Source organism: Pseudoalteromonas sp. HM-SA03, assembly GCF_002289345.1.
In the GTDB taxonomy this organism is placed as follows: domain Bacteria; phylum Pseudomonadota; class Gammaproteobacteria; order Enterobacterales; family Alteromonadaceae; genus Pseudoalteromonas.
The window spans coordinates 1-57,671 of sequence record NZ_NSDG01000021.1 but is presented as its reverse complement, the minus strand read 5'-3'; the positions used below and the strand labels follow the sequence as shown (position 1 = coordinate 57,671).

The window sequence follows — 57,671 nt, the reverse complement described above, 5'->3', positions numbered from 1 at the left end:
GTTGAAGGCATCTATGATACGCTAACCGAAATCTTTAAGCGTTCTGAAGATGAGAAGATTTCAACACATATAATTGCTGATAAATTAGCGCAAGAGATTATTGAAAACGGTCTATAATAACAGCGCCGTTTAATGACCAGAGAGGGGTACGCGCCCCTTTTTTTTGTATGAAAAAGAAAATATCTCTTGATACTTGGCCTCGCCAAGAACACTTTTCGTTCTTCAATGATTTTACCCAACCTTACTTCACCGTTACCGTCAATTTACAAATGGAAAGAGTTTACGAAATGAGTAAACGTAATGCCGTTCCGTTTTCTCTTAGTTGTCTATACGCACTACAACTGGCATTACAAAGCTATGCGCCCATCCGTTACCGAATCGAAGAGGGGACAGTAGTCGAATATGATGTGGTAGAAATTAGCAGTGTTTTTCTGCGGGAGGATGAAACCTTCAGATTTGTAAGGCTTGCACCTGAAAATGATTTCAACTGTTTTATTAGCGCTAATATTCATAGCAAAACTGAGCAACTAAATCGACCGCTTGTCAGTGAGCAATTTTTAATGGAAAGTCAGGTGCCAAATTGTGTTCATGTATCTATACTTCCATGGTTATCTTTTTCCAGTTTTGGTCATGCGAGACACAGTAGAGATGACTTTGGCATCCCAAAATTTGTGTTCGGAAAATATAATAAAGCAGATGGTACGATGCCATTTTGTATTGAAGTCCACCACGGCTTAATGGATGGCCTACACGTCGCTGAATTCGTTCAAATTCTGCAGGAAAAAATAGATCAAGCGATTTGGGACAGATAAACAAATTTTGCGTTAGTTCGCAGAAGATGAAATAATTTGCGTTCTGTGCAATGAGAAATCTAGCTTATGCTGCTGTTTTTATAGGTTATTCATAATTTCTATTTGGAATATCTATTCAATTTATTGGAATAAATCTGATGTAAAACATTGTAAATGGCGTATGCAAAAGGTTGGTTTTACAAAGGATGTGTATCTTTTGCTGTGTTTTTGATGTTAATTTTTTGTTTTGTATATAATTATTACTTATTTATTGACAAAAAATGTTTTCACAGCGAAGTTGACACATCGTGTTGCATTTAGCATTATTGGACAGTTGATATCTGTCAAATGATATCAGGGTTGCTCTCACGTCGGTGAGAGCGCGAAAATTATAAAAGTAACATTACTTAATTGGTTGGGAACTATGTCTGTTAAAATCAGAAAGAGCCTTGTAGCTACGGCGCTTTTAGGCGCGACAGCTTTTGCAAGCAGCAATGTGATTGCAGATCCTTTGAATGACATACAAAAAGTAGGTCAACAAACTCAAACGGCTGCTAAAAAGTCTCAAGAAAAGATTGATAACCTTTACGGTCAGTCTCAAGAAATGATTGCGGAATACCGTGGTCTGGTTGAAGAAGCAGAACTGCTTAAAGTGTATAACGATCACGTTGCACGTCTTGTAGCAGATCAAAATGCAGGTATTGAGTCTCTTGAGCGTCAAATTGGTACTATTGACAAGACAAAACAGGACGTTGTGCCTTTGATGTATCGCATGATCGATACGCTTGAGCAATTCATCAAAGCGGACGTTCCGTTTAATCAAGAAACACGTCTAGAGCGCGTTGAGAAGCTTCGCAGCATTATGACTAACTCGTCTGTAACGACTTCTGAAAAGTTCCGTCAAGTTCTTGAAGCTTACACTATTGAAACTGACTACAGCACAACAATGGTTGCAAGCCAAGGTTCTCTTGAACAAAATGGCAAGAACATCAATGTTGACTTCGCTCGTCTTGGCCGTATCGCATACGTAGCCCAGTCGTTCGACCAAAAACACGCTTGGGTTTGGAACAATGACGCTAAGCAGTGGGATCAACTTGGCGAAGAATATCTTAAGCCAGTTAAGAGCATGATCCGTATAGCACGTAAGCAAGCGGCTCCTGAACTTGTAAACCTACCTATCTTTGGCGCGGAGTAATTAATGATGAAGAAACTATTTAAAGGTTTTGCAGTTGCTGCAGCGTTAACAGTTTCTGCTGGTGCCGCGCTAAATGCACATGCAAACACTGAAGCCTTAGACAAAATCCTAGAGCAGGTTAAACAAAACCGTATCTCTGAAGGCAAAATCAACAAGCAGCGTGAGCAAGAGTTTTTAAGCGACCGTGCTGACAAACAAGCATTGTTGAACAAAGCGAAGCGTGAACTTGCTGCAGAGAAAGCTCGTGGTGAGCGTTTAAATGAACAATTCAAACAGAACGAAGTGACGCTTGCTGAGAAAGAAGTTGAGCTAGAAAATGCCAAAGGTACACTTGGTGAAATGTTCGGTGTTGTACGTCGTTCAGCTGCTGATGCTATCGGTTCTATCGAAGCCTCTCTAGTAAGTGCTGAAAAACCAGGACGTGCTGAAGTGCTTCGTTCACTAGCTGAAGCAAAAGAGCTTCCAACTACTCGTGAGTTAGAAGATCTTTGGATTGCATTCCAAACTGAAATGACTGAATCAGCTAAAGTAACTAAGTTCGAAGCTGAAGTTGCTGAGCTAAATGGTGATGTAAACGTCAAAGAAGTAACGCGTGTTGGTAACTTCAACCTAGTTACTAAAGACGGCTACGTTATTTACGACGCTGAGAACAAGCAAATTGTTCCTCTTGGTAAGCAACCAAGTGGTGAACTAGGTGGGGTTGAGCGTCTAATCGGTGCACCTGCTAATCAGTTCGTTATGTTTGCAGTTGACCCAACTCGTGGTTCACTGTTACAGCTTAATACTCAACGTGCAACGATGGAAGAGCGCTGGCACCAAGGTGACACGGTTGGTTACATCATTACAGCCCTACTTATTCTAGGTGCATTGATTGCAATCGTTCGTATGCTAGACCTATTCATTGTTAGCGGTAAAATCAAAGCGCAAATCAAAAACGCGAATAACCCTAACACAAACAACCCACTTGGCCGTATCTTGAAAGTTTATCATGACAACAAAGACCAAGACGTTGAAAACCTAGAGCTTAAGCTTGATGAAGCTATCCTACGTGAAACTCCACGTATTGAGATGGGTGTAAACATCATCAAGATCCTAGCGGCTATCGCGCCACTACTAGGTCTACTAGGTACGGTTGTTGGTATGATCATGACATTCGAATCAATCACACTTTACGGTACTGGTGATCCGAAGATCATGGCAGGTAACATCTCTCTAGCGCTAGTAACTACAGCACTAGGTCTTATTGCAGCTCTACCTCTAATTCTACTCCACGCTGTTGTACATGGTCGTAGTAAAGCGGTTCTACACATCCTAGATGAGCAAAGCGCAGGTATTGTTGCTACTCACGCGGAGAAGGAGAAAGCCTAATGTTAGTCCTGATGGAGATATGGGAATCTATCAGGGATTTTGTTGCTACAGGCGGCGATGTATTATACGTGGTCGCAATGGCACTCTTTCTAATGTGGGTTTTAATGATTGAGCGCTATTGGTTCCTACTCGGCGAATTTCCTAGAATGCATAAGGAAATCGTCGCTAAGTGGGACGCCCGCCAAGATACTACGTCTTGGTACGCACACAGAATCCGCGATGCTTGGATTTCTGAAGCGTCTGAAAAATTAGATGAGCGCATGTTGATTATCAAAACATTGGTTGCAATGTGTCCATTAATCGGTCTTTTAGGTACAGTGACAGGTATGATCACCGTATTTGAAACGATGGCTACTCAAGGTACGGGTAACGCACGATTAATGGCTTCAGGCATTTCAATGGCTACGATACCAACAATGGCTGGAATGGTTGCGGCACTATCAGGTGTTTTCTTTAGCACGCGTCTAGAAGCACGTGCAAAAATGGCTAAAGAGAAGCTAGTTGATAGCTTGCCTCATCACTAGAGAGAGATTGAACTATGGCACGTAAACAACGTTTTCGTGAAGAGGAAGATGCAGCAGTAGATATGACGCCGATGCTAGACATCGTATTCATCATGCTTATCTTCTTCATCGTAACCACTTCTTTTGTTAAAGAAGCTGGTATTGAAGTTAACAAGCCAAAAGCGGCACAAGCACAAAAGACTAAGAATGCGAACATCTTTATCGCAATCCGTGAAAACGGTGAGATTTGGATGGACAAGCGTCAAGTTGATGTTGAGCGTGTAAGTGCTAACCTTGAAAGTCTAATGGCAGAACAACCGACTGACGTGATTATTATTCAAGCCGATAAAGGTGCGAAGCACGGCGTAGTTGTTAAAGTTATGGACCAAATTAAAGCGACTGGCGACAATCTGAAGATTTCAATAGCTGGAGATCAGTAATGATTCGACTTCTGTTTTCACTTCTAGCAGGTGGGGCAGTAACTCTCGGCTTGTTCTTTTTCATGTCATATCTTATCTCCGGAGGAGCAGATAGGGCAGATGTACAAAAGGAACAAATCGTAGTCGAGATTATGTCGAATCCGCCTGAATCAAAGGTGCAGCAGCGGAAGCGTGTCCCGCCTCCGCCGCCACCACCACCTAAGCAGCCGCCAAAACCGCAGCCGCCTCAGCCAGACACGGCTGATCCTTCTGCGGGTAACATCGGCTTTAACATGCCTAGCATTGACCTAGGTGGTACTGCAGGTGGTTTGTCTGGACCTGGCGAGTTTGGCCGTGATGGTGATGCGACACCTATCGTTCGAATTGAGCCAAAATATCCACCTCAAGCTGCTCGTGATGGCAAAGAGGGTTGGGTACGTTTATCTTTCACAATCAATGAGCTAGGTGGAGTCGAAGATGTTGAAATTATCGATGCTGAGCCAAAGCGTATCTTTGACCGTGAAGCGAAGCGTGCATTGCGAAAGTGGAAATACCGTCCTAAAGTTGTTGATGGTAAGCCACAGAAGCAACCTGGCATCACAGTCCAGCTTGATTTCACACTAAACCAAGGTAATTAAGGAGGCAGGCATGAAAAGTTTACCCAAATTTACAGCTCTTGCTCTTCTTATTGCATTGACTGGTGGCATTTACTCAGAGTCAGTTTCTGCTGCGCCTAACTATGAAGAAATAGAGAAGCGTAAAGCAGCAAAAACGAAGATCATGGGTGAGCGAGTAGGTAAAAAAGTTGCCAAAGCGTTCGAATTATATAACGAAGAAAAAGTCGATGAAGCGATTGCAATGCTTCGCGAACTTGACCCTTCAGATGATTTCGATAAAGCAACGGTTAACCGTTACCTAGGTCAGCTTTATGCTCAAAAGGAAAACTACGGCGAAGCGATTAAGTATACGCGTTTGGCGATTGCTCCTGATGCGCTTAACTTTAAGGATCAAGGCGATCTAATGAAGTTACTTGGTGACCTTCTACTAGGTACTGAAAAGTATTCAGAAGGTATCAAAGCCTATGAAGCGTGGATGGACTTTACGGGTGAAAATGACCCTAAAGTACACGGTCGTATCGCGCAAGCTTATTATGAGTTAAAGCAATATCCTAATGTTATTGCTCCAGCTGATAAAGCTATCGCAGGTGTAGAAGAGCCAAATAAACAATATTATCTGATGAAAGTTGCAGCTTACTTTGAATTGAAGCAATTCAAAAAGGCTGTAGAGGTTGGTGAAGAGTTAGTACGTGTTTTCCCTGAAGACCCGAAAGCTTGGACACAACTAGGTGGCTTTTATTTGCAAACCGAAGATTACAGTAAAGGTATGACTGTAATGAAGGTGGCGTATAGCAAAGGTTACTTTGAAAAAGAGAATGACTATAAGATTCTTGGAAGCTTATACTCTTTGACAGAAGATCCTTGGCGTGCAGCTCAAACGTTCGAAAAGGCTATGAAAGATGGCAAAATCGAACGTACAAAGCAAAACGTGACAGCGCTTGCAAGTTATTACCACCAAGCTAAACACATCAGTGATGCTGCTAAATACTATGAAGAAGCTGCTAAATTTGACGATGACGCAGAACTTTATGGAAGAGCAGGTGGCCTTTTACTGCAAAATCTGCAGTACAGTGCAGCAGTAGTTAGACTAAATAAAGCGTTAGAGCTTGGTACCAAAAAGAAAGGCAGTACATATGCTGATCTTGCGGAAGCTTACTACTATCAAGATAAGTTCAAACAAGCTTATGCAGCAATTTTGAAGGCGAAGGAAGATCCTAGCACTCGAAGATTTGCGATTAGCTGGTCGAGCTTTATCAAAGAAAAAGCACAACGTAGGGGTGTTAGCCTCTAATTAAAAAGCCCCGAAAGGGGCTTTTTTGATTTCAAGTTTTAATGTGAAATTATGAAAAAGCATTTATTGTTCAGCCTTACTTTGATCGCGTTTATATTCCTGTCCGCTTGTAGTGAGCACAAACCAGCCGTAAGTTATCAGGAACTCAGAACTTCTTTAATCTCTCTTAACAGTAGTTTAAGTCATTCATCTACAGATGATATTACTGTTTTACCGTTCACAGAGGGCTACTTACAGTTACGGCACGCTTTATTATCAAGCAGTTTGAATGAACCAGATGTTATGGCGCATAAGGAGCTTGACTACTTAAGAATTCAAGAGCGCTATCCAGAACGCTACTTACCTTGGCCCAGTTATATCTCTGTACTTAAAAACATAGAAGGTAGAGTGAGTGGTGAGGAACTTGAGCTGTGGCTTAAATTTGTAATAACAAAACTAAAAGAGGCCGATGAAAGTAATATTCGCCTAAATCGGTTTGAGCGGGAAGCCATGATAAAACAGCTTGAAGATTCGAATATTGACGCACCATCACGTTCGGCCTTGTTAGCTTATCTGAGTAATTATAAACCAAGAGCTATGCTTGGACTCCATCAACTACCCAATGGAAAAGAATGGTATCAATCAAAGCTCAATTTTTATGGAGCTATTCAAGATTCACCTAATAAAGTTTTGGCGACGTTATCAAAGTTTGATAACCAAAATAGCAAAGCGAATGTGCTCAAGGTAATGCCTGATACTCAACAACCTTATATTCTGGAATTATTGCCGGCTAACTGCCAAAGAATTGCAGGGCTCAACTGGCGCGATGGGTTTATTAATGTGCCTTCGACAGTAGCAAAGTGTACTAAGGCAATAGAGCAGTATAAAGCACTAATCGTGACTTTAATGGCGGTGGATGTAGGAATTCACTATCAAGGGTGGTCACAAAAACAAGCATTTGTTGCGCTCAACTCAAAACTAGCGCTGAATGAACAACAAGCACAACAATTGATTGCTAATATAGTCTATTTTCCGGCGACTATTTTTGCTGCATATCCCCATTTTTTAAAGCCTTAGTCTTACAACTGCGACAGCGTTGGGTTGCTGGATCGTGTTCTAGCAACTCAAGTTCTATTGTCTGCTCGCAATCACAGCAATACCCGAACTGACCGATTTCCATTTGGCATAATGCCGCTTCGACTTTCATCAATCTATCATAGAGTGGAAATTGCTCAGGATTTATCTTCTCCATCACAATATCAAGCCACTTATTAGGTGGGTTGAGCTCTAAGGTATTGGCAAGATTATGAGTAAACCCATTGGGTGAAGCTTTTAGCTCTCCCAAGAAGTCGCTTCTAAGTGTGGCAAGTTCTGCTTGTAGGCTTTGTTCGTAGTGTTGTGTGTTTTCATTCATGGGCGCTCTCCTATCCGACACCCCATTATCATTTCAGTCAAACTTCACTGTTATGATTTGAATCAATGTCTGGAGACATTGCGTATTTCTGCAACACCTTCATGACGTCATCTTTGCTTTTAAGCGTTTTGATTTCATCAAAAAGAACATGTGCGCCGTCATACTGACGTTTCAGATAACTGAGCCATTGTTTTGTTCTAGCCGAAAAGTACTTTTCACTCATATTCTCATCTTGATGCATGGAAGAGTGGAGGATATGGTAGACCACGTTTTCCCATGTAAGCGGAGTATAATGAGTTCCGCTAACATGCGCTTTGATTTTTGCTGCCAAATCGGGGGTGGCTAGCGCACCGCGACCAAGCATCAAATCTTGGCATTGGCTACGTGTTTGGCAGAGTAGTGCATCTTCAACTTGCCAAATTTCACCGTTAGCAACGACAGGAATGGTTAACCTTGATAATAAAGGGGGGATCTTTTCCCAGTACGCTGGCGGTTTGTAACCATCTCGTTTGGTACGCGCATGTATCGCCAAACTCGACGCACCACCTTGCTGGACCGCATCGACAATTTCAGTGCTATTGGCATCATCGTCAAAGCCAAGGCGTATTTTGGCGCTTACTTGATGTTCTTCTGGTACTGCCTCTCTAACCGCTTTAATGATTTGATAGATTTGTTCTGGCTCTTTCAGTAAAACCGCGCCGCCACGGCTTTTATTCACGGTTTTTGCAGGACAACCAAAGTTCAAATCAACACCATGAGAGCCAAGCTTTACGGCCTTTCGTGCATTTGCAGCAAGCGCATGGGGAACCTGACCTAGAAGCTGTACTCTAACCGGTGTTCCGGCTCTGGTATAACCGCCATTTAATAGTTCAGGACAGTATCTAGTAAATACCCTACGTGGAAAGGTGAGATCAACGACGCGAATAAATTCAGTGACACAAAGATCAAAGCCGCCGAGATCTGTGAGTAATTCGCGCATTTTAAAATCAACTACACCTTCCATCGGCGCCAGAACAAGCTTCATGTGTTAACCTTCAGATACAACAAAAATAAAATGAGTCACTGATGACTCATCGAAAAGCGCGACATTTTAGCTAATTGTTTGCTGCAAGTCATCAGCAGCCCCTAGTTATCCGCAAATAGCAAAAAGACAACAGATGGACTATAACTGGATGTAAACCACAACTTAGTGATTATACCAATTAGTCTTAATACTTGTTCAATTTGAAGGAGCAAACCTGACGTTAACTGCGTTAAAAATTTCTCATTTAGTACAACTAAATAGTAAAATTTTCGCCTTGGCTACAGGATGTAGGTACCTTGGTGATAGCAGGATGCGGTAGCGGTGTTATCGACAAGATTTTCTCGCCTTAAAATAGATCACTTAATTAAGCGAATTGGTATTACAGCTAAAATTTTTAGACGTTTAGCGAAATAAATATTTAGACGTTTGGGTCTACTAATTGAATCTACTATTTCTGAGAGAGCAAACATTATGAATACCGTTAAAAAGAACTCTATTGCCTTTACTTTAAGCGCTGTTGTTGCGGGTACCGCGGGGTTAACCGCGACAGACGCAAATGCGAATCCATTTAGTTTTGAAACAATGACTGCCGGTTATCAACTAGACGCTGGTGAAGGCAAATGTGGCGAAGGAAAATGTGGTGGCGACGCTAAAGGTAAGAAAGAAGGTAAGTGCGGCGAAGGCAAATGCGGTGGTGACGCTAAAGTTAAGAAAGAAGGTAAGTGCGGCGAAGGCAAATGCGGTGGCGACGCTAAAGGTAAGAAAGAAGGTAAGAAAGAAGGCAAATGTGGTGGCGACGCTAAAGGTAAAAAAGAAGGTAAGTGCGGCGAAGGCAAATGCGGTGGCGACGCCAAAGGCAAAAAAGAAGGTAAGTGCGGCGAAGGTAAATGTGGTGGCGATGCTAAAGGCAAAAAAGAAGGTAAGTGCGGCGAAGGTAAATGCGGTGGTAACCACTAATTAACCTGAGCTGCGGATAATTAATGCCTTTCTAGCAGCAAGTTTTAGCGCTAACTGCGTTGAATTCACTTCCAATAGTCAGCTATTGGTGCGTAAATTCGCCTTGCCTACAGGATGTAGGTACCTTAGCGAGAGCAGGACGCGGAAGCGGTGTTTTCCCTAAAACTTGCTGGCTAGACAAGGAAAAAACTAAGTTGTGCTTTAGCAACAATGAGTTGGAACATTCCTTATCCAAACCTCAGGTTACTTAAGAACACTATTATGTTCGACCCAATAGCGCAGCTAGTTATGTTAAGCTGCGTTATTGGGTAATTCCAAAGTGAAGTCGTGCATACAGCAAAGCCTTTGTGATGCGAGCTTCTGATTATTTCAAAATAATGTCTAAAGTGAGAGAAGTATGACAGTGCAGTTAGGCAACTTAGGACTCGGTTTACGCCGTGAAATGGTCGATGATGTGCTTAATACACCACCAAAGCAAGTAGACTTTTATGAGGTTGCACCAGAAAACTGGCTAAAATTTGGCGGTAAGCTTGCAAAGCAATTTCAAGCATTGACGCAACAACATACCTTTATCTGTCATGGCTTATCGTTATCGCTAGGTTCACCTGCACCGCTTGATCGTGAATTTCTATCACAGCTCAAAACATTTTTTAAACAGCATAATATCGCAACGTATAGTGAGCATCTGAGTTATTGTTCGGGAGAGGGCCATATGTACGATCTGATGCCAATCCCTTTTACGGAAGAAGCAATCCATCATACCGCTAAGCGGATCCGAGCAGTCCAAGAACATCTAGAACGTCGAATTGCTGTAGAAAATGTGTCTTACTATGCCGCTCCTGGACAACGAATGTCGGAGTTAGAATTTACCCTTGGGGTATTAGCCGAAGCCGATTGCGATTTGCTACTCGATGTCAACAACATCTATGTCAACGCTATTAACCATGGCTACGATGCTGAACAATTCTTAGCGGCTATGCCAAGCGAGCGTATTGCATATGGCCATATCGCAGGCCATTATGTGGAAGCCGAAGATTTACTCGTTGATACACACGGCGCTGAGGTATCTTCGCCAGTATGGGACTTGTTAAAGAAAGCCTATGAGCTGCATGGGGTATTCCCGACGTTACTAGAGCGAGATTTTAATATTCCTCCTATGGCAGAATTACTGGCAGAAGCGGGGCAAATTTCTGCAATACAGGCCAAATACGCCAAGCGCTTGGAGCAGGTATAGTTATGTCTTTTGTAGAAACTCAGCGGCAGTTTATGGCGCATATTAGAGATCCAGACAACCAACCCGCGCCTGACGGCATAGAAGCTCGGCGATTAAAAATCTATCAAGAGCTGTTTTTTAATAATGTTGAAGGCTTCGTGAGCAGTGCGTTTCCTGTACTTAAAAGCTTGTATACCAATGAAGATTGGTTGACGTTAATTAGGCTATTTTTTGTTAAGCACGATTGTCATTCGCCATACTTTTTAGAGATTAGCAAAGAGTTCTTGCAGTTTTTACAAACAGAATACGAGCCCTCTGAAGCTGATCCTGAGTTCTTGTTAGAGCTTGCTCACTATGAGTGGCTAGAGCTAGATGTGGCAACGACCGTTGAGGCAGAGCATGAGCTTTCGATTGAAGTACAAGCGCTTGCAGATGTTGAAATTAGCTTGGCAAGTACAGCCAGAGTTGCACATTATCAATATCCGGTTCATCAGATCAGTGAAACCTTTAGGCCAATTAAAACAGCAGGGCAAACGTTTAGCTTCGCACTGTATAGAGACGAAGAAGACGATGTTCAGTTTGTCGCACTAAATCCGATGACGGCCTTAATGTTGTCGGTGATTGAAGCCAATGATGGAATGCAACTCACTGACATTATAGATATTATCGCGCAGCAAGTGCCCCAGTTTACTAAAGAGCAGCTACAGCAAGGGGCACAGCATACACTAGCTGAATTCGCGGATCTTGGCATTATCAAAACAAAAAACCTTTAAGCTATTGGCAACATCGACTATTATACGGCCTGATTTTGTCGTGCTTAAACTCGGACTAGGGCGCTAGTCAATGCTTTCTGCTGCTATGCAGTTGGTGCGAGTTGTAAAATTAAAGGTAGTATCTATGTCTAAAGGTGACTTTAAAGATCCGTTCAATGCAAAGTATTTCCTTGCATTTGTTGCTGTATTCGCTGGAATTGGCTGTTTAAACGCGATTCTAGGCTGGGTAACAGCGCTTGCATAAGTCAAGCTGAACGTATTTACCTAGAGGCTGCTTTTTGCAGCCTTTTTCGATTGTGTACAGATATATACCAATTAGTCTTAATACTTGCTCAATTTGAAGGAGCAAATCTGACGCTAACTGCGTTAAAAATTTCTCATTTAGAACAACTAAATCGCAAAACTTTCGCCTTGTTATCGACAAGATTTTCTCGCCTCAAAATAGATCACTTAATTAAGCTAATTGGTATAAAATACTCGCTAAATCGTTCGCTTTTCCTCCATCCTGACACACAAAGTCACTCAGTCGGTTTCAACCGGATAGAAAATTGTTATAATCTCACTCTTTTGTAATAAACTTAAAGCAAAGCAATTATGACGACAGAGAATATGTCATTGATCAAAAATAGTATCGCGACGGTTCCTAATTACCCAAAACCTGGGATTATGTTCCGTGACGTGACTTCACTTCTAGCAAATCCAGCCGCGTTTAAGGCAACAATTGATGCGTTCGTTGCGGCTTATAAAGATGGCGGCTTTACTAAAATCATCGGTACTGAATCGCGTGGTTTTATCTTTGGTGCGCCATTGGCATATGAGTTAGGTATTCCTTTTATCCCAGTAAGAAAGCCGGGTAAATTACCGCGTGAGGTAATTAGCCAGTCTTACCAGCTTGAATATGGTGAAGATACGCTTGAGTTACACTCAGATGCGATTGAAGCAGGCGATAAAGTGCTACTTGTTGATGATTTACTTGCAACAGGTGGTACTATTGAAGCAACAGCAAAACTGGTTAAACGCTTAGGCGGCGAAGCCAGTGATGCGGCGTTTGTTATTTCATTGCCTGAACTTGGTGGTGAAAAGAAAATCAACGATCTTGGGATCAAAATCCTTTCACTTGTAGAGTTCGAAGGCGAATAAGCATGAGCTATCAGGTTCTGGCGCGAAAATGGCGTCCGCAAAACTTCCATGAATTAATGGGGCAGGAGCATGTTAAACAAGCTCTGGTCAACGCACTCAATGAAAAGCGTTTACACCATGCCTATTTATTCACAGGAACTCGTGGTGTGGGCAAAACAACCATTGCTAGGATCTTTGCAAAAAGCCTTAACTGCGAACAAGGCGTTACTTCAACGCCTTGTGGTCAGTGTAGTGCCTGTACTGAGATTGAAACTGGTAAGTTTATCGATTTAATCGAAATTGATGCGGCTTCTCGCACAAAAGTTGAAGACACGCGAGAAATCTTAGACAACGTACAATATGCACCAACCCGTGGTCGTTACAAGGTTTATCTCATTGACGAAGTGCACATGCTGTCGAAGCACAGTTTTAATGCGCTCCTGAAAACTTTAGAAGAGCCGCCAGAGCATGTAAAATTTTTGCTCGCCACAACCGATCCACAAAAGTTGCCAGTGACTATTTTGTCTCGTTGTTTGCAGTTCAATCTGAACGCAATGACACAAGGGCAAATAGTTGAACAGCTAGAAAAAATTCTGCCGCTAGAGCAAGTTGCCTTTGATCCGGTAGCGCTACAAACGTTAGCTAAAGCCGCAGATGGCAGTATGCGTGACGCACTAAGTTTGACCGATCAGGCTATTGCACAAACAAATGGCAATTTAACGATGCTTGCAGTGCAATCTATGCTGGGACTGATGGATAATGCTCATGCGGTCATTTTGCTGTCTGCAATTTTATGCCACGACGGTGAAGCCTTACTCAACGCGATTGAAAAAATAGCACTACAAAACGGTAATTTTGTCAGTGTGCTGGACGATTTAATTGCGTTATTGCATGTTATTCAGCTCACTCAACTCGTGCCTAGTGCTGCGCGACTATCAAATTTTGATAACAGCGATATTAAGCTATTTGCCGAGCAATTAGCACCGCAACAGGGCCAGTTGTTGTATCAACTGCTGTTAAATGGCAAAAAAGACCTAAAGTGGGCACCCGAGCCTAAACTTGGGTTTGAGATGGTCATGCTGCGCTTAATGGCGTTCGAAAAAGAAAGTCATAGTGTAGTGCCTGCCGCACCTTTGAGCCAAGAGACTTCTGAAAAGCAAAGCAAAGTAGGAGATTTACGAGCGCTGTTAAAAAAGCCAACGGAAGATAACGTTACGGTAGCGCCACCACCACAGGCGCAGCCGACAGCAACACCTACATATGCAGCAGAAGCAACGACACCAGCCGCGCAACAAACATCACATTATAAGCCTGTGTTGCCAACGCCTGCTGCGCAAAGCCAAGCTCCAGTCGCCTCTGAGCCATCTGAGGCGGAGATGGTCAACCAATACGACAGCATCATGTCACAGGCGGTAGAGCAGGGGTTCCAAGAACAAGTTCCTGCACATCATCATGAAAGTGCGCCAGTCGATGATGCTGCATACGCGCAAATGGCGTCGCAAAATCAAGAGGATTGGCCTCAACCTGAGGTGCAAAACCAAAGCGCTTCAGAACCTGCTGCAACAGCAAGTGTTACCGAGCAGCAAAACCAAGCCCAGTCAGCAATAGCACGAATTTTAAAAAATCGTAATATCTCTGGGGCGGGTCGATTGGTGGGAACCAATGGTGAGGTAAAAAAGTCTGAGGCGCCTAGTGCGCCAATGCCAGTAGAGCAAGCGCCAGCCACAACGGTAAGCACACCTGAGTATCAGCCTGAGCCGCAACGTGCACAGCCGGCAGCACCTCGCTTAGCACCAAAAAAGCAAAAGAAAGAAGCGTTTCAGGAGCGCCATAAACCCATTACGGAAAATTTAGCGCCAGAATTGCTAGAGCAGTTATCACCGGTAAAACAAGATGATAACGAACAAAGTATTCAAGTGGAGATCCCTGCACCGGAAAACTTTGTTAGTCCAATCAGTGACATTAAGTTTGCCCACCAAAGCGACGATTGGGCAAACATGATTGAAAAGATGCAATTAGGTGGTCGAATTCGCCAGTATGCATTACACAGCGTGATAACGCAGCAAGGCGCGCAGGTACAATTGCAAGTAGACGCGAGTCAACAGCACTTAGACTCCGCAGTGTTGAGAGAGAAACTAACAGAAAGCCTAAGCGCATTATTCGAGCAGCCAATAACGCTTGAGATTAACTATATCGACACGGTAAACAACACGCCGTTTTTGGTACAGCAACAATTAGATGAGCATAGGCTTGTCCAAGCTAAAGCGGCGATGCGAGACGATCCACTCGTCAGCGCATTTGTCCAAGAATTTGACGCAATGCTTGACGAAAATAGCGTTCAGGCATTGTAATTAAGGGCGTTAGCCCTTATCTTTTATCACAGTAAACCAAATTGAAGTATAAGAGAGCAGAATATGTTTAAAGGCGGAATGGGCAACATCATGAAGCAGGCGCAGCAAATGCAAGAGCGCATGGAAAAAGCCCAAGAAGAGATCAAGAGCCTAGAAGTAACAGGTGAAGCAGGCGCAGGTTTAGTTAAAGTAACTATGCTTGGTAGCCACAACGTACGTCGCGTAGAAATCGACGAAAGCCTAATGGAAGATGACAAAGACATGATCGAAGACCTACTAGCCGCTGCGGTAAACGATGCAGTTCGTCGCGTAGGTGAAGAAACGCAAAAGCGCATGTCAGAAGTCACCGGCGGCATGCAAATGCCCCCAGGCTTTAAAATGCCGTTTTAATTTAAAATCCTATAAAAGTAGCGCCTTTTGGCGCTATTTTTTTGTCTGAAATTTAGGGATACCTAATAGATACCACGGATTCGGTGAGGGCTGTTACTTTATCTGATCCCTTAAAATTTATCATCGTAATCTACTTTTTTGAAAAAAGAGGGTTCTAAATGGATTTAAACCGATTCTATAGCACGAGATTTTAGCATTTTCACACTAAAAGTTAGTTTTATCTATTTGAATAATAAAGCTTTTATTTTCTGTGGAAATGTTCTAACTTAAGTGTGTCAGTATCGAACGATTCTAAATATGGAGGTGGATTCATGAAGTTTCAAAATCAACTTGACCAGCTAAAAAGTGGCAGTTTAACGCGAGCTCAAATGGCCGTTTTACAGGAAAATGCGCTACGCATTTTCAACAAAGGAGATAAAGACGCAAAGTTAATACTTGATGCGATCCCATATAGTAAGCCAGCAGACACATCAATTTTATTTATGGGCTTTTGTCCAGAAGCTGATTTTTCAAATAGATTAGATATTTTTTGGAAAGAAAATGGAATTTGTCATTTTGACTATCTAGAGAGTGAAGTTCAGGTAAATCGATGGTATGAAGTGTGTGCAGGTGACCTTCTTATCCTTAAAAAGCGTGAACAATTTGGTAAAACCATGAAGCTATATGGTTTTGGAAGAGTAACTAAGATATGCCATGATGATGAGCATGTTCGCTATTTTGAAGTTAACTGGGCTGATCAATCAAGAGAAATTGAAGTACCTTTGATGGGCTGTAACAGTACTGTCGATATTAAAGCCATGGAAATGGTAGAGCAAGAAATGCCCGAAGCGTTTTGGCATTGGCTTAATCTATAAAGGACGAACAAAATGAAAAACATAATATTAGTTAGAGGCCCAGAGTCCTTGGCCGATCAGGCTTTAGCTGGTTATGGTTGGCGTGAAATTAATTTGAGTAAGTTTAATTCTTTTGTTGAAATTGATGAGTTTATTAAAGAGAGAAGAATCGATATCGGCAGACAAAGAAATCAAATCAAACGATTTTTTGAAATATCAGCTGGCGATATCGTAGTAGTTCCGGTAAGTAGGGCAGTGTTAATAGGGATTGCCGTTGGTGAAAAGTCATTCGCTGAAACACCTTGGAATGGAGCTAACAGAGTCGCGGTCAATTTCTTTAAAAAGTCTAATGGTAATTTGGTTAAAATCCCAAGGTATCAATTAACTGAAGGCTTACAAAGCAGATTAAAGATAAGGATGTCGATTGCCAACCTTAATGAATTTAAAGAAGAAATTGCCGGCTATGTTGAAAAGCTACAACAAAATCTAGAGATAAAATTCGACTCAGAATTTCAAACACGAGTAGAAATTGAATTAAAACATATTGAACGTAGTTTGCTAGATAGATTAATAACAGGGCAATCTAGACTTGAAAGTGGTGGTTATGGTCTAGAAAAATTAATTGCTGAACTTTTAGAAATAGAAGGCTATCGAACGCATATCATGCCAAAAAGTCAGACAAATGATCATTCTGATATTGATATTAGGGCGGAAAAAAGTGATGACTTTTCTGGGGCAAATATCGTGTATGTTCAGTGTAAGCATCATTCAGGTACAACTAGTAATTGGGGAGTTGATCAGTTAATTGAATTTGAAAAAGAAACACCGAATGTTAGTTTATGGTTGATTACCACTGGTGTTGTTTCAGATGAAGTTAAAGAATATGCAAGTGAACACGGGGTAAGTGTTATGGAAGGAGAAGCATTAGCTGCCAAAATAATCTCTCAAGTTGATAAGTTGTCTGTTTCAACTAAAGAAAAACTAGGGTTATCTGTACTTCCTAAGTTACTCTAATCGACCTCAGCCAAGATGTTGTGACATGCTCTTGGCTTTAACAGGTTAATAAAATTTAGCCACCTTATCAGCGGTGTGCCATTAGAGGGGATGTGGACAATAAGATGAGTAAACGTGCACTAGTTTTTCCGCCCAATTTTAAGCTGGTTTTGTACGCGATGGTGGTGATGTGCCTCGTACAGGTGTTGGGTGGTATTTTTGGCTTACCCGTCTATCGTTTTGGGATTGTACCGCATAATGTTCATCATTTGAGTGGTGTGTTAACCGCGCCTTTTGTGCATGGTAGCTGGGGACATTTGCTGAGTAATTTGCTCGGCTTAAGTATTAGCGGCTATTTGGCAGCGAGATTACCAAGGTTTAAGCGAGCAACACTTTTTATTGTGGTTGCTACAGGGCTGTTGGTGTGGCTGTTTGCTGGGCACGCTAATCACATTGGTGCATCAGGCATTGTAATGGGTTACTTTGGCTTACTGCTGGGTGCTGCGCTATTCAATCGAGATGTGCTTGGTATTGTTAGTTTTATTGCTCTGCTGGTATTGACTTACTATGCCAACATTAGTTTTTTAGCGACGTTATTTGATTTTTCTGCACAGACGAGTAGTTCAAGTCATATTTTTGGGTTTTTAAGCGGATTAGGCGGGGCATACTTAACCAAGCACAAGCGTATTGCTCGGCGTTAAAGCAGCATAACCTGCCAGTGACGGCAGGTTATGCTTTGGGATTCAAGTTATTACCAAATACGCACGCGCTCCTCAGGTGCTAGGTATAGTTTGTCACCCGGTTTAACGTCAAACGCTTTATACCATGCATCATGGTTGCGAGGTGCAAGCGCTCTAAATTGACCCGGTGCGTGTGTACCTGCGCGTAGTTGGTTTAGCATGCTTTGCTCAGTACGCTTTTCTTTCCATACTTGTGCCCAGGCAAGGAAGAAACGTTGGTCGCCAGTCAAGCCATCAATCACAGGTGCTTCTTTGCCGTTTAGGCTCAGTTTATAAGCATGGTAAGCCATTGCAAGGCCACCTACGTCACCGATGTTTTCGCCAAGGCTGTTACGACCGTTTACGAAGTTACCCTCAATAGGCTCATATTTGTTGTATTGCGCCGCGAGCTTGTCTGCTTTTTCTTCGAAAGCAGCGCGATCTGAATCGGTCCACCAATTACGCTGAATACCGTTGGCATCTGATTTAGATCCTTGGTCATCAAAACCGTGGCCCATTTCGTGCCCTATCACCGCACCAATACCGCCGTAGTTTACTGCAGGGTCTGCATTTGGATCGAAGAATGGCGGTTGTAGAATTGCCGCAGGGAAAACGATTTCATTAAACGAGCTGTTGTAGTAGGCGTTTACGCGTTGCGGTGTCATACCCCAGCGGTTACGGTCGGTTTTTTCAAGCTCTTTAGCGATGCTGTCATTGCGGAAAAACTCACGTAGGTTTTTCACATTTGTCATTAGGTTATCACGGGTTAGGGTTAACCCATCAAATGATTGCCATTTATCAGGGTAGCCAATCTTAGGAGTAAATGCGGCAAGTTTTGCTTGAGCATTTACTTTTGTTTCTTCACCCATCCAGTCTAGGCCTTCAATCCTTTCACCAAGCGCGGTGCGTAGGTTTTCAACCAATTCTGACATTTGTTTTTTAGAAGACTCTGGGAAGTAACGGGCAACGTAAACTTTACCAATTGCAAAGCCAAGCGACGTAGTGCCAGACATTTCGCTTATTGCGCGTTTCCAACGAGCACGTGGTTCTTGTTGACCACTTAAATGTTTGCCATAAAATTCAAAGTTAGTATTGAAGATATCTTCAGACAGCAGCGACGCATTGCCGCTAATTGCGTGATAAGTTAAGTAGTCTTTCCAAACGGCCAAGTCTTCAGAGTTGATAAGCGCAATCATTGCTTTAATCGGCTCTGGCTGAGACATATTTAGCTGAGGCACTTTGTAGCCTGTTTCAGCAAAATATAAATCCCAATTAAAGCCTGGGTACTGTGTTGCTAGTTCGTCACGTTTGACTTGATTTAATGTCAGGTCGCGATTTCTGCGTTTTTCACGTGGCCAGTGTCCCTCAGCAATTTTAGTTTCAAGTGCAAGAATGGCCTCTGCGCGCTCAGTCGGCTTGTCTTTACCCGCAAATTTAAGCATATCTGCAATATGCGTAACGTATGCTTCTCGAGTTTTAACAAAACGCTCAGCCTCTTCTAAATAGTAAGAGCGATCTGGTAGTCCAAGTCCGCCAGCACCCATCGACATCTCATATTTATTTGGGTCTAGACGGTTAAACCACATACCGCCGCCGATCGGCGCATTTACGCCAGTTAACCAAGATTGTCCGAATGCTTTGGTTAGACCGTCAGTGTTGTTAATGGCGTCAATGTCAGCAAGTAGTGGCTGAATAGGTTTAATACCAAGCTTATTTAGGGTTTCAACATCCATATAAGCATTGTAAAAATCGGCAATTAGCTGCTCTTCGGCGTTTAGGTTTTTACCGTTAGCAATCTCTTCGATAATGGTTTTTACTTGCTCTTCACTGCGTTCAGCAAGTGCAGAGAATGCACCAAAACGCGTTTTGTCTGCTGGCATCTCGTAGTTTTTGTACCAAGTGCCGCTGGCGTACATAAAGAAATCATCGCCTGGTTTTACACTTTCATCGCGTGCACTGAGGTCAACACCAAAGTTGCCAAGTTCGGCCTTACCAGTGGCTACCGCTGCGTTTTCTGTTTTTTGGGTTTCACTTGTTGTGACTTGTGGCTCAGAGCAAGCCGTCAGCATAACGGCTGCAAGTGCACTTGCTATTATCGTTTTTTTCATTATGTAGTCTCTATCTAGTTCGAGAAGTGAGCCCGACAGTCGTCCTATTGTATTTACTATCGGGAATGGAACCATTGTCGAGTGAATACCTGTTTGCTGCAAGCATTTGAGTCGAATTGTTGGGAAATTCGCGATGAATGCATGTTCAAACTGTAAAATGAGTGAAAGGGTATGAAATAGGATCAAGCTTTAAATCAACAACAATATCCCTTATCATTTCGGCATTGTTATCGGTGCGTTTGCACTGCATGGGCCACAAGAAACGAATTTATGCAATTATCACCAAGTTTAACGGCGCTTATTGAAGCGCTGCGTTGTTTACCTGGCATTGGGCCTAAGTCTGCGCAACGTATTGCCTTTCATTTATTAGAGCGAGACAGAGAGGGCGGCAGCCAACTGGGGCAAAGCCTTACTCATGCGATGCAAGCCATCGGTCATTGCTCAAGCTGCCGAACATTTAGTGAGGTTGAGGTGTGTGATATTTGCCAAAGTATCAAGCGCCAAGACACAGGGCTGCTTTGTGTGGTTGAATCACCAACGGACGTATTGGCGATAGAGCAAACGGGCCAATTTAATGGCTTGTATTTTGTGCTGATGGGGCATTTATCGCCTCTGGATGGAATTGGCCCTAATGAAATCGGCCTTGATGTCCTTGAGCGTAAGCTAAGTGCCGGCAATATTAATGAAGTTATCTTAGCGACAAACCCAACGGTGGAAGGCGAGGCAACGGCACATTATATTTCTGAGTTATGTCATAAGTATCAGGTTGAAGCGTCACGTATTGCCCATGGTATGCCTGTCGGCGGTGAGCTTGACCTTGTAGACGGTATGACGTTAATGCATGCATTTAGCGGGCGAAAGAAACTCTAATCTTAACGCTTCTTGTTAAAAGCCCTGTTTTTGGAGCAATTGAATCTAAAAAAAACAGGGCGATTTGTTAAAAATTTTGTTCAGTCTCTTGAAAGTTTTTTCTCCTCCCCCATATACCTAGCATATTGATAAAGAACACTGCATTAATTGCTTATATTGGAGAGAACAATGTCCGCAGCTCAAAAAGAAACATTAGGCTTTCAAACAGAAGTCAAACAATTATTAAACCTAATGATCCACTCTTTGTACTCAAACAAAGAGATCTTTTTACGCGAATTAGTATCTAACGCTTCAGACGCGGCTGACAAACTACGTTATTTAGCTTTGCAAAATGGTGACCTTTACGAAGGTGACGCAGAGCTACGTGTTCGCTTAAGCGTAAACAAAGATGCAAAAACCATTACCATTTCTGACAATGGGATTGGTATGACGCGTGACGAAGTGATCAGCTCATTAGGTACCATCGCAAAATCTGGTACAGCTGATTTCTTTAAAAACCTAACTGGCGACCAAGCGAAAGATTCACAACTGATTGGTCAGTTCGGTGTTGGTTTCTATTCTGCATTCATCGTCGCGGATAAGGTAACTGTTCGTACGCGTAAAGCGGGTGAGTCAGAGGCGGTTGAATGGGAATCGCAAGGTGAAGGCGACTTCACGATTGCTGAAATCGAAAAAGCAGAGCGTGGTACAGAGATCACACTACATCTTCGTGAAGAAGAAAGTGAGTTCCTTGAAACTCATCGCCTTCGCGGTATTGTGACTAAGTACTCAGATCACATTTCAATTCCTGTTGAACTTTATAAAGACCCAGTTCCTGAGTCTGAAGGCCCAGATGGCGAGAAAATTGAAGCGCAGCCTGGCGAGTGGGAAGCGATCAACAAAGCCACAGCACTTTGGACTCGTGATAAATCAGAGATCAGCGACGAAGAATATAAAGAGTTCTACAAGCATGTTGGTCATGATTGGGAAGAGCCACTCACTTGGGCACACAATAAAGTAGAAGGTAAAACTGAATACACCAGCCTACTTTATATCCCTAAAAAGGCACCTTTCGATTTATACAATCGTGAGCGTCAAGCTGGCCTTAAGCTTTATGTACAACGCGTGTTCATCATGGATGACGCCGAGCAGTTTATGCCAAGCTACCTGCGCTTTGTTAAAGGCTTACTAGATTCTAACGATTTACCTCTTAACGTATCTCGTGAGATCCTACAAGACAACAAGATCACTCAAGCTATTCGTAAAGGCTGTACATCTCGTGTACTTAAAATGCTTGAGCGCATGGGCAAAAACAAACCAGAAGATTATCAGGCATTTTGGAATGAGTTTGGTAATGTGATCAAAGAGGGTCCAGCCGAAGATTTCGCAAACAAAGATGCTATTGCAAAACTATTGCGCTTTAGCTCTACGCATACTGATGAGAAAACGCAAAACGTATCGCTTGAGCAGTACATTGAGCGCATGAAAGAAGGCCAAGGTAAGATTTACTATGTCGTGGCCGATAGCTTTGAAGCAGCGAAGAGCTCTCCGCATCTTGAAATCTTCCGTAAGAAAGGCATTGAAGTTTTGCTACTTTCAGATCGTGTTGACGAGTGGATGATGAGCCATCTCACTGAGTTCAACGAGAAATCGCTTCAGTCAATCACTCGCGGTGACCTTGACTTGGGTGATATGGATGACGAAGAAACGAAGAAAGCACACGAAGAAAGTGAGAAGGAAGTTGAAGGCCTAGTTGAGCGTGTGAAAACTGCTCTTGGTGAAAAAGTGAAAGAAGTACGCTTTACGCATCGCTTAACAGATTCTCCTGCGTGTGTGGTTGCAGACGATCACGACATGAGCTCTCAGATGCAAAAGCTAATGGAGCAGGTGGGCCAAGCCGTGCCTGAATCTAAGCCGGTATTTGAACTTAACCCAGAGCACCAACTGGTTAAGCATTTGAATAACGAGCAAGACGAAGACAAGTTTGGACAGTGGGCAGAAGTACTACTAGACCAAGCAATGCTTGCAGAGCGTGGTAGCCTGAAAGATCCAGCGGGTTTTGTGAGTCGTCTTAACAAGCTAATGCTAGATCTACAAAAGTAAATTGGTATAACGAATTGAAAAAGCCGGTCATTGTTAAGTGACCGGCTTTTTTGTGTTTATTGATGAGAGTATATAGTGAGGCTATAGACTCTTCAGTGCGCTAACGACTTCTTCGTAGTTTGGCTCTTTTGCTAAATTTTCTACCAGCTGCTTGTAAACAATCTTGTGCTCCTTATCTAGCACAAAAATCGCGCGACTGAGCAGGCCCATATCTTTAATCAACAAACCATAATTTTCACCAAAAGAATGCCATACGGCGTCCGATAATGTTTTAACCTTGTCGATATTTTCGGCTTTGCAAAAGCGCTTTTGCGCAAACGGCAAGTCCGCACTAATCGTCAACATGGCAACATCAGGAAATTGGCTTGCTACTTTTTCATTGAAATGTTTAGTTTGTAGGCTACAAGTACCAGTATCTAGGCTTGGAACAACGCTAATTAAAATTGCACGACTTTCAAAGTCTTTCAGGGTAACTGGGCTGAAGTCAGCATCGGCAACCTTAAAATCCGGTGCCGCCTGACCTTGTTTTACACCATTCCCAAGCAATACCACCGCTTTACCTTGCGCTTTTACCTTGCCCATATCTACCGAGTTTTCTGGTAAATCGTAAGCCAATGAAATTGCACTAAGCAGACCACTCGCTAAAACTAACGCTTTCAGCATAAAGTATTCCTTTTGAAGTTAACTTAATTGATTTGAGTGTATTATACTGACAGTAACTAACCAAGCTTAAGTGACATTTAGATTGTCAAAATGGCGTTGTTTTATTAACATATGCCACAATTTTAAGCTTTTATCTCATAATTATAACTAAAACTTCCCGACATCGTGCCGATAAGCATGGGAAACAGAAAGAGAGCTTGTATGTCAACACTAGTCCTAATTTGTGACGATTCCAAACTTGCCCGTCGGCAGCTGGCGCGTTCATTGCCAGACGACTGGGATATTAAAGTAGAATTTGCAGAGAATGGACTCGACTGTATTAAACAAATAAAAGCACTTTCTCCAGAGATTCTATTCCTTGATCTAAATATGCCGCAGATGGATGGCTATGAAGTACTGCAAGCCATCAGTGAGCAAGATTTATCTGTGCTTACTGTCGTTGTTTCCGGCGACATACAGCCTAATGCGCACCAACGAGTGATAGAGCTTGGCGCTATTGATTTTATTCGTAAGCCCTGTGATGCAGCTAAACTTGCTGAAATTATTGAGCATCATGGAATAAAAGATAAAGCAATCAGAGAAAGCTTGGTTCATAAACTTGGTGAGCAGCTAGACCCTGAGATCCGTGATATCTATCAAGAGCTTACAAACGTTGCTATGGGGCAGGCGGGGGATTTGTTGGCGCGATTGCTAAACGTATTTGTCGAATTACCTATTCCAAACGTTAATGTACTCGAAGTCAACGAACTGCATATGGCACTGCAAGCAATTGATGCTAGCGCAACTACGTCGGGCGTTTGTCAAGGTTTTATTGGTGGTGGTGTTTCCGGAGAAGCGTTGCTACTGCTCAATGACTCTAGTTTCAAAGAGATCGCTTCCTTGATGAATTATCATGGCGATCTTAATACCAAAGTTGAGCTTGAGCTCTTAATGGATATTAGCAATATCTTGATTGGCGCAATTCTAACTGGACTATCTAAGCAGCTCGATATGTCTTTCAGTCAAGGCCACCCCGTGGTGCTTGGTCAACATTGTGATGTTGCTGAGCTTGTGAAAGCCAACAAAGCGAGATGGCAAAGAACGCTCGCTATAGAGATTAGCTATGGCATAGAGCATCACAACATTAACTGTGACCTTATGCTGTTGTTCACAGAAGATTCACTTAAAACATTAAAATACAAAGTAGCCTATTTATTGGATGATTAACTATGCCTGCAGCCGATTTTGATATGAATGAAATCCATTGGTTAATGGATATGTTTAACACCGTAGATGTTGGCTTGGTGGTACTCGATCGCGACTACAAGGTATGTATATGGAATGGTTTTATGGAAAATCATTCTGGTTTATTACCCAGTGCGGTTAAAGATAAAGACATTTTTGATTTGTTCCCAAGTATTGATGAACAATGGTTTAGATCAAAAGCTGAGCCTGTATTCGTGCTAAAAAATCGGTCGTTTACCATTTGGGAGCAGCAGCCGTATATTTTCCGATTCAAAAATTATCGACCTATCACAGGCAAAGCGGATTATATGTATCAGAATGCAACTTTCATCCCGTTGACCACAGTGACGGGTGATGTAGGGCATATTTGTGTGATCATATACGATGTGACCGACGAAGCAATCAATAAGTTAGAGCTTGAGTCGTTGAATAAACAATTAGAAAAAATTAGCCGAACAGACAGTTTAACGCAATTGCATAATCGCGGCTTTTGGGAAGAAAGCCTAAAGCAGGAGTTTAAGCGTTTAAAGCGTAATCAAGGGCAAAGCGCATTACTCATGTTTGACATAGACCACTTTAAGCGTATCAATGACGAATACGGTCACAGTGGTGGGGATGAGGCNCCCGCCATATCTCGGATTTGTTGCGCAAAACACTACGAGAAACAGATACTGCAGGCCGCTACGGCGGTGAAGAGTTTGCGGTAACTTTGCTCGACACAGATGTAAAAGGTGCAATCACTTTCGCCGAAAGGCTGCGATTGTTAATAGAAAACTCATCGATTTACTACGATGAGCAGCAAATCAAGATTACCGTTAGTCTTGGCGTTGCTGTGTACGAAGAGTCGTTTGAAAAACATGAGCAATGGATTGAGGCGGCAGACAGTGCTTTGTATGTTTCTAAAGAGGGCGGAAGAAATCGGGTAACTGTATATTCTGAAGACATGGCCAGCGAGTAAATTTATTTTGATATCGTGGCTTTAGCGCGATGCGGTTTTATTCATATTGTCATTTTATATTCTTACCCCAATACCTTTTGGTTTAGTATCAGTGTGGAATGAACAGCTGGCAGTTAGACAGATCCGTTGTATTGTTCAGTTATTTCTGCGAATTAAAGAGATAAAAGTGGCATCTTACTTACCGCTAAATACATCACGATAACGACTGAAGCCGGTAGGGTTAAGAGTGCAAGTTTAGTAAAAGGGCCGTGGTAGAGCGCTAACCAACGCCGTTGCTGAGTGTTTGCAATGCCCAAGTGGACACTTTTAGATGCCTTTGCTGCTAACCAATTACCCAAGAAAATATCTACAATCTCTAACGGGATAATCACTAGGCCGACCACAAGTAGCTTTTGCTGGAGCCATGGAGATGTAAACCATCCAGCTAAAAAAGCCATAGAAAAGCCCGTTAATAATAGAACAATAAATGCCACATGCTCTAGTGTGACCATGAGAAAGAACACATGCTCCACCTTCGCGGTCACCGGCCCGATATTTTCATGTTCTATTGCTTTTAACACAAGCCAAGCACCTAGGGCTGGGCCAAGCCATAAAATCAATGCACCTATGTGTACCAGTTTTAAGATTGCGTATTCCACCTGGGCCTCAAAACTTGATGTGCAAATATAATCATCCAAAGTGTACTAAGAGTCATGCTTGATGCTGTAAATATCTCAGCAGCTTTAAGCTGACCAGCAGCGATAGATACAGACAGCAATAAACCTAAAACCCAAGCGATGATCCCCCATACTGACACCCATGTTTTAAATATACCTTGCTTAATGGCTAAACAGGTTAATGTAAGCCCTCCTAAATTATAGAGGCCATTACCTAAGTAACCGGTTAGATGGGTTGCAATATGCTCAAGCAGTAAAAATACAGATTCTCCCATGGCCAAATGAACTACTTTTGGTAAAACAAAGGCATAAATCACTTCAGCAATGAGATCTGGGGCCACACCCAATGCGACTAATAGCAGGCCAACACGCTTTCTAAAGTCTGCTTTGAGCTCATCTGCTAAAATAACACTAAATATTAAAAGACCTAGTGCAGAGAACATCCAAGCTATCCAAGACCACTGCCACAATACTAAGTTTTCGGAAATAAACTCCATACGCATTATTACCGTATTATCAAGAGGCAAGCCAGGACGCATCGGTCCATTCATTAAAAGACATGCAGCTGTAATTATTGCGGCAATTAGATAAACAACAACAAATTTGGTTTTGTATTGATCCATTGGTTTTATGTCTGGATTAGAGTCCTTTGGTTCATCATAAATCTATACCCAAAATTGGTAAAGACTTAGTCTGAGTAGACACTATTTACTTGGTGAAAATTGAATAAACCTTGTATTTAAACTATAGCGGTTAACCGGGGTTGTTATATTTATGTTCATACTTTCGATATAAAAAAGACTTGTAAATGATAGCTTATCTGGCTTTAATGGAGGAGTGGGGAGTTGAGTTCTCATTAGAAGTCTTTAGCCATTTATTTTAAGATGAGGCAGGTGAATAGTAGTTCCTTAAATGACTTTAACTCATTAGGAAGAATTCCATAGACTTCAGTAAATATGAAACACTTGCTTGAAATGCGTAATCATTTACAACAATAAAAGGGAATGAAAAAATGAACGATAATGATGAATACTGGGGGATGCCGCTAAATACATACTGTATGTTATTACATTTGAGCCAACTGGCGAGCTTTGTTGCTCCGGGACTCGGGCTTGTATTACCAGTGGTTATGTGGGCAACCAATAAGGATAAAAGCGAAACAATCGACCAGCACGGGAAAGCCACTATTAACTGGTTAATTAGTTTAATCATCTATTCCATAATTTGCGGTATTTTAGTTTTTGTCGCGGTTGGTATTTTAGGGTTCGTTGTGTTAGCTATTCTTAATGCTATATTTGCCATCATTGCCGCGATAAAAGCTAATAATGGGGAAGTATGGATTTATCCACTTAGCTTCAATTTTGTTAAGTAACTGGCACTTTGAGTAGCGAAACTTCGCTGTTGGAAGTGTTCGCGTTAGCAGTATTGAATTTAACAACACACCTCACTGCAGCATAATAGAAGCTAAAGAGTCTGAGCATAAGAAAGGAGCCACGGCAAACATAGCAACTCAACCTGTTTGCGGGCTCCTAAGTCAAACTAAGAGGGCTACGATTCACTTTCTTCTTTAGGGCATTGAGCTATCTGCTCAATATTACCATTTTCATCTACTTGCTCAAGTTTCACTTTAAATCCCCATAAGCGATAGAGGTGCTTTATCACTTCTTGCTTTGAAGCGGCAAGTGGGATCCCGCCTTGCGGTACATATCTTAGAGTAAGTGAGCGATCTCCCCGCACATCTACATCATAAACTTGAATATTAGGCTCATGGTTACTCAAGTTGTACTGCGCTGAAAGGGCACTGCGAAGTTGTTGATAACCCATTTCGTCGTGAATAGGGCCAACTTCCAAATGCGGAGATTTCTGTTTGTCGACAATCGTAAAAAGCTTAAAGTCGCGCATGAGCTTTGGAGATAAAAATTGGCTGATAAAGCTCTCGTCTTTAAAATTTTGCATCGCAAAATGCAATGTATCTAGCCAGTTGCTCCCCGCAAATTCTGGGAACCACTGTTTATCTTCTGCCGTTGGGTTTTCGCAAATACGGCGAATATCTACCATCATATTAAAGCCAAGCGCATAGGGGTTTATCCCTGAATAAAATTTACTATTGTATGGTGGTTGATACACAACATTGGTATGGCTTTGCAAAAACTCCAACATAAAGGAATCACTTAGTTTTCCCTCGTCATATAAGTGATTCAAAATGGTGTAATGCCAAAATGTAGCCCAGCCTTCATTCATGACTTGAGTTTGTCTTTGTGGGTAGAAGTACTGTGATACTTTACGCACAATACGAATAATCTCGCGTTGCCAAGACTCCAGCAATGGCGCGTTTTTCTCGATAAAATACAGTATGTTTTCCTGAGGTTCTGACGGGAAACGGAAATGGTTGTCGGTTTCTTCATCTTCACCTTTAGGAATGGTTCGCCATAATTCATTAACTTGGGACTGCAAATAATCTTCCCGTTCTTTTTGCCGCTTTTGTTCCTCAAACATAGAGATCCGTTGCGGCCTTTTATATCGATCAACCCCGTAATTCATTAACGCATGGCAAGAGTCAATCAAGTTTTCTACCTCATCAATACCATACTTTTCTTCACATTTGGCGACATAATTTTTAGCGAATACCAAGTAATCAATGATGGATGATGCGTCCGTCCAGGTTTTAAATAGATAGTTACCCTTGAAGAAAGAATTATGACCATAGCACGCATGCGCCATCACCAGCGCCTGCATAGGCATAGTATTTTCTTCCATTAAATAGGCAATACAGGGGTTAGAATTAATCACAATTTCGTAGGCGAGACCCATTTGACCTCGTTTGTAGGTTTGCTCAGTCTGGATAAACTTTTTACCGTACGACCAATGTGCATAACCAATTGGCATGCCCACACTTGAGTAGGCATCCATCATCTGTTCAGCCGTGATCACCTCAATTTGATTTGGGTAAGTGTCAAGTCTGTAATGCTCGGCAACACGAGCAATTTCCTGATGATAAGTATCAAGTAAATCAAAGGTCCAATCTGGACCATCGTCAATTGGCTGATATGTCATCGCGAAACCTCCCAAAAATTATGCCGCACTTTGCTTATTTTTGTTCTTCTTGAACAGTTCTCTAAAGATAGGGTAAATATCTTCTACACCTCGAATGTGCTGCATAGCAAAGTTGTCAAAAGAGTTGGCTACTCCTTGATACTCCCGCCACAGACTTTGGTGTGCACGGGTCGTTATCTCTATATATGCATAGTAGCGGACAATTTTAAGTAGTTTGTTAGAGAGTATCTGGGTGCATTGTGGGGAATCATCCGCCCAGTTATCACCGTCGGAGGCTTGTGCGGCGTAAATATTCCAATCGCCTTGGGCATAACGCTCTTGAATGATTTCATCCATTAGTTTCAAAGCACTTGAGACAATCGTGCCACCAGTCTCTTGCGAGTAGAAAAACTCTTGCTCATCTACTTCTTTTGCTTGGGTATGGTGGCGGATATAGACTACCTCAATATCTTTATAAGTGCGGGTTAAGAACTGATAGAGCAAAATATAAAAACGTTTTGCCATGTCTTTTGTGGCTTGATCCATTGAGCCAGACACATCCATCAAGCAAAACATAACCGCTTTGCTGGTGGGGTGTGGACGCCTTTCGTAATTACGAAAGCGTAAATCGTAATTATCGATGAAAGGCACCGCGGCGATTTGCTCTTTTAGCATCTGGATCCGCAGTTCTATATCATTGATTTTCTGTTGAGGAGGAACCGGTTCAGCAAGCATACTCGCCAGCTCTTCTTCCAGCTCTCTTAACTCGCGGCGTTTACTTGAGGTCATCGCAATACGGCGTGCCATTGAGCCTTTTAAACTGCGTACAATATCTAAGTTACTAGGCATACCATCATTACAAAAGCCAGCTCGATGCGTTTTCATTTGCATTAATTTATCTAACTGACTTTGTTGTAAGTTGGGTAATTCTAAGTCTTCAAACAGTAGGTCTAAGTACTCATCTTTTGAAATAGAGAATACAAAGTCGTCTTGTCCTTCGCCTTGATTACTTGCCTCGCCATCACCTGAACCACCACCTTGCCCAGAAGGAGGGCGCTGGATCCGATCGCCTGTTGAAAATTGATCGTTTCCTGGGTGAATGAGCTCTCTGTCCCCCCCTTTACCTTGATGGAAAATAGGTTCGCTGATATCTCGCTGTGGGATAGAAATACTTTCGCCGCTAGAGATATCAGTCACACTACGTTTGTTGATGGCCTCTGAAACCGCTTTTTTTATCTGCTTTTTGTAACGGCGGATAAAACGTTGGCGGTTCAGAGTGCTCTTATTTTTACCGTTAAGACGGCGGTCAATAAAATGCGCCATATAACACCCTCTTCATACTAACAAGTTACTGTGACTTTCTAACTCTTAAATACCATTCTGAAAGTAGGCGAACTTGTTTTTGGGTATAGCCTTTGTCAACCATACGATTGACAAAGTCCTCGTGCTTTTTCTGATCTTCGGCAGAGGTTTTTGCATTAAATGAAATTACGGGGAGTAAGTCTTCGGTATTAGAGAACATTTTCTTCTCGATAACCGTTCTTAGTTTTTCATAGCTGGTCCACACTGGATTATCACCATTGTGATGGGCTCTTGCTCTTAAAACAAAGTTGACTATCTCGTTACGGAAATCTTTGGGATTGGAAATACCGGCTGGCTTTTCAATCTTTTCCAGCTCGCCGTTAAGTGCGGCTCTATCAAACAGTTGGCCAGTATCTGGGTCACGATATTCTTGATCTTGGATCCAAAAATCTGCATAGGTAACATAGCGGTCAAAAATGTTTTGGCCGTACTCAGAGTACGACTCAAGGTAAGCTGTTTGTAGCTCTTTACCAATAAATTCGACATATTGTGGGATTAGATACCCTTTTAGATGGCTTAGGTAGCGTTCTTGTACTTCAGCGTTAAATTGTTCGCGCTCAATTTGCTGCTCAAGTACATAGAATAAATGAACAGGGTTTGCTGCGACTTCACTGTGGTCAAAGTTAAACACACGAGAGAGGATCTTAAAGGCAAAGCGAGTTGATAGGCCATTCATGCCTTCGTCAACGCCGGCATAATCTCTGTATTCTTGATAGGACTTAGCTTTTGGATCTGTGTCTTTTAAGCTTTCACCATCGTACACCCGCATTTTTGAATAGATACTGGAATTCTCTGGCTCTTTAATCCGAGACAGTGCTGAAAACTTCGCTAAAGTTTCTAAAGTGCCAGGCGCACAAGGGGCTTCTCTGAGCTCACTATTTTCAATAAGCTTCTCGTAAATTTTGACCTCTTCAGACACGCGTAAACAATAAGGCACTTTGACGATGTAAACACGGTCTAAAAATGCCTCGTTGTTTTTATTGTTCTTAAAGGTTTGCCATTCAGACTCGTTAGAGTGAGCGAGTATTAACCCACTAAATGGTAGGGCGGAAATACCCTCTGTACCATTGTAGTTTCCTTCTTGGGTTGCAGTTAGCAGCGGGTGTAGCACCTTAATGGGTGCTTTAAACATCTCGACAAACTCCATCAAACCTTGGTTCGCAAGACATAGCGCCCCAGAATAAGCATAAGCATCAGGGTCATTTTGAGCGAAATGCTCCAGTTTACGAATATCAACTTTGCCCACCAGTGCTGAGATATCTTGGTTGTTTTCATCCCCAGGCTCTGTTTTCGCAATGGCTATTTGATCAAGAATGGAAGGGTAGCGTTTTACGACCTTAAATTTAGTAATATCTCCATTGAACTCATGTAAGCGTTTGGTTGCCCATGGAGACATTATCGTTTTAATATAGCGCTCAGGAATACCGTACTCTTTTTCAAGAAGGTCGGCATCTTCTTGTGGGCTAAACAAGCAAAGTGGGTGGTCATTAACGGGCGAGCCTTTTAAAGAATAAACCGGCACTTTTTGCATCAAATACTTGAGTTTTTCTGCGATAGATGATTTACCACCACCTACCGGGCCGAGCAAATAGAGTACTTGTTTGCACTCTTCAAGCCCCTGTGCGGCATGTTTGAGATATGATACAATTTGTTCAATGGCATCCTCCATACCGTAAAACTCACTGAAGGCAGGATATCGAGCTATTACTCTATTCGAAAATAGCCGACTAAGCCTCGCATCTTTCGATGTATCGATCATTTCTGGTTCGCCTATTGCCATCAGAAGTCGCTCAGGTGCGCTGGCATAGGCTGACTTGTCATTTTTACAAATTTCAAGAAATTCCGCGATGGTGTACTCTTCTTCTTGCGCGGCTTCATATCTGGCCTGATAATGTTCAAATATTGTCATAACGACCTCCAATAAGCTACTTGGTGTGGTTTGCGGATCACAGATTTGGAAAGGTTACTTAAAGCTTAGTCGTGATATGAAGAATACCCAAAAAAAACTAGATTTTTTATGTATTAATGTTGAGTTACAGGCATAAAAAAGGGCGCTTTTGCGCCCCATTATTGCATCAATACTGGTAGTTGATGTTAAGCTAGGTTGCTGTTTGCGAAATCCCAGTTAACAAGTGCCCAGAAACCTTTAAGGTAATCAGGACGAACATTACGGTAATCAATGTAGTAAGCGTGTTCCCACAGGTCAACTGTGATGATAGGGGTAACACCTTCTTCAGTCAGCGGCGTTGCTGCATTTGAAGTGTTAACGATATCTAGTGAGCCGTCAGCTAGTTGTACTAACCAAGTCCAGCTTGAACCAAAGTTGTTAACCGCTTTGTCGTTGAAAGCTTCTTGGAATGCTGCAAATGAGCCCCATTTTGCATTAATTAGTTCAGCAACTTTACCTGTTGGTTCGCCACCTGCATTTGGCGCAAGACTGTGCCAGTAGAAAGTGTGGTTCCAGATTTGAGCAGCATTGTTGAAAACACCACCTTCAGAGCTACATACGATCTCTTCTAGTGATTTACCTTCAAAGTCAGTACCTTCGATAAGACCATTAAGCTTTACAACGTATGTGTTGTGGTGCTTACCGTGGTGGAATTCTAGCGTCTCTTGAGAAACATGCGGCTCAAGAGCATTTAGTGCATAAGGTAGTGACGGTAGTTCAAATGCCATATTAATCTCCATTTTTTTGGTTGATTTGCCAATAACGCATACGAAAGGTAGCTAACATCAGCCCACTTTTCTATACCATTGGCCTATATAGTGATACTATAATTCCCGACTATTTTACTCAAGTTTTGGCAAACAGCAATGCGTGCCAGTGACTTAATGACTTATAATACACATTCTTTGTGAACATGTGCCGAATAGCAGTTAAAGTGTAGAACATCGTGATAGGCGGCCATGCTAATTTTAGCCATGTCTCCCAAGACTCTATCGCTGCTAAAAGCTAGGCATTATGAATGCGACGGGTGTTGTTAAAGTGAGTAGCAAGCTAAAACGCCGATGCTAAACTAAATATTGATAAGCATTGGACGAAACGTCATTTTGAGGTAACTAATGGAAACTATTGACAAGATTAAACAGCAGATCGAAGAAAATCCAATCATTCTTTATATGAAAGGGTCGCCAAAACTACCTAACTGTGGTTTCTCTTCGCAGGCGTCTCAGGCTTTGATGGCGTGTGGTGAGCAGTTTGCTTATGTTGACATTTTATTAAATCCAGACATTCGTGCTGAACTACCGCATTATGCGAACTGGCCAACTTTCCCACAGCTTTGGGTAGAAGGTGAGTTAATCGGTGGTTGTGACATCATCATTGAGATGTTCCAAAAGGGTGAGCTTCAACCTCTTATTGCTGAAACAGCAGCTAAATATAAGAAAGACGAAGCAGCAGCGGAATAAATTAACCGCTTATGGCAGAGTAGATACTCTGCCATGCTTTATTTTTTACAAAATCTTCCCACCCACTTTCTCTGCAAGCCTTTTTGTCTGATGTTGGTTGAAAACCAGCTGGTTCATTGAATTTAAGACATCTATACTTTCATTAACGCTGTTCGCGTTTATCTAACTTAAACCTATTCACCTGTTTTTATCAACTCAAGTTGACGTTAGCGTCAAGCTAAAAACGCGCTCTGTTTTGCATACCTATATAAACAGTGTAATCGAACGCGCTCCGATATTGAGTTCTAGAAAATCCAAAAAGTGAATAATTATTCATTTTTGACTTGATTTACGTTTACGTAAACGTTTGCTTTTGGTTGTGTTCTGTTGCGTTTTTATTGGTGTGATACCGGTGTCATTTTACAAATTTATATTCGCCATTTTCAAAGTGGCAAATTTATTACGGTTTTGGCTAACTTGTCTTACCAATGAGAAATATTCAAGTTTGTGAATATGTATTCATATTTGTGTTGACTCTACTTTCAATCAAGGCTAATTTTGAATATCTGCCAGCATTTCGTCGTACCGTCATGGGCTGGCCGTTGTAGCAAGGGGAGGAGTCTATGTTATACGACTCAAAATTAGAAAAAGATAACTGTGGATTTGGCTTGATTGCGCATGTAAGCGGTCAGCCAAGTCACAAACTGATCCGTACAGCAATCACAGGTTTGGACCGCATGCAGCACCGAGGTGGTATTTCTGCAGATGGCAAAACCGGTGATGGTTGCGGACTGTTATTACAAAAACCGGATAGTTTTTTCCGTGCCGTCGCAGCTGAAAACGATTGGCATGTAGGCAAAAACTATGCGGTAGGTATGATATTTTTAAATCAGGACCATGAGCTTGCAGCTGCGGCTGAAAAAGTGATCAGTGAAGAATTAGAAAAAGAAACACTGACGCTCATAGGTTGGCGTGAAGTACCCACCGATCCATCTATGCTTGGCCCTATCGCTAAAGCACAATTACCGCAGTTTAAACAGGTTTTTGTTGGTGCTCCTGAAGGGTGGCGTCCTAAAGATTTAGAGCGTCGTCTTTATATTGCAAGACGACGCATCGAAAAGCATTTAGAGCAAGATGAGCAGTTTTATATTTGTAGTTTGTCTGGTTTAGTGACTATCTACAAAGGCTTAATGATGCCTGCGGATCTACCGAATTTTTATACTGATCTTGCTGATATGCGGATGACCAGTGCGATTTGTGTATTCCATCAGCGCTTTTCAACCAATACACAGCCTCGATGGCCGCTGGCGCAACCGTTCCGCTATTTAGCTCACAATGGTGAAATCAATACTATTGAAGGTAACCGTCAGTGGGCGAGAGCGCGTGCTTATAAGTTCGCGTCACCCTTATTACCAGATTTGCAAAATGCGGCACCGTTTGTCAATGAAACGGGTTCTGACTCGTCTAGTTTAGATAATATGCTAGAGCTATTTTTAGCTGGTGGTATGGATTTATTCCGCGCTATGCGTATGTTAGTGCCACCTGCATGGCAGAAGAATCGCGCCATGGATGAAGACTTACGCGCATTCTATGACTTTAACTCCATGCATATGGAACCGTGGGATGGCCCAGCTGGCATCGTGATGTCTGATGGGCGCTTTGCTGCTTGTAATTTGGACCGTAACGGTCTTCGTCCTGCCCGCTATGTGATCACGCAAGATGGCTTTATTACGCTTGCCTCAGAAGTGGGCATTTGGGATTACGCGCCAGATGAAGTTATCGAAAAAGGCCGTGTAGGTCCAGGTGAGTTGCTGGTGGTTGACACCTTACATGGCAAGATTTGGCAGTCCGATGAAATCGATCAAGACTTGAAATCCAGACACCCGTACAAAACTTGGCTTGAGCAAAATGTTAAGCGATTAGCGCCATTTGAAGCACTAGATGAGAAAGCGGCTGGTAAGCGTGATCTTGACGATGAAACCTTGCTGACCTTTCAGAAACAGTTTGGTTATACCAACGAAGAGCTCGACCAAGTTATCCGCGTGATGGGTGAAAACGGCCAAGAAGCAACCGGTTCAATGGGTGACGATACGCCATTTGCAGTGCTATCTGAAGGGCACCGCTCGATATTTGACTACTTCCGCCAGAAGTTTGCTCAGGTAACGAACCCGCCAATCGATCCGTTACGGGAAAATCATGTCATGTCACTGGCGACTTGTATTGGCCGTGAGCAGAACGTTTTCAACGAAACCACAGGTCATGCTAAACGGTTGCAGTTTGCCTCGCCAGTACTGACTTATTCTGACATGCAGCAGCTATTAACCGCCGATGACGACCATTACTGTGCGTGTAAAATTTCATTGATTTACGAAATTGAAGAGTCTTTGCAAGATGCAATCAAGCGTATTTGTGATGAAGCCGTTGCAAAAGCGGGCTCCGGGTGCGTGATGTTAGTGCTCAGTGACCGAGAAATAGCAGCGGGTAAACAAGTTATTCCAGCGGCGATGGCCGTGGGGGCAGTACAAAGACGACTAGTGGATGGCAACTTGCGTTGCGACACCAATATTTTGGTTGAAACAGGTAGTGTTAGAGATCCGCACCAGTTTGCTGTTTTGTTAGGTTTTGGCGCAACAGCGATTTATCCTTATCTAGCCTACGAAACCCTTGTTGCAATGTGTGATAAGAAGATCATTAAAAAGTCTTACCGCGAGGTGACTTTGTCTTATCGCGGCGCGATTAACAAAGGTTTATACAAAATCATGTCGAAGATGGGGATCAGCACTATTGCTTCCTATCGTTGTTCGATGTTGTTTGAAGCCGTCGGTTTATCCGATGAGGTGGTTGAATTGTGCTTTAAAGGAGTTGCAAACCGTATTAAAGGTGCGTGTTTTGACGATTTTGCCTTGGAGCAACAACAACTCAATAAATTGGCATTTAGCAAGCGTAAACTACTATCACACGGTGGATTATTAAAGTATGTGCATGGTGGTGAATACCATGCCTATAACCCTGATGTTGTGCAAACTTTGCAGACCGCAGTTCGTTCGGGTAACTATCAAGACTACGTTAAATACGCTGAGTTGGTAAATAACCGTCCAATTACGAATCTGCGAGACATGCTTAAGCTTAATACGGCGCAACAAGCAATCGACATCAATGATGTTGAGCCTGCAACCGAGCTATACAAGCGTTTTGACTCGGCAGCGATGAGTATTGGGGCTTTATCACCAGAGGCACACGAAGCGTTAGCAATTGCGATGAATCGCCTCGGCGGTTGCTCTAACTCTGGTGAGGGTGGTGAGGATAAGCTACGTTTTGGTACAGAAAAGAATTCGCGTATTAAGCAGGTTGCTTCTGGCCGATTCGGTGTGACACCACATTATTTGCGTTCAGCTGATGTTATTCAAATCAAAGTTGCGCAAGGGGCAAAGCCGGGCGAGGGTGGTCAGCTTCCAGGTGAAAAAGTCACCCCTTATATCGCGAAGCTACGCTATTCGGTTCCTGGTGTTACTTTGATTTCGCCGCCGCCGCATCACGATATTTATTCGATCGAAGACTTAGCTCAGCTTATTTTTGACCTCAAACAGGTCAATCCTGAAGCGATGATCTCGGTCAAACTGGTTTCAGAACCCGGTGTCGGCACGATTGCGACTGGTGTTGCTAAAGCGTATGCCGATCTCATTACCATTGCCGGTTATGATGGTGGTACTGGGGCGAGTCCGCTGACATCGGTAAAGTATGCAGGTAGCCCGTGGGAGCTCGGCCTTGCTGAAACACAACAGGCGTTGGTTGAAAATGGTCTACGCCACCGCATTAGGTTGCAAACAGATGGCGGCTTAAAGACCGGATTAGATATTATTAAAGCGGCAATTTTGGGTGCTGAGAGTTTTGGTTTTGGTACCGGCCCTATGGTTGCGCTTGGCTGTAAATACCTGCGGATCTGTCACCTTAATAACTGTGCAACCGGTGTTGCTACGCAAGATGATACGTTGCGTCAAAAGCATTATCACGGATTGCCAGAGATGGCGATGAACTACTTTAAGTTTATTGCACAAGAGGCTCGTGAACTGATGGCGGCTTTGGGAGTCACAAAACTCACCGATTTGATTGGTAGAACGGATTTACTTGAAGCCATTGAAGGTAATACTGCGAAGCAGAAAAAGCTCGACTTAAGTCCGCTTCTAGCGAAGCCGAACAATCCGTCAAATGAAGCGCTGTATTGCACGCATACTAATCCATCACATTACAGTGGTGCGTTGAATGAAAGTTTACTTGCGAAAGCGAAGACGGCAATCGACGAAATGACAGGTATCTCGCTGGTGAGTCGTATTTCCAATACGGATCGCTCTATCGGCGCAATGTTGTCTGGTTATATCGCAAGCAAGCATGGTAACCAAGGTATGGCAGCAGATCCAGTTGCACTTGAGTTACATGGTACTGCAGGGCAATCGTTTGGGGTGTGGAACGCGGGTGGCCTTGAAATGACATTAGTCGGTGATGCTAACGATTATGTTGGTAAAGGGATGGCTGGTGGAAAGCTAGTCGTGCGTCCTCCTGTCGGCTCAAGCTTTGCCTCTCATCAGGCGGCTATCATCGGTAACACCTGTTTATATGGCGCGACTGGCGGTAAGTTGTTTGCAGCAGGTCGAGCAGGGGAGCGCTTTGCCGTGCGAAATTCGGGTGTACAAGCGGTTGTTGAAGGGCTTGGTGATAATGGCTGCGAATACATGACGGGAGGCGTGGTGTGTGTGCTTGGTCAAGTTGGCGTTAACTTTGGCGCAGGCATGACCGGTGGTTTTGCCTATGTACTTGATGAAGAAGGTGATTTTGATAAACGGATCAACCCTGAGTTGGTCGAGCTGGTCGATCTCAAAACGCTTGCATCGCACCAAGAGCATCTACGCGGTTTAATTGCAGAGCATCTAGATTTAACGAGCTCAACTCGAGCTGAGCAGATCTTAGCTAACTTTGAGTTGTATTTGCCAATGTTTAAATTGGTAAAGCCAAAGTCTAGCGATTTAAACAGTTTACTTGGCCACCGAGCGCGTAGTAGTGCTGAGCTAAGAATTCAGGCGCAGTAGGAGAGAGCAATGAGCGAGAACGTTTACCAATTTATCGATGTACAACGTGTAGATCCGCGCAAAAAGCCTATTTCTACGCGTAAGCAATCTTTTGTTGAAATTTATGAGCCATTTTCTGAGCAGCAAGTTCATTCGCAGTCTGATCGTTGTTTAGATTGTGGTAACCCGTATTGTGAATGGAAGTGTCCAGTTCACAACTATATTCCGCAATGGCTCAAACTTATTCGTACAGGCAGAATCATTGAGGCAGCGGAGCTATCTCACCGTACCAATAGTTTGCCTGAAGTGTGTGGTCGAGTATGTCCGCAAGATAGGCTTTGTGAGGGGTCGTGTACGCTGAACGAAGAGTTTGGTGCTGTGACCATAGGAAATATTGAAAAATATATTACCGATACGGCGTTTGCACAGGGCTGGAAGCCTGATCTTTCTTACGTTACTTGGACCGATAAGAAAGTCGCGATCATAGGTGCGGGTCCGGCAGGACTTGGCTGTGCGGATATTCTAGTGCGAAACGGCGTGCGCCCAGTGGTGTATGATCGCAACCCTGAAATTGGCGGTTTGCTGACCTTTGGGATCCCGTCATTCAAATTAGAAAAATCAGTAATGGAAAACCGTCGTGAGATTTTCACCGAAATGGGCGTTGAATTTAAACTCAATACCGAAGTTGGTCGTGATGTCTCCATGGACGAGTTATTGTCGCAATACGACGCCGTATTCTTAGGTGTGGGGACGTATCAAAGCATGAAAGGCAATCTTGAAAATGAGGATGCCGACGGTGTTTATGATGCGCTACCATTTTTGATTGGTAACACCAACCGAGTTATGGGCTATGACGAAAGTCAGCATAGCTATGTGAACATGGCGGGTAAGCGCGTGGTGGTACTAGGTGGTGGGGACACTGCGATGGACTGTGTTAGAACGTCAGTCAGACAAAATGCGCAATCCGTGATCTGTGCTTATCGTCGTGATGAAGAAAACATGCCTGGCTCAGTTCGAGAAGTTAAAAATGCCAAAGAAGAAGGGGTTGAATTTAGATTCAATTTACAGCCGGTTGGTATTGAAGTAGACAGCTCAGGCAAAGTCACGGGCGTTAAAATGGTGAAAACACAATTAGGTGAACCTGACAAAAATGGTCGCCGTAGTGCTGAAACTGTGGAAGGTTCTGAGCATACGCTAGAAGCCGACGCGGTGATCATGGCATTTGGTTTTAAGCCTCACAACCTTGATTGGTTAGCACAATACGATGTGGCAATAAATCACTGGGGCGGTATTGTTGCACCAGAAAAAGGCGCATTTACACATCAAACAAGTAATCCAAAGATCTTTGCCGGTGGTGACGCCGTACGAGGGTCTGATTTAGTGGTAACGGCGATTTTTGAAGGCCGCAACGCCGCTGAAGGCATTTTGGACTATTTAGAAGTTTAACTTAAACAACAGCTTTTGTCGTTCACAAGCCCCAACTACACTCGTTGTAACTGGGGTTTTTTTATTTGAATTTTGCGTAGGGACTGTTTATCTTTTAAGTTTGTTTTTGCAGCAGTGTGATTGGTGTTTATACAAGGCAGAGTCTGCGTAGCATAATTGTTCTATGTGAGTCAGGCGATAACACAGTAGAAATGCCAATCAAGCGCTGCCCTTTGGGTTCACCTGAGTGTGCTCTGTTCATTGTTGCTCAACTTTTACCTAGATTACTAGGCGGCAAGTTGAGCGTCGTGACCAAAACGCACTCAGAAGAACAAAAATCAAACAGCAAAGGTCAACAGGCCCTTGTTAGCTGCTAACTTAATTTCACTCTAGATGTATTTATCAATAGTGTTAAGGAAAGATCATGAATGAAACAATAAACTCAGGCGCAGATGCGGTCACTGCAAAGATAGCGAGCTTAAGCGATTGGCATGCAGTGGTATTGCAGCAGATCAGAAGTCTGATCCTAAGTGTTGATAAAGATGTAGAAGAAGATATCAAGTGGCGTAAGCCAAGCAACCCAACAGGAGTGCCTGTCTGGTCAAAAGCTGGCATGATCTGCACGGGCGAAGTATACAAAGATAAGGTCAAACTTACCTTTGCATACGGTGCAAAGTTTGAAGATGAGCACCAGCTATTCAATACAGGGTTTGCAGGTAACACTCGACGGGCGATTGATATAAAACAGCAGGACACTATCAATGAAGCGCATTTTCGTACATTGATCCGTGCAGCAATTCGGTTTAATGCGAAGCGCTAATTCAACAATACAGCAAACATATATTTATTCCCCAGTTTATAAATAAGGCTGATTAACCGTAAGTTGGGATAAGCCACATTAATTTTTCTACATCAATGAGCTATCTGAAGCAGTGAAATAGCAGTAGCAGAATCGCTCTTGTATCCTGCTATCGACCAATTATCTGTGTCTATAATCGCGAGGGCAAAAATCTTACTATTTAAGTACTCTAAATGAAAATTTTAAACCAAGCTAAGATGATATCTCACCGTTCAAATTGTTGGTTGGTGCATTAATTCAACAGGTGCAATCACCCTGATAACAGCTAAGCACTTTGTACTTGTAATAACTCCTTGGCACTGGCTCTTGTCGTGTCACTTATTTTATCCCCACCAATTAACCTTGCTATTTCATCAATGCGTTGGTTTTCTGCCATTGGGGTCATTTTGGTAAAGGTTTCGCCATGTTCTACCCGTTTTGCGACAAAGAACTGATTGTGACCACTGCATGCCACTTGCGGTAAATGGGTAACACAAATAACTTGCGTAGACTGACCAAGCTGGCGCAGCAATTTACCTACGGTTGCAGCTGTTGGACCTGAGATCCCAACATCAACTTCATCGAAAATTAAAGTGGGTGTCGTCACGCGTGTTGCGATGATCACTTGAATGGCTAAGCTTATCCGAGATAGCTCACCACCTGAGGCAACTTTGCCCATAGGTTGCAAAGGTTGGCCAGGGTTAGTAGAGACGTAAAATTCAATGTGATCATACCCAAGAGGGCTCGGTTTAGCGCCAAGATTAGGCGTTAACTGGATCTCAAATTGGCCATCACCCATCGCAAGTTCTTTCATACTTGCAGAAATACGTTCATTAAGAGATGCACTGGCTTGCTGGCGGCTTTGACTTAATCCAAGCGCTGCTTGGTTATAGGCGTTGATGGCTTCAGCAATTTCTTCCTCTAACGCATCCAGTCGTGCAGAGTCAGAGCTAATAGACTCAAGCTCATGTTGCAGCGCTTGATGGTGCTGATATAGCAATTCAGGCTGAACTTGATGCTTTCTAGCTAAATCTAGAGCTTGAGAGAGTCTATCTTCTAGCTCTTGTAGTCGCATCGGATTTTGTTCGACTGAATCAGAATAACTGCGGATCTCTCTACTGGCTTCTTCCACTTGTACTGCGGCTTCTTCAAGCACTTGTGCAATATTTTCAAGAGTTTTGTCAAAACTGATGAGCTCAGAGAACACTTGTGCACTTTGTTGTAGCTGTGAGAGCACAGTCTGCTCTTCATTTTCATAAAGGCGAGATAGCTCTCGGTGGCATTGTTCTAAAATAGTTTGGCTATGGCTTAGGCGCGAATGCTCGGTCTCAATATCTTCATATTCGCCTTCTTGTAGGGCAAACTCATCAAGCTCCGCTACTTGGTACTCAAGAAGCTGTTTTTTTGCGGCTTGTGCCTGTTGTGACTTTTGTAGTTCGGCATATTCTTTTTGCAGTTTATGATAGTGATTATATTGACCCTTAACTGCTTGCAACAAAGTCGTATGGCTTGCGTAAGCATCTAGCAAGTGCAGTTGATACTCTGGCTTTAACAGTAGCTGATGGGCATGTTGCCCATGGATCGCGATAAGATGTTGCCCAAGCTCCTTTTGTTGGCCTGCAGTAACAGGGGAACCATTGATATAGCTTTTACTACGCCCACTTTTACTAATAACACGACGAAGAATACATTCATTTTCTTCGTTATCTAGCATATGCTCCGTTAGAAAGCGCTTGGCAGCAGGGAGGTTTGAAACATCAAACTGAGCAGAAATATCCGCTTTGTCGGTACCTGGACGAATAGCAGAAGGATCAGCACGCTCACCGAGACATAAAGAAAGCGCATCGATTGCAATGGACTTACCTGCGCCTGTTTCACCTGTAATTGCGGTCATGCCACAATGCCAGTCAATATTTAGCGCACTAACAATAGCAAAATTTTGAACATTTAAAGCTAGAAGCATACTGTACACCCCAACAGATAGTTACTGTTAATTTATACAGTATTTCGTTGTTTAGCAACTCAAATCAAAAATTTTACTAAAAATAATAGCAAGATTAACCGACGGCATGCTCTTTTACTAAGGCTGCTTGCATTTGTTGGTTGGATGTCTCTGAATCACCTCGCTTTTGCGAATCCAGCACATCTTCATCTTGCTGCATTGCTGGCGTATCAGGTGTTTGAATGCGTGCAATGAGAGCTGGAAGCATCTCGCGATAGAAATCACGATTATAGGCAATGCCCGCCGTGGGTAATTCGGCAACAAAATACTGTAGTTGCTCAGCAAGCAAATCTATATTGCCATTTGAGCGACACTTATTGAGCTCGTTTGTCACTGAATAGATAAATAATTCAGACACTTTTTCCAGTTGTGCCAAGTTCTCTTCTGAGTGGGTTTGAACGACAAAAAAGTTGCCAACAATTGCATTTATCTGCGGTGCGTATTTTGGCCTTAAAATCTTCGCTTCGACGAATTCAGCAACTTTCAGTTTAAAGTTGTTATTAATCACTTTTAAACGATCGTTAAAGGCTTTTTTTTCTGCTTCACGGGCTTTTCTTCTATTATTTTCAATCACTAAATACACTGAAAGTATAGTGATAAGCAGCGCCAATGTGAAAAATACAACGTAAGCCATTTTATTGTTATTTACCTAAATTAGAAAATTTAACCAAGGTTATTTTGCGTAACTTTGTGGACTTAGTAAAGCCTACTGCCCCAATTTAATTTCTGTCTAAGAACATTGTAGTAGGAGTAGCATTTGGGATGGATCAATCTTAGTCTTTTCTCCGCTTTTTTGATGATAACTTCGTCACCAGGTAGCACAGCTAATACAACATGACTGTCACAACTCACTTGTAAGCTGTCGGTGTTTTCTAGACTTAACTTAAGTTTGACTTCTTTTTCTGCGTCCACTACCAAAGGTCTGCTAGATAAGGTGTGCGGAAACATTGGCACCAGTGAAATAGCGTCGAGTTCTGGGGTTAGAATAGGCCCTCCACCCGAAAGCGAGTAAGCGGTTGAACCTGTTGGTGTCGAGACAATTAAACCGTCTGAACGCTGTGAGAATACAAAATCGTCGTTGATAAAAGCCTCAAATTCAATCATATGAGCAACCTTATCAGCGTGTAATACGGCTTCGTTCATTGCTAGATTTGCGCTTTTAAGTTGGTGATGTCGGTATACTGCTACCTCCAACAGAAATCTCGATTCTTCAATAAATTGGCCGCTCAACACCGCTTCTAGCTGCGCTTCAAAGCCTTCGGGGTTCAAATCTGTCAAAAAACCTAAATTACCGCGGTTAACTCCAATCACAGCGACATCAAAGCGAGCCAGTACTCTTGCTGCACCAAGCATGTTACCGTCACCACCAACAACAATGGCAAGGTCGCAACGTTTACCTAGTTCAACTAACTCGACTATAGCGTCTTCGTCTAACGACTTTATTTGCTCCGCAACGCGATCTTCTACGAGTACTTCATATCCTAATGCTTGCAAAAATGTATAGAGTCGTTGTAAGGTCGTCCCCGCGCCTTCGTGGTTGGGTTTGCCAATTAAGCCGATGGTGTTAAACGTGGTCGTCATTCAGTCATTTGTCCTTGGTATCTTTGTTGCAAGATTATATTAAAAGCGTAGTGCTTGAAACTGGCAATTGACACCCATATTAAAATAATTATGAAACTAAATCCCAGAGATGAACAAATTCTGTGTGCGGTCATGCGCCATTATTGTAATGGTGAAGGACAGCCTGTTGCATCCAGCAAAATAGCAAAGCAGGACGGCCTTGCTATTTGTTCTGCAACCGTACGCAATGCAATGGCAAGACTTGAAAATCAAGGCTTATTGTATTCGCCGCACACGTCAGCTGGCCGCGTGCCCACCGATCAAGGTGTAAAATTCTGGCTACAGGAGTTTTTTCCTCTGGCTGATGTTGCCGTTCATTGGCAACCCGAACAGTCCGCAATAGTCTCTTTTGCACATTTATTGAGCCAAAACTTCCAGGTCTGTTGCTGCGTGGGATTACCACAAGTTAGCAGCAAACAAATGTTCCGTGTGGAAGTGCTCGATTTTGATCGTAAAAATTGGTTGGTTCTGCTGTTAGACAGAGCGGGGCAATCGCACAATATTTGTATAGATAAACCTGTTGATGACTCCGACGCGTTGCGTTACCAGTTCGCGGCTTGGATGAATACTGTATTCAGTCAACAAACTTTAGTTGAAGGGTTGCACCGAATGCGCGCCATGGCACACAGCGCACCGCCGAGTTGTCATCATATTTTGGCCCAGTGGACTAAGCAGTTAAGTCAGCAATTAGGCTCAGATAATGCAATTGTTGTGGGCGAGCGCTACTTATATAACCGCTTAGAGTTGGATAGAGAGATTAATCTTGGCGTCGGATTTTTAGACCAAGTTGAAGACCGCTTGGCGTTTAAAGACGGCGTATCCGTGTTACTTGGCGAAGAGCTAAGTATGTTAGGTTTACATCGTGTAGTGGTGCTCAGTGTGCCGTATTTCTCCAAAGGAGAATATCAAAGTCGCTTTTGCGTAATTTGCCCCGCGGATTCAAAGATCGAAGCCATCTTATCAGAATTCAAAAAATTGCCGCAATAAAGGGTTGAAACTCTCATTTCAATCCCCATAATTACCGCAGTTGTAAAGAATCGGAGAAGCACCACATGTCTGAGCAGACAAAAGCCCCAGAGCAAGAGCTTGAACAAACACAAGCGGAAGCAGAAGCTGTAGAAGCACAAGCAGAGCAACAAACTCAGGAAGAGCAGGTAGAAAATGCGGGTGAGTTGAGCCCAGAAGAAGAAATCGCTGGTCTGTATGCAGAGCTTGAAACCGCTAAGCAAACTATCGACTCACAAAAAGATAGCGTTGTTCGCGCCGCTGCTGAGCTTGAAAATGTTCGTCGCCGTGCAGCGCAGGATGTTGAAAAAGCACATAAATTTGCGCTAGAAAAGTTCTCAAACGAATTACTACCTGTAATCGATAACCTCGAGCGTGCGATTGAGTTTTCTGACAAAGAAAACGAAACGTTAAAGCCAGTGCTTGAAGGTATTGATATGACTATCAAGACATTTGCTGATGCCCTTGCTAAATTTGGTGTTGAAGCGGTAAATCCACAGGGTGAAGCATTTAACCCAGAGCTACATCAAGCAATGTCAATTCAGCCGAGTAATGATGTGTCACCAAATACTGTGCTTGCTGTGATGCAAAAAGGGTATACCTTAAACGGTCGTCTATTGCGCCCTGCAATGGTGATGGTGTCTAAGGCTGCTGAATAAGCAAATCCAATTTGAAAAAGCCGCTCATTGAGCGGTTTTTTTGCATTTAGTAACGAGTTTAGTCATTTACCAACTACACAGCTTCACTTTATCAAACCAAGGACTTGAAAAAGATTTGGTTGTGATGGGGAGGGGGGCGGTTACTTCGACGGCTAACTCTTTTGCCAAATATCTATGTACTAGCAGTTTTACTTTATCGCTTTCTAATTGGGTATATGCCAATTGTAACGCGTGCTTAGTGCTCTGGCTCGGTATTTCCCCTTCGAGTTGTTTNAAGCCATTGTAGCCATGCTTGTTTTGATTCGTTTGGAAAGGCTGTGGTTAGCGTAGAGGTGGGCCCTTGTAAACGTTCGTAGTTGACAATTTGTTTTTGAATAAGAAAGACAAACATCAAATTAATTCCTGCTGAGATTTGACCCGAGCGTTTATCAACAGCTTGATAACCCAATAGGGCATGACGAAAATACAGCTCGGCTTCAAATATTCGGCCTTGATCAAGCGCGAGGCTACCTAAATTGCTTTCGATCATCGCCAGTACCGGGGTTTGTTTTAGCTCCTCAGCTAGTTTACGTGCCTTGGCATACAGGGTTCTCGCTTTTTGGTAATCATTTTGGTTGCGGGCAACTAGCGCCATACTATTTGTCAGCGTAAGCCGTTGGTTGTCATTTTCTGCATATTTGTAGGCACACTTGAGGCTAATATCAGCATCATCAAGGTACTCCTGCCAGCGTAACCAAATCCCAAGTGCACTCAAAATGGTAGGGAGGTTTGCTTTAAAAAACATATCATTTGGATATAAAAAGGTCGCGTTTATTGAGGTATAGAGCCTATCTACTTTATTTGTTGGTACAGATGCACGAGCGCTCAGCAAATGCCACTGAATAAATAAAGGCACTGGCACATCTTGCAGTTGCTCTAAACTGTCGAGAATAGTTAGTGATTGTGCTGGGTTAACTGTTAAGTAGTCGCTAGCCTCGTCTAGTTTACTTTCAAAATATGAAAAATCTTTCGCCAACGCGTGTTGGCAAAAATAAAATGTACAAGTTACAAAGAGTAAAAACCGAACCAAGCAAACCCCAACCCATTTTGGCGCATCTATTAACTGTAGTCGGCAGTAACAAATAGTTCCAAATCAATTACGATAAACAGCGTTATACAAAGATAAGCAACAATGTAGAGGTTACGTCTTCAGTTATAAATGGGGATCGGAAACTTGATGAAAAGAAAACAAATTGCTGAGCTCGCTTTGGCGCAACTCAATTAGTTGATTGATGTTTTCAAGGTCTACAGTAGTTAAACTAGCTTTGCTAAGCATATAGCTAACTGGTGTTTTATTCGCGTCGGTACCAGAATAGATAATGTCGGTATACTCTCTAGATTGAATAAAGTATTCTCCTGCGAGCTTATCTTCAACAACATAGTCAACTCGCTGTTTACTCAACATCTTAAAGCGACGAGCGGCATTGGGCAGGTGTACCAGCTGATCGTTATAAAAGTCTTGGATCAGTTTTTCAAAGGCCATACCGTAATAGCTGCCAGCATTCAGAGCAAATGTGTTTCCTGCAAGGATCAACGACTCGACTTCGCCGCCAATTTTTGGTTTGTCTTTATGTTGGAATAACGCCATGACTTCTTGGCGGTAAGGTGTAGTGAAGTACGCAAACCTAGCTCTAGATGCCGTTTTGGTCGCAGCCATTAGTACATCTACTTTACCTGCCTTTAACTCCGCTAGCATTCTTGCAGAAGTGGGATAAAAGACATATTCCAAGCAATAAGATGAGTCGTTAAACAAGATGTTTAGCGCATTAATTTCTAAACCTGAGACATTACCTCCATCGCGAGAAATATAGGGAAGCCACTGTGTTTCGTTCATTCCTATACGTAAAGTTTTATCGCATTTGGCTGTAGCTTCGAATGCTAAAAATGCGATGAATAAACTAAGTAAAAGCGATCTAGCGTGTTTCATGGCGATCGATCCTTGCAGGTGGATAGGGATTGATTATTTGATCAGTAAATTAAAAAGGTACATGCGTTTTATTAAACGATTAAGTTTGTAGCTGCTAGCTGCAGAATGTTCTCAGATCACTGCATATTACGGCTATGTGCGAGTACGGTCACGATGGTATTGATAAGCTCAAGTTGCTCTATGGGTTTGGCAACATAGCCATCAAATCCGACGCGCTCATACAAGGCTTTGTCTTCCGGAAAAGCATTTGCAGTTAATGCGATGATTGGGATATTGGGATCCTTATTCTTAAGACGTTTACATGCCTCAACGCCATCCATCTCAGGCATTTGAATGTCCATAAGTATTAAGTCGGGCTTGTTTAGCTCGAATTGTTCAATGGACTCTTTACCATTATTCGCAATCGCAATATCACCATTGGCCTTACTGATCATAGAACGCACTACCAGCTGGTTTACTGGGTTATCCTCAGCGAGCAATATGGATGTGCCGCTCAAATCTGCTGCTGTTAGCTGCTTGTCTTTTAGCTGCTCAGACGTACACTCAGACTTGTGCATGGGCAACTCGATACTAAATAGACTGCCTTCTCCAACGGTACTTTCTACTCTAATTACGCCGCCCATCAGGTCAATTAGAGAGCGGGTAATCGAAAGGCCAAGCCCTGTACCACCAAACTTTCGAGTGGTGGACTTATCTGCCTGCTCAAATCGTGAAAAGAGCTTTTTGATTGCAGCTTCTGTCATCCCTATACCTGTGTCAGCCACGGTGATAAGCATACCAGAGTCATTTTTAAGTGATTTTATACGGGTAATAACGCTACCAGTCTCAGTAAATTTTATAGCGTTAGACAAGAGGTTAAGCATCACTTGTCTGACTCTGACTTCATCCCCAAGCCAAAACTTATGCTCAAGTTCAATGTAGATCTTAAGTTTGAGGCCTTTATTTTTTGCCAACACTAAAAAGTCTGAGCGTAGATGTTCAACCAACACCTCTATATTAAATGGCCGCTCCTCAAGCTCAATTCGACCGGCTTCAATTTTTGAGAAATCCAAAATATCGTTAATGATGGTGTTAAGTGCTTTAACTGAGTAGGTCGCTTTTTCGAGCAGGTTGGTGGCAGTACTATTAAGCGGCTCCGATTTTAAGAGTTGCAACGTGCCGTATAAGCCGTTCATGGGGGTTCGTATTTCATGGCTCATATTCGCCAAAAAGACGGCCTTAGCTTTGGCTGCTTGCTCCGCCGCTTCTTTGGCATGCGATAGTTCTCGTTCGTGTTTGAGCTGCTCTGTAAGATCTAATGCGATGCCTAAAAAGCCATCAATGTTGCCGCGTTCGTCGGTCAATGTCGTTACGTTCAGCTTAATTTGAACGTATTGATTTTGCTTAGTAACGTAAGTCCATCGGCTAGTGTCTACCACACCTTGTTTGGCTTTGGCGACAAAAACTTCAAATTCAGGTTCAATGACTCTGCCAAGCTCTTCTGTTAACGCTTTTGCTCTTGCTACAACCTCTTCTTCAAGATGGAAAATGGCAGGGGATGATTTACCAATGAGTTCATCTTTTTTGTACCCTAATAAACGCTCGGCCGCAGGGTTAAACTGGGTAATGATACCGTCTGGATCGGTGGCAACAATGGCATAACCTGAACCTTCAACAATACTGGTGTGAAGTTGGCTGTATTTAACGATTTCTTTAGTACGCGCTTTCACTTCTTGTTCTAAAGACGAGTTCAGTTTCGCGAGGGATTGTGCTTTTTCTTCTTCAGCCGCCAATTTTTCCCTTTCTGCTAAACGCTGACGTGCAAAGCTTAAAAGTAAAACGTAAGTGATGACCGCCAATAAAGCTGAAACCAACAGCGCGACTTGCAAAATGGTATTCGGAGAGACGAGATTGAGTGAATGTATAAACTGAGAAGTTGGCCAAATTTTTACTTCCCAAGTGCGACCAAATAACGCGATTTGTTTAGCTAGTGGGCCATTTTTCTCTCTAACATCTTCTTTTAGTGCCTGATAAAATGGTGTGTCTTCATCGTTATTGGTTACATCGGAGATTTGAATTGAAACATCTTGTTGAAAAGATAGCAAAGTCGACAGAATTTCATCGATAAGTAACGGGGAATAAGTCCAACCAATCAAGTTATCTAAACGATTTTCTTCATCTTGTGTAATACCGGTTAGTGTATAAATTGGGGCGAGAATTAAAAATCCGTATTTAACCTTATTGTCAGCTTGCACTAAGGTGATTGGGGCAGTAAGCCTCGGCTCATTGGCAGTTGCAGCTTCTATTGCCGCTGTTCTGCGGCTAGCTTCGGAGCCTATATCCAATCCGACGGCTTTATCGTTGTTTACTTCGGGTTCAATATACTGGATAACAAATTTGCTGGTGTTATGTGGGTTTAACGTTTTGATGGAGAACGTTCTGTCTGTACGCTCAGCTTGTGCTTGTTGCACAAAGCTACTTACGTTATCAACGGGGACATACTTAATAATTCCAATGCCTCGTGCGCCTGGATATTCCGCTTGGAAATCAAACGAGTTGATGTATCGCTGCATTGCCTGATAGTCAAAGCGATGCTGTTGGTTCGAGTAAATAGCAGTGCGAAGCCCCAAAATGCCGTACCAATACAATGTAACGCGCTCGTTCACCCCTTCAGTTACATGCTCAAGGCGCAAAGCAAGTGCCGAGGCGACTTTTTCAGCATGATGCTCCTTTTCTTGCTCATATAACACCAGTCCATAAAGCATACTGCCAACTAACACAAATAGTGCAGCAACAAGTGGCAAAAATCGGCTTTGGCGAATTGTATGAGCACTCGCTAACGACACGCTGTATTCCTTAAGCTTTAAATCTAACCAATATGTTAGTCTAGATAGCATGGAATTGATAGTGATTGAAGCGATGTGATGGCTCTAAATTTGTGCCTAAATTGGCTCATCAAAGACATATTTTGAATTGTTGTTTGGGTAAATTGTAGATTAAGGCTGGCTAAGCTATGTGGCCATGAAAGCTAAAATAAATATGCGGATTTTGGACTTTATATAAATGTAGTCACGATGTCAGGGCGGGATCGCACTTTTAGCTAATTTATGATCAAATAGCGCCAATCCCATTGCTAGGCGCAACCAATGAATCTGATTGAACACCTTACAGTTGTAGAAGAAACTCGCTCTGATATTAACAAAAAGCACGACTTAGTTGATGTCATTTTCCTTGTTATTAGTGCCATCATGGCAGGTGCTGATGGTTGGCAATATATCCAGCTCTATGGCGAGTCGAAGGAGGATTGGTTGCGGCAGTATCGGCCATTTAAAAACGGGATCCCAAAGCGCCATACCATCGCTCGGATCCTCAAATCTGTGGTGGCAGAATCACTGTTGGAAGCTCTGTTAAACTGGGTCAACGAGCAGCGACAAACCACAGGTAAACCAGTTATTGCACTCGACGGCAAAGTACTGCGCGGTTCGTATCGCGGCGATAAAAAGACGGCATTACAACTTGTTACTGCATACGATATAGAGTCAGGGTTAGTACTGTCACAACAGTCCACTGAAACCAAGCAAGGCGAGATACGTGTTGTGCGACAATCGCTTGAAGTGCTTGATATTAAGGGCAGTGTTATCACAGTGGATGCGCTACATTGTCAACGGCAAACACTTGAAATGATCACTGCGAAAAAAGCTGATGTTGTGGTGCAGGTTAAAAAGAATCAGCCCAAGCTATATCAGGCTGTAACCGATCAATTTCAACGCGTATTCGATGCTGGCAAAGAGCAAGTCGTAACTGAGGTAAAGCAGCAAGCACATGGTTGCACAGAGACGCGGATAGTATATCAACTCAAGCCAAAATTAGACGAAGCGTTAGCGGTGAGTTGGCCGACAATTCGCAGCATCATTGCGGTAGAACGACACAGAACCTGCGGCGGTAAAACCAGTATTGATACCAGCTACTACGTCAGCTCAATGTCACCAAAAAATAAGGTGCTAGGCCACTACATCCGTCAACACTGGCGTATAGAGAACTGTCAGCACTATGTACTAGATGTTGTTTTTAAAGAGGATTCATCAAGAATTTGTCTTGATGATGCGGTGGAAAATATGGCCCTATTCAGGCGTTTTGTAATGAATATGCTCAAGCAGTGTGAATGCGGCTTACCGAGTCAACGTAGCAAATTGAAAACCGCTGGCTGGAACGACAAATTTAGGGCACAGGTGTTCTTTGGTTTATAAGTAATCAAAGTATGCTCCGCCCCTGGGGGTAATGTACATTATCCATACCTTGGTAAACAGCAGAATAAATAGCATAGAGCGTCGACAAAAGTTGTCGTGGTTACTCGGTTAAGATTTTCATATCATCAAAAGCAAAGAGTTAACTCAGATATGAGCAAGATATTAAAGGAATACTCATGTTAGATACACAAGCAAATTCCAGCAGCAACAATCAGTCTGAAAATAAAGTAAAGCACTTTCTTGCGAATGCCATAAGTACAAGAATCAATCACTTCGAGCGCTATGGAAAAGGTGCTATTTATGACTTAGGTAAAGGCCAACACGGTTGGGATGAGTTAGTCACTGCGAAAGTGGGGGATCGTATGGCGGTTATAAAACCTACGATGAATATCCCTCTTATTTTCGAAATTACAGAAGTTAAACTAGACGAAGACATCATCATTATTTTTGGTAAACCCGTTGAGCGAGTAGATATGTCGTATCAGACATTTGTCCGCAAAAATAACATTACCAATAGCAAGATTGACGAGCACTTCAACATGCGTATTGGCTTTAATGTGGCGAGCTGGTAAGAATATAGAAGTTTATAGCAAGTAGCCTTTCGGCTCTATTTTACAAATACATTTAATCAACAGATGAACTATACATGGCAATTATTTTCAATCAGCCCCAAACAATTTCGCAACTAATGGGTCAAAAACTTGAGATCCCAGAGTACCAACGACCTTATAAATGGCAGCCTAAGCATGTTGACCAATTGATTGATGATATTCTGAATCATCAAACCAAGCCTTGTTATCGGCTAGGTACAGTTGTTCTACATCAAGACAATAATACCCATATTGAAAATGATAATGGCATTCTTAATATCGTTGATGGTCAACAGCGTCTTCTTACTTTAATACTGCTGTGCACCATAATAGATAGTGAAGATAAAAGTATCAGCTCAAGCTTAATTGAACATAAATTTGAATCATCAGTCAGTATTGAAAATCTAAAAAATAATGCTCAGGTAATCGCTGAGCGATTAGCTACTTTAACGCCATTAGAAAAGCAGGAACTCCTCAATTTTGTGCTCTATAAGTGCGAACTTATTCAAGTGACTCTTGATGATTTAAGTGAAGCCTTTCAATTCTTTGACTCTCAAAATGCACGTGGTAAAGCGCTTGCTCCCCATGATTTGCTAAAGGCTTATCACTTACGTGAAATGATGGGTTCAACAGAACAAAACGAGCGACTGCATCATGTAAGTTTATGGGAGCAAGGAGTTAACCCTGATGATGGTTCTGCCAATTTACATACCATAATGGGCGAGTTTTTGTTTCGTATGCGCCGTTGGATAGATGGTGACTATGGTATCCAGTTTAGTCGGCATAATATTGATGTATTCAAAGGGGTTAGCCTAGAAGACACGCAATATTACTATGTAGATGCCATGTTGGCGCTTGACTATGCGATAGAGAGTTTTAATGCTGATCCTGCCCGTAAATGGGATAAGCAAACTAAGAGTTATCCATTCCAAGTTGACCAAGTAATGATTAACGGAAAGCGCTTTTTTGAATACATACAACATTATATGGCTATCCATTCAAAGTTATTTGTTGGTGAGAATGCGAGATTATCTTCATTTGTAAACAGACACACCGATTACACCGGAAGCAATCGTAAAGGGGACAGCTATGTCCGAAATTTATTTTTTTGTGCAGTAATGTACTACTACGATAAATTCGGAGATATTGAATTAGATAAAGCAGCACAAATTTGTTATCGCTGGAGTTATTTTTTACGCCTTGAAATGCAACGTATAGGAATGGAAACGGTAGATAATCACGCTAAAGAGCGAAAAGGTTTATTTAGAGCTATTAGTAAAGCCGTTCACCCTCAACAAGTTTTGAACTTTCAGCCTCCATATAACAAAGAGCCTAAGTTTTCTAATGCTAAAAGCGTACAAGCATCTATTGAAGCTATGACAACGGGAAATGTAAATGAGCCAAAATAATCAAGTTGAATCGTTATCAGTTAAAAAACTTTTTGATCATAAAACTCAATATGTCATTCCTATATATCAGCGTAATTATGCTTGGGGGGCGCCAGAGATAGAACAGTTAATTCAAGATATCAGCGATGCCGCAGGGCTTATTACTCAACCCAATGAATCCAATGCCACTAAACAAGAACAATACTACTTGGGCAGTTTAGTTGTTTATCAGCGAGCGTCTCATTCTCAGCAATCTAATTTGGTATATGAAACAATTGATGGTCAGCAAAGACATACAACACTGTCTATATTACTAGCGTATTTAAAACATCAAACAGTCACTAAGAAAGGGCTTTTGGAAGGTTTAGATATCAATTTAACGTTTGATAGTCGCCCAAAATCTTCTAGAGCGTTAGATGATATTTATAACAATAACACGAATGGTGAGTCAGAAGAGCCGAATATTCACTCTGCATTTCAAATCATCAAGCGTTACTTTAAAACCAAAGGTTTGGATAAAGAAGATAAAACCAACCGCTTTTTAGAGTACTTGTTAGAGCACGTCACCATATTACGAGTGGTTGTGCCTCCGCAAACCGATCTCAATCATTACTTTGAGATAATGAATAATCGTGGTGAGCAATTAGAAAAGCATGAAGTGTTGAAAGCGAAGTTTATGGCGACGCTAGATACCGAAGATGAGAGGAGTACTTTCTCTGCTATTTGGGATGCGTGCTCAAATATGAAGCGCTATACCCAGATGGGCTTTCAATCTGATTTACGAAAAGAGTTATTTGGCGACACCTGGCAAGAGCTGCCATCAAGTTTTGGGGCAATTCTTGATAAGCACACAAGCAAGCTGCAAAAACAAGATGCAATGACGCTTCGTGAAATTATTGCGAATAAATCGACAAGTTTAAAAAGAAATGATGAAGAGCGAGAGAAAGAAGAGCGATTTGGGTCAGTCATCGACTTTTCAAATTTTTTATTACATGTTTTAAAGTTGATGCTAACGCAAGAAAGCGTTTCATTGGATGATAAAAAGCTGCTTGATGTCTTTATTTCTCGAGATAATGTCTTGAAGGTAGAAGCCAAAGCTTTTGTTTTTGAATTGCTTAAATATCGAATTCTATTTGATAGTTACATCATTAAACCTGATTTACATGATGAAAAACGTAAGTGGAGTTTAGTAAGGCTTAATGCCTACAAAAACGGTGCTAGCTTAAGTCCAGAGTACCCAAATTCACTTAATGGTGAACAAAACGAAAAGCTCCGTATGTTATTGGCCATGTTCCATGTTTCGAACCCTTCGTTGGTTTATAAGCGGTGGTTAAATGATGCACTAAACATTTTAAATAAAAATATAACGCATGAAGTAAATTTAACAGTTGATGGTGATGCTTACTTAGCTAAGCTTGAAAGTTTGAGTGATAGCTACTTTAAAGAAATTATAGAGGGTGCAAGCCTAGAGTTTAAGGAGGAAGAGCCTGAAGTGCTCCACCAAGGCACTGGTGTACAAAACTTTGTGTTCAACCGTTTAGATTACCTATTGTGGAAGCGTCTATCTGAAAATGAAACATTTGATGGAAAAGGTAAAAAAGACCTAGGGAAGCACTTTGATGATTTTCAATTTTCATTTAGAAGCTCTGTTGAGCACTACTTTCCACAAATGGACCCGTCAGGGGCAAGTAAGATGAAAGATGTTGATCGTTTTGGCAATCTTTGTTTAATTTCGCCTAGCAGTAATTCAAGGCTTAGCAACTACTCACCACAAGATAAGAAAAAGTTCTATCAAGAAAATAACCGTGCTGAGAGTCTAAAGCAAGCAATGATGATGTGTTATGACGAATGGGGTCCAGAGGAAGTAGGGAGAGAAAATATTCTTAATCATGAAGCAGAGATGATCAAGATTTTATGTAATGGAGTGGTATCAAAGCCTCATTCATACAATATGACAACTTCTTAGCGGGCTTAGCTAAGCTATTAAAAGACTTTGGAATATTGATTTAAAAAAGAAAGTTGTTGAATTCAGGAAAGATATCGAAGAGACGTTAAAAGAGTGACTAGGAAAAATGCGCTTTATAATATTCTAGTTAAAAATTTGGGTGTGATTTTATTTTAAGTAAGGATAGTTGTGACTACATATAAGGTACTCTTCAAGGGAGAGATTGATGAAAATAAAGATCAGCTGCAAATAGGTTTGAAGCTTGCTCGTTACTTAAAAATACCGGAAACGAAAGCAAACCTTTTATTCAACGGTAGAACATATGCAATAAAAGAAGGACTCGAGTTTGATAAAGCTCGTTTAGTTCAGAAAAAGTTGCAGTCCGTTGGGATTATTACTGAATGTGTAGCTGAAAAGATAGAATTACTGTAAGCGTACGGCTAACTACACCTAGAGGCTAACATGCCAGGGCAGTAAACTGTCGATATCGCACTGTGGCTGGGCTAATTCGTTTAAGCAATGCATCACATAATCGAATGGGGTGTGGCCGTTTGCTCTGGCTGTTTCGATCATGCTGTAGAGGGTTGCGCTACTCTCAGCGCCACTTGTGGTGAAACTAAACAGCCAGTTCTTTCGCCCTATGACGAACGGTTTG

General features: G+C 42.4%; 50 protein-coding genes and 1 pseudogene (1 of these 51 running past the window's edge). 34 read left to right on the top strand and 17 right to left on the bottom strand.

Going from position 1 to position 57,671, the window contains the following annotated elements:
* The 9 genes from CKO50_RS04200 to CKO50_RS04160 form a co-directional block, all read left to right on the top strand.
* On the top strand, nt 1-117 hold the end of the coding sequence (locus CKO50_RS04200) for a Glu/Leu/Phe/Val dehydrogenase (protein ID WP_095727136.1). 924 nt of this gene lie to the left of the window's left edge; only the last 117 of its 1,041 coding nucleotides appear in the window; its start codon lies beyond the left edge, outside the window; its stop codon occupies nt 115-117.
* A gap of 50 nt (nt 118-167) precedes the next feature.
* Nucleotides 168-812 carry a CatA-like O-acetyltransferase gene (locus tag CKO50_RS04195; RefSeq protein ID WP_095727135.1) on the top strand — a complete coding sequence of 215 codons (645 nt, stop codon included), beginning with the start codon at nt 168-170 and terminating at the stop codon, nt 810-812.
* Nucleotides 813-1,215: 403 nt separating this feature from the next.
* Nucleotides 1,216-1,986, top strand: a complete 771-nt coding sequence (locus CKO50_RS04190) for a DUF3450 domain-containing protein (RefSeq protein WP_095727134.1) — start codon at nt 1,216-1,218, stop codon at nt 1,984-1,986.
* A gap of 6 nt (nt 1,987-1,992) precedes the next feature.
* Entirely contained in the window at nt 1,993-3,354 is a 1,362-nt protein-coding gene (locus CKO50_RS04185) for a MotA/TolQ/ExbB proton channel family protein (RefSeq protein ID WP_095727146.1), read from the top strand.
* Nucleotides 3,354-3,878: a MotA/TolQ/ExbB proton channel family protein gene (locus CKO50_RS04180; protein ID WP_095727133.1), complete on the top strand. Its 525-nt coding sequence runs from the start codon at nt 3,354-3,356 to the stop codon at nt 3,876-3,878. The genes CKO50_RS04185 and CKO50_RS04180 overlap by 1 nt, the downstream gene beginning before the upstream one ends.
* A 14-nt stretch (nt 3,879-3,892) precedes the next feature.
* On the top strand, nt 3,893-4,297 hold the full coding sequence (locus tag CKO50_RS04175) for a biopolymer transporter ExbD (protein WP_010606404.1): 405 nt from the start codon (nt 3,893-3,895) through the stop codon (nt 4,295-4,297).
* A complete protein-coding gene (locus CKO50_RS04170; protein ID WP_010369012.1) occupies nt 4,297-4,914 on the top strand; it encodes an energy transducer TonB in 618 nt (205 codons plus the stop codon). The genes CKO50_RS04175 and CKO50_RS04170 overlap by 1 nt, the downstream gene beginning before the upstream one ends.
* A gap of 10 nt (nt 4,915-4,924) precedes the next feature.
* A complete protein-coding gene (locus tag CKO50_RS04165; protein ID WP_095727132.1) occupies nt 4,925-6,184 on the top strand; it encodes a hypothetical protein in 1,260 nt (419 codons plus the stop codon).
* Nucleotides 6,185-6,235: 51 nt separating this feature from the next.
* The gene (locus tag CKO50_RS04160) at nt 6,236-7,240 is read left to right on the top strand and encodes a hypothetical protein (protein ID WP_255229426.1); all 1,005 of its coding nucleotides are present in this window, start codon (nt 6,236-6,238) and stop codon (nt 7,238-7,240) included.
* Here CKO50_RS04160 and CKO50_RS04155 read toward each other — a convergent pair.
* Together CKO50_RS04155 and CKO50_RS04150 are read right to left on the bottom strand one after the other, a co-directional pair.
* Entirely contained in the window at nt 7,203-7,577 is a 375-nt protein-coding gene (locus tag CKO50_RS04155) for a TraR/DksA C4-type zinc finger protein (protein WP_095727131.1), read from the bottom strand. The genes CKO50_RS04160 and CKO50_RS04155 overlap by 38 nt on opposite strands.
* Before the next feature lie 37 nt (nt 7,578-7,614).
* Nucleotides 7,615-8,601 (bottom strand): tRNA-dihydrouridine synthase, encoded by a 987-nt coding sequence (locus CKO50_RS04150; RefSeq protein ID WP_095727130.1) that lies wholly within the window; start codon nt 8,599-8,601, stop codon nt 7,615-7,617.
* Between the two features lie 471 nt (nt 8,602-9,072).
* Here CKO50_RS04150 and CKO50_RS04145 point away from each other — a divergent pair, with 471 nt between their 5' ends.
* From CKO50_RS04145 to CKO50_RS04100, 9 genes are all read left to right on the top strand, one after another.
* Nucleotides 9,073-9,558 (top strand): hypothetical protein, encoded by a 486-nt coding sequence (locus tag CKO50_RS04145; protein ID WP_095727129.1) that lies wholly within the window; start codon nt 9,073-9,075, stop codon nt 9,556-9,558.
* A gap of 397 nt (nt 9,559-9,955) precedes the next feature.
* Nucleotides 9,956-10,792, top strand: coding sequence for a DUF692 domain-containing protein (locus CKO50_RS04140; protein ID WP_095727128.1), 837 nt, complete (start codon nt 9,956-9,958; stop codon nt 10,790-10,792).
* A 2-nt stretch (nt 10,793-10,794) separates the two neighbouring features.
* The gene (locus CKO50_RS04135) at nt 10,795-11,544 is read left to right on the top strand and encodes a DUF2063 domain-containing protein (RefSeq protein WP_095727127.1); all 750 of its coding nucleotides are present in this window, start codon (nt 10,795-10,797) and stop codon (nt 11,542-11,544) included.
* 594 nt (nt 11,545-12,138) lie between these two features.
* Entirely contained in the window at nt 12,139-12,684 is a 546-nt protein-coding gene (gene apt / locus CKO50_RS04125) for an adenine phosphoribosyltransferase (protein ID WP_095727125.1), read from the top strand.
* A 2-nt stretch (nt 12,685-12,686) separates the two neighbouring features.
* Nucleotides 12,687-15,014 (top strand): DNA polymerase III subunit gamma/tau, encoded by a 2,328-nt coding sequence (dnaX, locus tag CKO50_RS04120; RefSeq protein WP_095727124.1) that lies wholly within the window; start codon nt 12,687-12,689, stop codon nt 15,012-15,014.
* Nucleotides 15,015-15,077: 63 nt separating this feature from the next.
* Nucleotides 15,078-15,404, top strand: coding sequence for a YbaB/EbfC family nucleoid-associated protein (locus tag CKO50_RS04115; RefSeq protein WP_010368987.1), 327 nt, complete (start codon nt 15,078-15,080; stop codon nt 15,402-15,404).
* A gap of 311 nt (nt 15,405-15,715) precedes the next feature.
* Nucleotides 15,716-16,258: a hypothetical protein gene (locus CKO50_RS04110; protein WP_095727123.1), complete on the top strand. Its 543-nt coding sequence runs from the start codon at nt 15,716-15,718 to the stop codon at nt 16,256-16,258.
* Nucleotides 16,259-16,270: 12 nt separating this feature from the next.
* Nucleotides 16,271-17,251 (top strand): restriction endonuclease, encoded by a 981-nt coding sequence (locus CKO50_RS04105; RefSeq protein ID WP_095727122.1) that lies wholly within the window; start codon nt 16,271-16,273, stop codon nt 17,249-17,251.
* 104 nt (nt 17,252-17,355) lie between these two features.
* Nucleotides 17,356-17,931, top strand: coding sequence for a rhomboid family intramembrane serine protease (locus tag CKO50_RS04100; RefSeq protein WP_095727121.1), 576 nt, complete (start codon nt 17,356-17,358; stop codon nt 17,929-17,931).
* 50 nt (nt 17,932-17,981) lie between these two features.
* Here the strand turns inward: CKO50_RS04100 and CKO50_RS04095 are convergent, their stop codons facing one another.
* Nucleotides 17,982-20,057, bottom strand: coding sequence for a M13 family metallopeptidase (locus CKO50_RS04095; RefSeq protein ID WP_010606420.1), 2,076 nt, complete (start codon nt 20,055-20,057; stop codon nt 17,982-17,984).
* Nucleotides 20,058-20,327: 270 nt separating this feature from the next.
* On the opposite strand from CKO50_RS04095, the gene recR reads away from it, so the two are divergent.
* Together recR and htpG are read left to right on the top strand one after the other, a co-directional pair.
* Entirely contained in the window at nt 20,328-20,927 is a 600-nt protein-coding gene (gene recR, locus CKO50_RS04090; protein ID WP_010606421.1) for a recombination mediator RecR, read from the top strand.
* A gap of 168 nt (nt 20,928-21,095) precedes the next feature.
* Nucleotides 21,096-23,009 (top strand): molecular chaperone HtpG, encoded by a 1,914-nt coding sequence (gene htpG, locus CKO50_RS04085; protein ID WP_095727120.1) that lies wholly within the window; start codon nt 21,096-21,098, stop codon nt 23,007-23,009.
* Between the two features lie 81 nt (nt 23,010-23,090).
* On the opposite strand, the gene tpx is transcribed toward htpG, so the two are convergent.
* The gene (gene tpx / locus CKO50_RS04080) at nt 23,091-23,672 is read right to left on the bottom strand and encodes a thiol peroxidase (protein ID WP_095727119.1); all 582 of its coding nucleotides are present in this window, start codon (nt 23,670-23,672) and stop codon (nt 23,091-23,093) included.
* A 201-nt stretch (nt 23,673-23,873) separates the two neighbouring features.
* Here tpx and CKO50_RS04075 point away from each other — a divergent pair, with 201 nt between their 5' ends.
* The gene (locus CKO50_RS04075) at nt 23,874-24,878 is read left to right on the top strand and encodes a response regulator (RefSeq protein ID WP_010375391.1); all 1,005 of its coding nucleotides are present in this window, start codon (nt 23,874-23,876) and stop codon (nt 24,876-24,878) included.
* 2 nt (nt 24,879-24,880) lie between these two features.
* Nucleotides 24,881-25,854 (top strand): annotated as a pseudogene (locus tag CKO50_RS04070) (diguanylate cyclase).
* Nucleotides 25,855-26,006: 152 nt separating this feature from the next.
* On the opposite strand, the gene CKO50_RS04065 reads toward CKO50_RS04070, so the two are convergent.
* Nucleotides 26,007-26,492 carry a DUF2269 family protein gene (locus tag CKO50_RS04065; protein WP_095727118.1) on the bottom strand — a complete coding sequence of 162 codons (486 nt, stop codon included), beginning with the start codon at nt 26,490-26,492 and terminating at the stop codon, nt 26,007-26,009.
* A complete protein-coding gene (locus CKO50_RS04060) occupies nt 26,474-27,133 on the bottom strand; it encodes a hypothetical protein (protein ID WP_095727117.1) in 660 nt (219 codons plus the stop codon). Before CKO50_RS04060 ends, CKO50_RS04065 begins: the two co-directional genes overlap by 19 nt.
* Before the next feature lie 389 nt (nt 27,134-27,522).
* Here CKO50_RS04060 and CKO50_RS04055 point away from each other — a divergent pair, with 389 nt between their 5' ends.
* Nucleotides 27,523-27,882, top strand: coding sequence for a DUF4870 domain-containing protein (locus CKO50_RS04055; RefSeq protein WP_095727116.1), 360 nt, complete (start codon nt 27,523-27,525; stop codon nt 27,880-27,882).
* Between the two features lie 176 nt (nt 27,883-28,058).
* Here the strand turns inward: CKO50_RS04055 and CKO50_RS04050 are convergent, their stop codons facing one another.
* The 4 genes from CKO50_RS04050 to CKO50_RS04035 form a co-directional block, all read right to left on the bottom strand.
* Nucleotides 28,059-29,564, bottom strand: coding sequence for a SpoVR family protein (locus CKO50_RS04050; protein ID WP_095727115.1), 1,506 nt, complete (start codon nt 29,562-29,564; stop codon nt 28,059-28,061).
* Between the two features lie 18 nt (nt 29,565-29,582).
* Nucleotides 29,583-30,866 carry a YeaH/YhbH family protein gene (locus tag CKO50_RS04045; protein WP_095727114.1) on the bottom strand — a complete coding sequence of 428 codons (1,284 nt, stop codon included), beginning with the start codon at nt 30,864-30,866 and terminating at the stop codon, nt 29,583-29,585.
* A 25-nt stretch (nt 30,867-30,891) separates the two neighbouring features.
* A complete protein-coding gene (locus tag CKO50_RS04040; protein WP_095727113.1) occupies nt 30,892-32,814 on the bottom strand; it encodes a PrkA family serine protein kinase in 1,923 nt (640 codons plus the stop codon).
* A 185-nt stretch (nt 32,815-32,999) separates the two neighbouring features.
* Entirely contained in the window at nt 33,000-33,581 is a 582-nt protein-coding gene (locus tag CKO50_RS04035; RefSeq protein WP_010375405.1) for a Fe-Mn family superoxide dismutase, read from the bottom strand.
* Nucleotides 33,582-33,968: 387 nt separating this feature from the next.
* Here CKO50_RS04035 and CKO50_RS04030 point away from each other — a divergent pair, with 387 nt between their 5' ends.
* From CKO50_RS04030 to CKO50_RS04015, 4 genes are all read left to right on the top strand, one after another.
* Nucleotides 33,969-34,313 (top strand): Grx4 family monothiol glutaredoxin, encoded by a 345-nt coding sequence (locus CKO50_RS04030; protein ID WP_010375406.1) that lies wholly within the window; start codon nt 33,969-33,971, stop codon nt 34,311-34,313.
* A gap of 602 nt (nt 34,314-34,915) precedes the next feature.
* Nucleotides 34,916-39,373, top strand: coding sequence for a glutamate synthase large subunit (gltB, locus tag CKO50_RS04025; protein ID WP_095727112.1), 4,458 nt, complete (start codon nt 34,916-34,918; stop codon nt 39,371-39,373).
* Between the two features lie 9 nt (nt 39,374-39,382).
* Nucleotides 39,383-40,798: an FAD-dependent oxidoreductase gene (locus CKO50_RS04020; RefSeq protein WP_010375412.1), complete on the top strand. Its 1,416-nt coding sequence runs from the start codon at nt 39,383-39,385 to the stop codon at nt 40,796-40,798.
* A 403-nt stretch (nt 40,799-41,201) separates the two neighbouring features.
* Nucleotides 41,202-41,597 carry a DUF1801 domain-containing protein gene (locus CKO50_RS04015; RefSeq protein ID WP_095727111.1) on the top strand — a complete coding sequence of 132 codons (396 nt, stop codon included), beginning with the start codon at nt 41,202-41,204 and terminating at the stop codon, nt 41,595-41,597.
* Between the two features lie 304 nt (nt 41,598-41,901).
* On the opposite strand, the gene recN is transcribed toward CKO50_RS04015, so the two are convergent.
* The 3 genes from recN to nadK form a co-directional block, all read right to left on the bottom strand.
* Nucleotides 41,902-43,578 (bottom strand): DNA repair protein RecN, encoded by a 1,677-nt coding sequence (gene recN, locus CKO50_RS04010; RefSeq protein WP_095727110.1) that lies wholly within the window; start codon nt 43,576-43,578, stop codon nt 41,902-41,904.
* A 94-nt stretch (nt 43,579-43,672) separates the two neighbouring features.
* A complete protein-coding gene (locus CKO50_RS04005; protein ID WP_095727109.1) occupies nt 43,673-44,251 on the bottom strand; it encodes a hypothetical protein in 579 nt (192 codons plus the stop codon).
* A gap of 62 nt (nt 44,252-44,313) precedes the next feature.
* A complete protein-coding gene (gene nadK, locus CKO50_RS04000) occupies nt 44,314-45,198 on the bottom strand; it encodes an NAD(+) kinase (protein ID WP_095727108.1) in 885 nt (294 codons plus the stop codon).
* A gap of 90 nt (nt 45,199-45,288) precedes the next feature.
* Between nadK and CKO50_RS03995 the strand changes: the two genes are divergently transcribed.
* A complete protein-coding gene (locus CKO50_RS03995; RefSeq protein ID WP_176474607.1) occupies nt 45,289-46,224 on the top strand; it encodes an HrcA family transcriptional regulator in 936 nt (311 codons plus the stop codon).
* 65 nt (nt 46,225-46,289) lie between these two features.
* Nucleotides 46,290-46,901 (top strand): nucleotide exchange factor GrpE, encoded by a 612-nt coding sequence (gene grpE, locus CKO50_RS03990; RefSeq protein ID WP_095727106.1) that lies wholly within the window; start codon nt 46,290-46,292, stop codon nt 46,899-46,901.
* A gap of 235 nt (nt 46,902-47,136) precedes the next feature.
* Here grpE and CKO50_RS03985 read toward each other — a convergent pair whose 3' ends face one another.
* The 3 genes from CKO50_RS03985 to CKO50_RS03975 all read right to left on the bottom strand — a co-directional run bounded on the left by CKO50_RS03985 (nt 47,137) and on the right by CKO50_RS03975 (nt 51,692).
* Nucleotides 47,137-47,970 carry a tetratricopeptide repeat protein gene (locus CKO50_RS03985; protein ID WP_255229425.1) on the bottom strand — a complete coding sequence of 278 codons (834 nt, stop codon included), beginning with the start codon at nt 47,968-47,970 and terminating at the stop codon, nt 47,137-47,139.
* A gap of 123 nt (nt 47,971-48,093) precedes the next feature.
* Nucleotides 48,094-48,867 (bottom strand): ABC transporter substrate-binding protein, encoded by a 774-nt coding sequence (locus tag CKO50_RS03980; protein ID WP_095727105.1) that lies wholly within the window; start codon nt 48,865-48,867, stop codon nt 48,094-48,096.
* Between the two features lie 116 nt (nt 48,868-48,983).
* Nucleotides 48,984-51,692, bottom strand: a complete 2,709-nt coding sequence (locus tag CKO50_RS03975; RefSeq protein WP_095727104.1) for a CHASE domain-containing protein — start codon at nt 51,690-51,692, stop codon at nt 48,984-48,986.
* A 300-nt stretch (nt 51,693-51,992) separates the two neighbouring features.
* On the opposite strand from CKO50_RS03975, the gene CKO50_RS03970 reads away from it, so the two are divergent.
* The 5 genes from CKO50_RS03970 to CKO50_RS03950 all read left to right on the top strand — a co-directional run bounded on the left by CKO50_RS03970 (nt 51,993) and on the right by CKO50_RS03950 (nt 57,448).
* Nucleotides 51,993-53,093, top strand: a complete 1,101-nt coding sequence (locus CKO50_RS03970; protein ID WP_095727103.1) for an ISAs1 family transposase — start codon at nt 51,993-51,995, stop codon at nt 53,091-53,093.
* Between the two features lie 176 nt (nt 53,094-53,269).
* Nucleotides 53,270-53,665: a hypothetical protein gene (locus CKO50_RS03965; RefSeq protein ID WP_095727102.1), complete on the top strand. Its 396-nt coding sequence runs from the start codon at nt 53,270-53,272 to the stop codon at nt 53,663-53,665.
* 74 nt (nt 53,666-53,739) lie between these two features.
* Nucleotides 53,740-55,092 (top strand): DUF262 domain-containing protein, encoded by a 1,353-nt coding sequence (locus tag CKO50_RS03960; protein ID WP_095727101.1) that lies wholly within the window; start codon nt 53,740-53,742, stop codon nt 55,090-55,092.
* Complete coding sequence (locus tag CKO50_RS03955; RefSeq protein ID WP_095727100.1) at nt 55,079-57,037, top strand: DUF262 domain-containing protein; 1,959 nt, start codon at nt 55,079-55,081, stop codon at nt 57,035-57,037. The genes CKO50_RS03960 and CKO50_RS03955 overlap by 14 nt, the downstream gene beginning before the upstream one ends.
* A gap of 168 nt (nt 57,038-57,205) precedes the next feature.
* Nucleotides 57,206-57,448 (top strand): hypothetical protein, encoded by a 243-nt coding sequence (locus CKO50_RS03950; protein ID WP_095727099.1) that lies wholly within the window; start codon nt 57,206-57,208, stop codon nt 57,446-57,448.
* A gap of 18 nt (nt 57,449-57,466) precedes the next feature.
* On the opposite strand, the gene CKO50_RS03945 is transcribed toward CKO50_RS03950, so the two are convergent.
* Nucleotides 57,467-57,671, bottom strand: a 205-nt coding sequence (locus CKO50_RS03945) for a transposase domain-containing protein (protein WP_141240121.1), incomplete at its 5' end; no start/stop codon positions are given.

What these genes read in the sequence shown, in the direction of transcription:
- tpx (WP_095727119.1), bottom strand. Translation starts at nt 23,672, where the DNA reads ATGCTGAAAGCGTTAGTTTTAGCGAGTGGTCTGCTTAGTGCAATTTCA.
- CKO50_RS04035 (WP_010375405.1), bottom strand. Translation starts at nt 33,581, where the DNA reads ATGGCATTTGAACTACCGTCACTACCTTATGCACTAAATGCTCTTGAG.
- CKO50_RS04145 (WP_095727129.1), top strand. Translation starts at nt 9,073, where the DNA reads ATGAATACCGTTAAAAAGAACTCTATTGCCTTTACTTTAAGCGCTGTT.
- CKO50_RS04005 (WP_095727109.1), bottom strand. Translation starts at nt 44,251, where the DNA reads ATGGCTTACGTTGTATTTTTCACATTGGCGCTGCTTATCACTATACTT.
- CKO50_RS03970 (WP_095727103.1), top strand. Translation starts at nt 51,993, where the DNA reads ATGAATCTGATTGAACACCTTACAGTTGTAGAAGAAACTCGCTCTGAT.
- CKO50_RS04055 (WP_095727116.1), top strand. Translation starts at nt 27,523, where the DNA reads ATGAACGATAATGATGAATACTGGGGGATGCCGCTAAATACATACTGT.
- grpE (WP_095727106.1), top strand. Translation starts at nt 46,290, where the DNA reads ATGTCTGAGCAGACAAAAGCCCCAGAGCAAGAGCTTGAACAAACACAA.
- CKO50_RS04115 (WP_010368987.1), top strand. Translation starts at nt 15,078, where the DNA reads ATGTTTAAAGGCGGAATGGGCAACATCATGAAGCAGGCGCAGCAAATG.
- CKO50_RS04160 (WP_255229426.1), top strand. Translation starts at nt 6,236, where the DNA reads ATGAAAAAGCATTTATTGTTCAGCCTTACTTTGATCGCGTTTATATTC.
- dnaX (WP_095727124.1), top strand. Translation starts at nt 12,687, where the DNA reads ATGAGCTATCAGGTTCTGGCGCGAAAATGGCGTCCGCAAAACTTCCAT.
- recR (WP_010606421.1), top strand. Translation starts at nt 20,328, where the DNA reads ATGCAATTATCACCAAGTTTAACGGCGCTTATTGAAGCGCTGCGTTGT.
- htpG (WP_095727120.1), top strand. Translation starts at nt 21,096, where the DNA reads ATGTCCGCAGCTCAAAAAGAAACATTAGGCTTTCAAACAGAAGTCAAA.
- CKO50_RS04045 (WP_095727114.1), bottom strand. Translation starts at nt 30,866, where the DNA reads ATGGCGCATTTTATTGACCGCCGTCTTAACGGTAAAAATAAGAGCACT.
- CKO50_RS04195 (WP_095727135.1), top strand. Translation starts at nt 168, where the DNA reads ATGAAAAAGAAAATATCTCTTGATACTTGGCCTCGCCAAGAACACTTT.
- CKO50_RS03980 (WP_095727105.1), bottom strand. Translation starts at nt 48,867, where the DNA reads ATGAAACACGCTAGATCGCTTTTACTTAGTTTATTCATCGCATTTTTA.
- CKO50_RS03955 (WP_095727100.1), top strand. Translation starts at nt 55,079, where the DNA reads ATGAGCCAAAATAATCAAGTTGAATCGTTATCAGTTAAAAAACTTTTT.
- recN (WP_095727110.1), bottom strand. Translation starts at nt 43,578, where the DNA reads ATGCTTCTAGCTTTAAATGTTCAAAATTTTGCTATTGTTAGTGCGCTA.
- CKO50_RS04190 (WP_095727134.1), top strand. Translation starts at nt 1,216, where the DNA reads ATGTCTGTTAAAATCAGAAAGAGCCTTGTAGCTACGGCGCTTTTAGGC.
- CKO50_RS04075 (WP_010375391.1), top strand. Translation starts at nt 23,874, where the DNA reads ATGTCAACACTAGTCCTAATTTGTGACGATTCCAAACTTGCCCGTCGG.
- CKO50_RS04180 (WP_095727133.1), top strand. Translation starts at nt 3,354, where the DNA reads ATGTTAGTCCTGATGGAGATATGGGAATCTATCAGGGATTTTGTTGCT.
- CKO50_RS04175 (WP_010606404.1), top strand. Translation starts at nt 3,893, where the DNA reads ATGGCACGTAAACAACGTTTTCGTGAAGAGGAAGATGCAGCAGTAGAT.
- CKO50_RS04050 (WP_095727115.1), bottom strand. Translation starts at nt 29,564, where the DNA reads ATGACATATCAGCCAATTGACGATGGTCCAGATTGGACCTTTGATTTA.
- CKO50_RS04100 (WP_095727121.1), top strand. Translation starts at nt 17,356, where the DNA reads ATGAGTAAACGTGCACTAGTTTTTCCGCCCAATTTTAAGCTGGTTTTG.
- CKO50_RS04155 (WP_095727131.1), bottom strand. Translation starts at nt 7,577, where the DNA reads ATGAATGAAAACACACAACACTACGAACAAAGCCTACAAGCAGAACTT.
- apt (WP_095727125.1), top strand. Translation starts at nt 12,139, where the DNA reads ATGACGACAGAGAATATGTCATTGATCAAAAATAGTATCGCGACGGTT.
- CKO50_RS04150 (WP_095727130.1), bottom strand. Translation starts at nt 8,601, where the DNA reads ATGAAGCTTGTTCTGGCGCCGATGGAAGGTGTAGTTGATTTTAAAATG.
- CKO50_RS04060 (WP_095727117.1), bottom strand. Translation starts at nt 27,133, where the DNA reads ATGGATCAATACAAAACCAAATTTGTTGTTGTTTATCTAATTGCCGCA.
- CKO50_RS03960 (WP_095727101.1), top strand. Translation starts at nt 53,740, where the DNA reads ATGGCAATTATTTTCAATCAGCCCCAAACAATTTCGCAACTAATGGGT.
- gltB (WP_095727112.1), top strand. Translation starts at nt 34,916, where the DNA reads ATGTTATACGACTCAAAATTAGAAAAAGATAACTGTGGATTTGGCTTG.
- CKO50_RS04185 (WP_095727146.1), top strand. Translation starts at nt 1,993, where the DNA reads ATGAAGAAACTATTTAAAGGTTTTGCAGTTGCTGCAGCGTTAACAGTT.
- CKO50_RS04040 (WP_095727113.1), bottom strand. Translation starts at nt 32,814, where the DNA reads ATGACAATATTTGAACATTATCAGGCCAGATATGAAGCCGCGCAAGAA.
- CKO50_RS04020 (WP_010375412.1), top strand. Translation starts at nt 39,383, where the DNA reads ATGAGCGAGAACGTTTACCAATTTATCGATGTACAACGTGTAGATCCG.
- CKO50_RS04110 (WP_095727123.1), top strand. Translation starts at nt 15,716, where the DNA reads ATGAAGTTTCAAAATCAACTTGACCAGCTAAAAAGTGGCAGTTTAACG.
- CKO50_RS04105 (WP_095727122.1), top strand. Translation starts at nt 16,271, where the DNA reads ATGAAAAACATAATATTAGTTAGAGGCCCAGAGTCCTTGGCCGATCAG.
- nadK (WP_095727108.1), bottom strand. Translation starts at nt 45,198, where the DNA reads ATGACGACCACGTTTAACACCATCGGCTTAATTGGCAAACCCAACCAC.
- CKO50_RS04135 (WP_095727127.1), top strand. Translation starts at nt 10,795, where the DNA reads ATGTCTTTTGTAGAAACTCAGCGGCAGTTTATGGCGCATATTAGAGAT.
- CKO50_RS04030 (WP_010375406.1), top strand. Translation starts at nt 33,969, where the DNA reads ATGGAAACTATTGACAAGATTAAACAGCAGATCGAAGAAAATCCAATC.
- CKO50_RS04170 (WP_010369012.1), top strand. Translation starts at nt 4,297, where the DNA reads ATGATTCGACTTCTGTTTTCACTTCTAGCAGGTGGGGCAGTAACTCTC.
- CKO50_RS03965 (WP_095727102.1), top strand. Translation starts at nt 53,270, where the DNA reads ATGTTAGATACACAAGCAAATTCCAGCAGCAACAATCAGTCTGAAAAT.
- CKO50_RS04095 (WP_010606420.1), bottom strand. Translation starts at nt 20,057, where the DNA reads ATGAAAAAAACGATAATAGCAAGTGCACTTGCAGCCGTTATGCTGACG.
- CKO50_RS04165 (WP_095727132.1), top strand. Translation starts at nt 4,925, where the DNA reads ATGAAAAGTTTACCCAAATTTACAGCTCTTGCTCTTCTTATTGCATTG.
- CKO50_RS04015 (WP_095727111.1), top strand. Translation starts at nt 41,202, where the DNA reads ATGAATGAAACAATAAACTCAGGCGCAGATGCGGTCACTGCAAAGATA.
- CKO50_RS03995 (WP_176474607.1), top strand. Translation starts at nt 45,289, where the DNA reads ATGAAACTAAATCCCAGAGATGAACAAATTCTGTGTGCGGTCATGCGC.
- CKO50_RS04140 (WP_095727128.1), top strand. Translation starts at nt 9,956, where the DNA reads ATGACAGTGCAGTTAGGCAACTTAGGACTCGGTTTACGCCGTGAAATG.